Raw genomic sequence first — 56,547 nt, forward strand, 5'->3', positions numbered from 1 at the left:
GACAAGGGCGCGTACGCGGCGGCCTACAGCGGTTTCGAGGGCGCCGACGAGAACGGGGTCGCGCTGGGTGACTGGCTGCGCGCCCGCGAGATCGACGAGGTGGACGTGGTCGGCATCGCCACCGACCACTGTGTACGCGCCACCGCCCTGGACTCCGTCCGCAGCGGCTTCCGCACCCAGGTCCTCCTGGACCTCACGGCCGGAGTCTCCGAGGAAACCACGGACCGCGCCCTCGAAGAACTCCGGGCAGCAGGCGTGGACCTGACAGGAAAGCCGGTCGTCTAGCCGTCCTGACCGACCTCGCTGCCGGGCCGCCCGTCGGCAGGTGGACAGCCCCGGCGCGGGCGCCGGGTGCCTACGTCCGTGCCGCCGAGCCGTCGCCGGTCATGCCTGGGGTGCCGGGCGTCTCAGGAGGGATTTGAACGGGCGCCACAGTTCCTGGGTGAGGTCGGGGCCCTGGACGCCGCTCTCCGGGGTGGTGCGCCATATGAGGCCGTCGGGGTGGTGCAGGACGGCGGTGATCTCGTCGGGGGTGGGCGGGGCCGCGTTCCCACGGAGGTAGACCGCGCGCAGGCCGAGGTTGCGCAGGCGCGTCAGGGCGCGGGCGCGGTTCTGGGCCAGGACCAGAAAGCGCACGCAGCCGGGGCCCGGGCCCGCCGGGCTGGGCAGATTCAGCGCCACAACCACGCTGCCGTTCGGCAGCTTGCAAAAACCTCCTGCGGCCATGCAGTCACACCCCCGTGCGCACCGGTGTCAATAAGAAATCCACAGGACGCACCTAAACACGATCGGCGGCAACCCGCCAGGGGGTCGCCGCCGATATGCTTCTGACCTGCGGAAATACCGGTTACTTCACCGCGGGGCCCACTTCGAGCGAGATCGTCGACCCGTCACGGGCCTCCTTGACGATCTTGATCTTGGTGTTGGTGTCAGTGATGTTGACACCCGCGGTCGGGGCCGTCGTGTCGTAGTAGGTGCTGGTGTGGTCGTTGAAGACCGGCACCCCCGGCTTCGACGGGATCTTCGTCGCGACGTCCGCGTTGTGCAGCGTCAGACCGTCCGTGCGGTACAGGCTGAACGGCGAGTCGTACGACTGGATCCGGCTGCGCATCAGCGTTCCGTCGGACCACTTCAGCGCGGTGGAGTGCGAGTCGACCGGCAGGATCAGCCCGGAGCCCGCGTGCGCGCTGACGTTGTTGTCCTTCTGCGAGGTGTCCCACTTCCAGATCAACAGGCCGTTCTGGTACGGGTAGTGCTCGACCCAGGACGGACGCGTCTTCGAGAAGCCGAAGTTGTACGGACCGGTCTTGAGGGTCTTGTCGTACGAGACGTACTGACGGTTCTCCGCGATGTAGTACTGCGGGTAGTCGTCGGTGAAGGACGCGCCGACGCGGGAGAAGCCGGCGGCGGTCCACGCGGCGTCCGCGGTCTCGGCGTTGTCCGAGAAGAGCGCCGAACCGTCCGCGGTCACGGAGATCTCGTCGGCCGTGAAGCCCTTCAACGCCACGCCACCGTCGCTCTGGTAGCGGAAACGCAGGTCGATCTTCTGGCCCGCGTAGGCGTCGAGCGGGAACGACAGCTTCTTGTACGCGTCCACCGTGCCGGTCAGCGCGGGCTTGCCACTGCCGTCGCGCGGGATCGGCTGCCCGTCCACCGTGCCGTCGAGCGCGGTCCAGTTGGCGCCGCCGTCGGTGGAGACCTCGGTGTAGAGGTAGTCGAAGTCGGCCTCGATGTCGTACCAGCCGTCGAGCGTGAGGGCGGCCGACGACTTGCCGGTGAGGTCGACGGAACGCGTCAGCGTGTTCTTGAGGTCGTTGCCGCTGCCGCTCCACCACTGGGTCGAGCCCTGCGCCGGGGCGACGATCTCGGTGGTGACCGCCTTGTCCGGCAGCGAGACCACCAGGGCCTGCTTGTTCTTGGTGTTGTACTCGGCGACACCCAGCTTGTGCTTCGACTTCGTCGCGGCCTTGGCCGTGTCGTAGTTCAGCCAGCCGAGCTGCAGCTTGTCCCAGGAGTTCATGTCACCGGGCAGGTCGCCGATGGCGTTCTTGCCGGTGCCGAGCCAGGAACCGGAGGACATCAGGGTCCAGAAACCCGTGGAGTTCTCGGCCGAGTTGGTGGTGTCGTACTCGTCCGGCAGACCGAGGTCGTGGCCGTACTCGTGCGCGTAGACGCCGAGTCCGCCGTTCTCCGGCTGGATGGTGTAGTCGCCGACCCAGATGCCGGTGTCGCCGATCGCGGCGCCGCCGAGCTTGTTGCCGGCCGGACCCGTGGCGCCCGCGTCGGTGCCGAACGCGTACCAGCGGTGCGCCCAGATCGCGTCCTCGCCCTGCACGCCGCCGCCCGCGGACTCGTCCTCACCGGCGTGCACGATCTGGAAGTGGTCGATGTAGCCGTCGGGCTCGTTGAAGTTGCCGTCGCCGTCGTAGTCGTAGCGGTCCCACTGGTCGTACTTGGCCAGGTCCGCCTTGATGTCCGCGTCGGACCTGCCGGCCGCCTTCTGGTCGGCGACCCAGGCGGTGACACCGTCCTGGACCGCGTACCAGGCGCCGGTGGACGCCTTGTTGGAGCCGTAACGGGCCTCGTTGTAGGGGACCTTGACCCAGTCGGTGACCTCGCCGTCGACCGAGTAGCGGCCCGAGGACTGCTTCTCGTAGTACTTCTTCAGCGACTCGGTGTTCTTGCCGGTGCCGAAGTAGAGGTCCTGGAAGTGCGCCTGGTTGTAGTCCGCCTGCCAGGCCGTGCTGTTGTCCTGGGTGCGGTCGGGCTGGGCTATCTGGTTGTGCAGCGGGCCCACGGTGCCGCCGTAGCGGCTGTCGACCTGGTCGCCGAACTCGACCAGGATCGTGAAGATCTTGTCGGTCTTCTCGCGGCCGAGCTCGACGTACTTGTTCTTGCCCTTGAGCTTGACGACCTGCGAACCGTTCCGGTCCTGGACCTTCGCGTCACCGGATATGACCTGGTTCAGGGCCTCTTCGCGCTGTGCTTCCTGGGTCTTGCTGAGCGGGCCGTCGAGGTCGTGTTCGGCCTCGTTGCCGGCCGGCTGGGGCTCGTGGCGGTTCGCGCTCGCCGAGGCCGCCGCCGATGCGGCATCATCTGCCTGCGCAACGGCGAACGTCGAGAACGTGGCGGTGGCCGCCGCGAGGGCGACACCCACCGCGGCCGCTCTGAACGTCCATGGTCTGCTGGTCACTTGAAGTCCTCCCCTGCGTCCGTTCGCGCGGATGGGGGGATCCCGGGGTGATGGAGGTCCGCGCGCGTATACGCGTGTCAAGTGACGACATTTGACCGGAGTTACCAAAGAAAAGACAGATCTTGACTTGAACCTGGCAACTGCACTATGCGGAGCAGCAGTTCGGTATCCGAACCGGGATCAGCCCCCTCAACGGGCGCGTCCGTCCGTCCACTTGGTGGACGCGATGACTCCGTGCGCCCCCTGTGCTCCGGCACCGTGGGTAAGGTCACGCTTACCGGACGTTCCACTCGGGCATGCAGGCGAATAGAGTCGATTGGCGGAACGTTGGAATGTCAACGGATTGGCAAGTCGACACCGTTGTCGTCCCACGATTCGCAGCCCCACCCGGACCGGCGGCCCCACTCCCGTGGTCGATCGTCCCGGTCGCCGTCCGGTCCCGTTGTTGTCCGCATCCTCCCCCATCGCGAGAGGCACGGGGGGAGTACCCCCACCCCGAGGAATCGCCATGCCTCGTCCGACCGCCGCACAGCTCGCCTACGGTTCCTGCACCGTGATCTTCTCGACCCTCGCCATGCTGCTGCTGTCTCAGACGAGTTCGGGCCTGGGGATCGCGGTGATCACCCTCTCGGCACTCGCTCTCGGACTGCTCGTCGCCGTAACGGTTCCGCTGCCGAAGCGCGTGCGTTCCGGCTCCGTGGCCGCCGTACCGGCTCCCGCGCCGGCCCCCGTTCAGGAGCGGGTGCCCGCACAGCGCGAGACCGCGTCCGTCGCCGCGTCCGTGTCGTCCGTGTCGGCGGCATCAGTCTCTGCCGTACGCGAACCGGCGGGCCCGTGATTCCACGAACCCGCCGCTCTCCCGATCAGCCGTCTCCTCGCGGAGTGCGGCTGATCGCGTATGTCAGCCCGTGCTGACCACCACCGTCTTGGCCGCCTTGTCGTGCAGGCCCTGCTTGTAGGGCTTGTCGAAGTAGCTCCAACCGCCCGCGATCGCGGTCCAGATGCACGCGCAGCAGAATGCGAACGGGATCCACAGCACCAGCGAGCGGACCAGCGTGGTCTGCACGGAGGGCGTGGCGCCGTTGTCGAGGTTGGCCACCCTCAGGTTGAACAGCTTCTTGCCGAGGGTCTGCCCCGACCTGCTGATCATGATGGTGTCGTAGCCGGTGTAGAGCACCGCGGCGATCAGGGCCTGCCCGAAACCCCTGCTGTACTCCATCCTGTCCGCGTTCAGTGTGTACTCCTCGACCCCGAACGCCAAGGTCAGCAACCAGACCACGATTCCCACGAGGATCATGTCGATGAGCCTCGCCACCGTGCGTTTGCCGCTGTCGGCGAGCGGGGGCATGCCGGCCAGCGGGTCGCCGCCGTAGGGGCCGCCGGGGCCGTACGGGTCGCCGCCGCCGTGCGGGGGCGGCTGGTCGCCGTACGGGGAGTCGTACGGGGAGCCCTGGGGCGGTGTGGGCGGCGAGGAGCCGTCGTAGGGGGAGCCGCCGCCCTCGGCGGGCGGGGGCTGCTTCTTGAACGGATCCTCGTCCGGTGGCTGACCCGAACCCGGGGGCGGCGGTTCGCTGCTCATGGCCCGAGTCGACCGCGAACCCCGCCACCGCGCATCCGGCGAGCGGCCGTCCGGGGGACCGGACTCCCGGCGGCCGCGCCGCCGCGCGGGGAGTCAGGCCACCACGGACAGGGCCTAGGCGGCCACGAAGGTGTGGGCCGCCTTGTCGTGCCAGCACTGGCGCCAGGGCCTGTCGAACAGGCACCACAGGACGCCGACGACACCGATGACGAGGACGCCGGGGACCGCGTACACGAGCCAGCGGCGCAGGGCCCGCCCGAAGGACGGCGGTTCGTGGCCCTCGATGTCCCGGACCTCGATGCCGCACACCTTCTTGCCGAGGGTGCGGCCCCACTTGGCGGTCGGCAGCGCGTCGTAGAGGACGCCGAAGAGGAGCAGGACGGCCAGGACGATCCCGAGGTAGCCCGTGGTCGTGCCGTCGAGCAGCCACACCGTGACGGTCTGGCCGGACCGCTTGGCCGCGTCGACCTTCTCGTTGATGTGGTCGATCGCCTTGGTGCCCAGCGGTACGGCGGCCACGGCGGTGACGGTCGCCAGGACCGCGGTGTCCACGATCCGGGCCAGCAGCCGCCTGCCGAGGCTCGCCGGGCGCGCCTCGGACTGTCTGCGGGCGGCGGCCTGGAACACGTCGTCCACCGGCGGCTTCCACGGCACGACGGGCTGCCCGTCGGCGCCCGGGTCACCCGCGAGCCGGTGCACCTGCTGGGCCCAGGACGGCTGTCCCCCACCGGGGCCACTGGTGAGGGGCGTGGCGGTGGGGCCGGTGGACTGCTGGGGCACGGAGGGAGCGGAGGGGCTGGAGGGCGTGGAGGGTGCGGGGGTGGCCGGCTGCCGCGCGGCGGCGGACTGGGCCGACTGGGCCGCCGCCTCCGCCGCGGCCTGGGCGGCCTGCCCGGCGCCGAAGCCTCCCCCGGCCCCCGCCGGGCCGTCCGCCGCGGGCGTGTCCGCCCCCGGTGCGCCGGTGGCCGGAGCCGTGCCCCCGGCCTGCGCCCCGCGCTGCGGCCCCGTGCGCGGGGCGGACGGGCGGAAGATCATGGTGCCCTCGGAAGGGGCGGGTTCCGCGGCGCCGTCGGGGTGACCGGTGCCGGCGAACTGCGCGCCGCTCGCCGGGGCCGCGGCCGCGCCCTCGGTGCCGGTGGCCCCTGCCGGTCCCGTCGGGCGACGGAACAGCACGGTGCCGCCGGACGCGGGGGGTTGCGCGGCGCCGCCCCGGTCCGCGGGCGGGATCGTCGCCGTGCCGTCGGCGCGGGCCGACTCACCGTCCGGCTGGACGGCCGCGTCGCCCGGTTCGACCGCGCGCGCCAGCCGCGGGTCGGCCGTCGGGGGCGCGCCCCAGGACACCCGGCGTTCCTGCTCGCCGCCGAAGCCGGACTGCTGGGAGCGGTCGGCGCCCCACGCGGCCGCGGGCTCGGGCCTGTTGCCGTGCTGTGCCTCGGCCGGGGTCACCCGGCGCGGCCCGGCGGCGGGGCGCGGGTCCTCGTCGAAGAAGTGCGGTCCGGTCTCCTCGGCGGGGGCCGGAGCGGGCGCGGGAACGGAGGCCGTCGGCCGGGCACCGGACGGCGGCGTGAGCGGTACGCCGTCGGAGGGCGCGGGACGGCTCGTACCCGGTACCCAGGAGGCACCGTTCCAGTACCGGACATATCCAGGAATGGAGGGGTCCGGGTAATACCCTTCACGGGGCCGGTCGTCACCGGGGGCCGGGGTTGGGGCGCTCATGTCCGTCGTCCCGTATCTGCTCGGGGGTTTTTGGGGGTTCCACATCTATCAGACGGGCGCGCCTGTCAGCGGCGCTCCCGCCGTACCCACCTCTTTCGGGCAAGGTTCCGCCACAAAGCGGTCGCCGCCCGGAACACGGTCTCGGAACGCCCGCCAAAAAGCTTCTTCGAACCCGCGTAATGGTTCCGCGTGATCGCGCTCTCCACTCGTACGGGCCCGCCCTGGGGCCCCGTACCCGAAAGGAAGCGCATCGACATGCACACCGTGGTGGAAAGCGAACTCGAGCTCAACCTCGTCCTGTCGCCCGAACGCAGCGTCGCCGTACCGGCCCGGCTCACCTACCGCTCCGACGACCCGTACGCCGTCCACATCACCTTCCACATCGGCTCCGACCATCCCGTCGGCTGGACCTTCGCCCGTGAACTGCTCGTCGAGGGGGTGTTCAGGCCGTGCGGGCACGGCGACGTACGGGTGTGGCCGACGAAGGTCGAGGGCCGCAGCGTCGTCCTGATGGCGCTCAGCTCCCCGGACGGGGACGCCCTCCTCGAGGCGCCCACCGCGCGGGTGTCCGCCTGGCTGGAGCGCACCCTGCGGGCGGTCCCGCCGGGCTTCGAGGCCGATCGGCTCGGCCTCGACGAGGGCCTCGCCGAGTTGCTGGCCCCGACCCCGGGCTGTCACGACGAACTGTGGCTGCGCGACCCGTGGCCGTCGGACGAGTCGAAGGAGGGCGAGTGAACCCGTTCGCGCCCCTGTTCCCGATACCGGCCGCGGTAGTGGCCCCGCGGGAAGCGGTCCTACGGGCGGGCCGCGGCCAGCAGGGTCTCCGCGACCGATGTGCGCGCGTACAGCACCGAGCGACCGGCCCGGTGCGCGCTGACCAGGCCCGCGTCGCGCAGTGCGGTCAGGTTCTGGGACACCCCGGCCGGCGAGAGCCCCGTGCGGTGGGCCAGCTCGGTGGTGGAGGCCGGGGTCTCCAGTTCGGTCAGCAGCAGGGTCCGCGAGCGGCCGAGTACGGCGGCGAGGGCAGCGGTCCCGGCGAGCGGCCGGGGTTCCCACAGGGTGCCGACGCCCCGCGCCGGATAGGCCAGTTGGGGCGGCTCCGGGGGTGTCACCCGGGTCAGCGGGCCAGGGTGGGTGAAGGCCGAGGGAATCAGCAGCAGCCCGGCACCCGCCGCCTCGCGGGACAGCGGGCGCTGTCTGCGCGACAGCCGCCGCGCGCTGTCGTCCCAGCTCACCAACGGGTGCAGCTCGTTGAACAGGTGCCCGGTGCCCTGCTCGGCGACCTGCCGGGCCCGGTGGAAGACGTCGGCGTCCAGGACGGTGCGGATCCGCGCCCAGTAGGGGGCGAGGGCCAGCTCCCAGTAGGTCTCGACCTCCCCCGCGAGCCGGGGCAGGCGGGCGGCCGGATCGGCGTACAGCGTCCGCGACCTGGGGCCGAGCCCTCCCTGGTCGTGTGCCAGGCGGTCGAGGTCCTGGCGTACCCGGGCGGGGGGCGCGGCCATGATCCCGGCCAGTTCCGTGGCGAGCGCGGGGGCGGGTCCGTCGGGAGCCGGGTTGAGGAAGTCGGGCACATAGCCCGTGGGCGGGATCAGCTCGGCGAGCAGGCCCCGGTCGAGGCCGGCGGCCAGCACCCGGGGGCGTACCTGTTCGGCCCAGGGCCGGTGCACGGGGTGCGCGCCGCCGGAGCGCAGCAGCCGGAAGCTGGTGCCGACCTCCCACATCGGCGAGACGGCGAACCGCATCTGCGCCAGGTCCCCCGCCGAGAACGCCAGTTCGGCCGACACGGCCACCCCCTCGGTCGCCCCGTGGATTCATGGATGCCTGAATCTGTGGCGGCCAGACTACGGCGGGGCGAGCATCCCGGGCATGACCACGACACCAGTCAAGACGACCTCGGCCACTTCGGCCTCCTCTGTCGCTGCGCCCCCCTCCGCCACTTCGGCCACCGCGACCATCCGTGCCGCCTCGGCCGGGAGTTGGACGCTCGGCGACCGGGAGGTCCACCGGATCGGTTTCGGTGCGATGCGGCTGCCCCAGACCGGCCGGGCGCTCGCCGCCGACGCCGTACCACGCGACCGCGACCGGGCGATCGGCGTGCTGCGCCGCGCGGTCGAGCTCGGGGTGAACCACATCGACACCGCCGCGTTCTACTTCTCGCCGCTGCGCTCCGCCAACGAACTGATCAACCGGGCGCTGACCCCCTACCCGGACGACCTCGTGATCACCACCAAGGTCGGTCCGGGCCGGGACCCGTCCGGCGCCTGGCTGCCGCACGCCACCCCCGAACAGCTGCGCGGCCAGGTCGAGGAGAACCTGCGCCAGCTCGGCCGCGACCATCTCGACGTGGTGAACCTGCGGATCGTGGGAGCCGACTCGATCGCCGAGCGCTTCGGCGCGCTTGCCGAGCTGCGCGCGGCGGGACTCGTCCGCCACCTCGGTCTGTCCAACGTCCGCCCCGAACACCTCGCCGAGGCGCGGGCCATCGCGCCCGTGGTCTGTGTGCAGAACCCGTACGGCATCGGCGTACGGCCGGACCAGGACGAGTTCGTGCGGACCTGCGGCGAGCAGGGGGTCGCGTTCGTCCCGTTCTACGCGATCGCCGGGGCCGGGCGCACGGCGGGCGCGCGGGGTGCCGACGCCGCCGAGGTGCGGGCCGTCGCACGGGCTCACGGGGTGAGCGCGGCGCAGGTCCGGCTGGCCTGGACGTTGCACCGCGGACCGCACGTACTGGCCATCCCCGGCACGGGCGACCCGGACCACCTGGCCGCCAACGTGGCCGCCGGCGCCCTGCGGCTGAGCGAGGACGAACTGGCCCTCCCGGACCGTCTTCACCAGGGCGGGGACGGAGGCGACGGGGGTGACGGGGACGACCGCACTCGGCCCACGGGAACGGCCGAGGAGGTGTCCTAGAGCACCTTGCCCGGGTTCAGGATGCCCAGGGGGTCGAAGGCGGCCTTGATGCCGCGCTGCATCTCCACGCCCACCGGGCCGAGCTCGCGGGCCAGCCACTCCTTCTTCAGGACTCCGACGCCGTGTTCGCCGGTGATGGTGCCGCCGAGTTCCAGACCGAGGGCCATGATCTCGTCGAAGGACTCGCGGGCGCGCCGCGACTCGTCGGGATCGTCGGCGTCGAAGCAGACGGTGGGGTGGGTGTTGCCGTCGCCCGCGTGCGCGCAGACACCGATGGTCAGGGAGTACTTCTCGGCGACGCGCTCGATGCCTTCGAGCATGTCGCCGAGCCGGGAGCGCGGCACGCACACGTCGTCGATCATCGTGGTGCCCTTGACCGCTTCGAGCGCGGTGAGCGACAACCGCCGCGCCTGGAGGAGCAGTTCGGATTCCGCCGCGTCCTCCGCGGGGACCACCTGCGTCGCGCCCGCGGCCTCGCACAGGGCGCCGACGGCGGCCAGGTCGGCGGCCGGGTCGTGGGTGTCGAAGGCGGCGAGGAGGAGCGCCTCGGTGGTCTCCGGAAGCCCCATGTGGGCCAGGTCGTTGACGGCCTTGACCGTCGTACGGTCCATGAGTTCGAGGAGGGAGGGGACGTGCCCGCCCTCCATGATCCGGACCACGGCGTCGCAGGCGGCGCGCGCCGATCCGAACTCCGCCGCCAGCACCAACTGCTGGGGCGGCTGCGGCTTGAGCGCCAGGATCGCCCGTACGACGATGCCGAGCGAGCCCTCGGATCCGACGAAGAGGCGGGTGAGGTCGTACCCGGCGACCCCCTTCGCCGTACGGCGGCCGGTGGACATGAGCCGTCCGTCGGCCAGCACCACGTCGAGGCCGAGGACGTACTCGGCCGTCACCCCGTACTTCACACAGCACAGGCCGCCGGAGGCCGTGCCGATGTTCCCGCCGATCGTGCACATCTCCCAGCTGGAGGGGTCCGGCGGGTAGTACAGACCGTGTTCGTTCACGGCGCGGGAGAGGGTGGCGTTGATGACGCCGGGTTCCACGACGGCGATCCGGTCGACCGGGTTGATCTCCAGGATGCGGTCCATCTTGACCAGCGACAGCACGATGCAGCCGTCGGAGGCGTTGGCGGCGCCGGACAGGCCGGTGCGGGCGCCCTGCGGGACGACCGGGACACGCAGCTCGGTCGCGATCCGCATGACGTGCTGGACCTGTTCGACGGTACGGGGCAGGACGACGACGGCGGGGGTGCCCGCCTCGCAGAAGCTCGCCATGTCGTTCGCGTACGAGGCCGTGATGTCCGGGTCGATGAGGACGGCCTCGGCCGGCAGGCCGCTCAGCAGGCGGTCCACGAGGTTGCCGGTGACTTCGTCGCGCGGGGCTTCGATACGGCTCATGATCACAGCGTCGCACTCGGGGCCATCGGTGTGAACCCCATCCGCGCGGGGCTTGGCGTGCCGGGGTGTGGTCTTCGTATTGACGCACAGTGAGCGGCATGGAGATCGAAGAGCGACAGCCGGTGCTCACGGGGCTCACGCCCCAGGGGCCCTCCGGGCGGCGTCCCTCCGTCGCCAAGCACGTGCTGATCGGCCTGGTGGCGGGGTCTGTCGTCCTCGGCGGGGTGCTGGTGCTGCTGCCCTCGCAGCAGCGGACCGCGGCGCCGCCTGCGTCGGGTCCGGCGGCGCGGGCGGCGACGGCGGTGGGGGCCGGGGTGCCCGCCGCGCTGCCCGATCTGGTGGCCCTCATCGGCGACCACGAGGCCCATCTGCGCACCCATCCGCGCGACGAACGGTCGTGGGCGGTGCTCGGCGCGGCGTATGTGGAGCAGGGGCGGCGGACGGCCACACCCGCGTACTTCGCGAAGGCCGAGCAGGCGCTGCGCACGTCGCTGGAGACGAAGCCGAAGGGGAATGTGACGGCGGTGGAGGGGCTGGCCGCGCTCGCGAACGCCCGCAACGACTTCCGGACCGGGCGGAAGTGGGCCGAGGAGGCGCTGAAGCTGGCGCCGAAGCGGTGGACGGCGTATCCGCTGCTGATCGACTCCTGCGGCGGCCTCGGTGACTACAAGGCGAGCCGCAGCGCGCTGGAGAAGCTCCAGGGGCTGCACCACGGGCCGCCGGTGCTGGCCGAGGCCGCCCAGGTGTACTGGGACCGCGGCTGGCGCGAGGACGCGGTGGCCTCCCTCGCGGACGCGGCGGCGGGCGCCACCACTCCGGCCGAGCGGGCGACCTGGCTGGCGCAAACGGGTCGGCTCTCCTGGGAGCGCGGGGACCGCGAGGAGTCGCTGCGCTACTACGAGGCCGCGCTGAGCATCGACCCCGACCAGCACGGCGCGCTCGCCGGGCAGGGGCGTGCGCTGGCGGCACTCGGGCGCAGCGCGGAGGCGCTGCGTGCGTACCAGACGGCGCTCGCCCAGGAGCCCGATCCGCGGTACGCGCTGGAGCTGGGCGAGCTGTACGAGACGCTGGGGGCGCGCGACGCGGCGCAGACGCAGTACGCCCTGCTGCGGGAGCGGGTGCGCACCGACGCCGCGTCCGGTGTCGACAACGAACTGGTCCTCGGGTTGTTCGAGGCGGACCACGGCGATCCGGAGGAAGCGGTGCGCCGGCTGCGTGGGGAGTGGGCGCGCCAGCCCGGGGTCGCCGTCGCGGACGCGCTGGGGTGGGCGCTGCACCGGGCGGAGGAGGACGAGGAGGCGCTGAAGTTCGCGACGACGGCGACGGACAAGACGAAGGGCGGCGGCGTCCGCAGCGCGCTGTACGTCTACCACCGGGGGCAGATCGAACGAGAGCTGGGCCTGCTCGCGCCTGCGCGCCGCCACCTCGCGGAGTCCCTCCAGATCAATCCGTACTTCTCCCCCGTCCTCGCCCCCCAGGCCCGGCACGACCTGGCCGCCCTCGGCGAACCGCCCGCGGAGCCGCCACCCGAGCCGAAGGACGAGACCCCGACGGAACCGGAGGGCGCGGCGGGGCCGCCGGGCACTGCCGTGAACCCGGCGAACCCGGTGAACCCGGCGAAGCCGACGAACCCAGCGAACCCAGCGGCCCCGCGGGCGACCCACCGACCCAGGCCACAGGCATCGGCATCGCGACCGGCATCAGCTCCGGCATCGGCTCCGGCGCCGGCACCGCGGCGCACGGCGTCACGCTGACAGATGACCGCTGACAGATGGCCGTCGGCAGCTGACAGCTGACAGCTGACAGATATCCGCAGATGATCCCTACAGGTTGCCGCGCTTCTCCTGCTCCCGCTCGATCGCCTCGAAGAGGGCCTTGAAGTTGCCCTTGCCGAAGCCCATCGAGCCGTGCCGCTCGATGATCTCGAAGAAGACGGTCGGCCGGTCCTGGACCGGCTTGGTGAAGATCTGGAGCAGATAGCCGTCCTCGTCGCGGTCGGCGAGGATCTTGAGCTCGCGCAGGGTGTCGACGGGCACCCGGGTGTCGCCGACCCACTCGCCGAGAGTGTCGTAGTACGAGTCGGGCGTGTCCAAGAACTGGACCCCGGCCGCGCGCATGGTGCGTACGGTCTGCACGATGTCGTTGGTGTTCAGCGCGATGTGCTGGACACCCGCGCCGCCGTAGAACTCCAGGTACTCGTCGATCTGGGACTTCTTCTTGGCGATGGCGGGCTCGTTGATCGGGAACTTGACCTTGAGCGTGCCGTCGGCGACGACCTTCGACATCAGCGCGCTGTACTCGGTCGCGATGTCGTCGCCCACGAACTCCTTCATGTTCGTGAAGCCCATGACCTTGTTGTAGAAGCCGACCCATTCGTTCATGCGGCCGAGTTCGACGTTGCCGACGCAGTGGTCGATGGCCTGGAAGGTGCGGTGGGCGGGCGGTTCGACGATCGGGGCGGCGGCGGTGAACCCGGGGAGGTACGGGCCGTCGTAACCGGTGCGCTCGACGAGCGTGTGCCGGGTCTCGCCGTACGTGGCGATCGCGGCGAGGACGACCGTGCCGTGCTCGTCCTTGAGCTCGTAGGGCTCGGCGAGCGGGCGGGCGCCGTGCTCGACGGCGTACGCGAACGCGGCGCGCGCGTCCGGGACCTCGATGGCGAGGTCGACGACCCCGTCGCCGTGCGCGGCCACATGCTCGGCCAGGAAGTGGCCCCAGGTGGTGGTGGGCTTGATGACGGAGGTGAGGACGAAGCGTGCCGAGCCGTTCTCGAGGACGTACGACGCCGTCTCGCGGCTGCCGTTCTCCGGTCCGGAGTAGGCGACCAGCCGCATACCGAAGGCCGTGGAGTAGTAGTGCGCGGCCTGCTTGGCGTTGCCGACGGCGAAGACGACCGCGTCCATTCCCTTGACCGGGAAGGGGTCTGCCTGCCGCGCGGTGTCGGGAGTGAGGTGTGTGGTCTGCGTCATGGCCGCAGACTCTCTCCGTTCCACAAGGTGCGCAATAGTTTGCGGGAGAGCTGGACAATGTGCTCAGCAAAACGTCCATGTCAGCGGGCGTTCTGTACATGATGACCACCCAGGGAGGACGGCATGGCGATCGATCACCTGGACGGCCGGCTCATCGTGCTGCTGGCCGAGGAGCCACGCATCGGCGTGCTGGAGATGTCCCGGCGGCTCGGGGTCGCGCGCGGCACCGTGCAGGCCCGCCTTGACCGCCTTCAATCGAATGGAGTCATCCGGGGATTCGGTCCGCAGGTGGATCCGGCCGCGCTCGGCTACCCCGTCACGGCCTTCGCGACGCTGCAGATCAGGCAGGGACAAGGCACCGACGTACGGGCGCACTTGGCGACCGTCCCCGAGGTGCTGGAGCTGCACACGACCACCGGCGGCGGCGACATGCTGTGCCGCCTGGTGGCCCGCTCGAACGCCGATCTCCAACGTGTGATCGACCGGGTCGTCGGTTTTGATGGCATCGTCCGGGCCTCCACGGCGATCGTCATGGAGAACCCCGTTCCGCTGCGGATCATCCCGCTGGTGGAGCAGGCGGCGACCGAGCACTGACCGACGGCCTGGGAGGTGGCGTGAACTTCTGGCAGTACCTGAGCAGCCGCCATCAGCAGCTGCTCACGGACGCGTACCAGCACGCCAGCGTGGTCTTCCAGTGCATGGTCGTCGCGACGCTCATCGGTGTGGTGATCGGCGTCGTCACCTATCGCAGCGACTGGGCGGGCGGCGTCGCCACGACCACCACCTCCACCATCCTGACCATCCCCTCGCTCGCCATGATCGGTCTGCTGATCCCGATCGTGGGCCTGGGCGTGCCGCCCACGGTGATCGCGCTGACGCTGTACGGGCTGCTGCCGATCGTGCGCAACGCGATCGTGGGCCTGCGCGGGGTCGACCCCGCGCTGGTGGACGCGGCGAAGGGCATCGGCATGTCCGGTCCGGCCCGGCTGCTGAAGGTCGAGCTGCCGCTTGCCTGGCCACCGATCCTCACCGGCATCCGGGTCTCCACGCAGATGCTGATGGGCATCGCGGCGATCGCGGCGTACGCCTCCGGCCCCGGCCTCGGCAACGAGATCTTCCGCGGCCTCGCGTCCCTGGGCAGCAAGAACGCGCTCAACCAGGTACTCGCGGGCACGATCGGGATCATCATCCTCGCGCTGCTGTTCGACGCCGCGTACGTCCTCATCGGCCGGCTGACCATTCCGAGGGGGATCCGTGCCTGAGACGACCGAGGCCGCGGGGCCACCGGAGGGCGCGCACACCTCCACGACCGGCGCCACCATCGAGCTGGAGAACCTCACCAAGCGCTACCCCAGCAGCCGGGAACCCGCCGTGGACAGCGTCAACATGGAGATCAAAGCGGGCGAGCTGGTCGTCTTCGTGGGCCCGTCGGGATGCGGCAAGTCCACCACGCTCAAGATGATCAACCGGCTGATCGAACCGACCGGCGGCCGCATCCGCATCAACGCCGAGGACGTCACCGACATGGACCCGGTGAAGCTGCGCCGCAAGATCGGTTACGCCATCCAGGCGTCCGGGCTCTTCCCGCACATGACGGTCGCCCAGAACATCGCCCTCGTACCGAAGATGGTCGGCTGGTCGAAGTCGCGGGTCAGGGCGCGCGTCGAGGAGATGCTGGACCTGGTCGGCCTCGACCCGGCCGAGTTCCAGGGACGTTATCCGCGCCAGCTCTCCGGCGGCCAGCAGCAGCGCGTGGGCGTGGCCCGGGCGCTCGCGGCCGACCCGCCCGTGCTGCTGATGGACGAGCCCTTCGGCGCCGTGGACCCGATCACCCGCGACCACCTCCAGGACGAGCTGATCCGGCTCCAGCGCGAGCTGCACAAGACGATCGTCTTCGTCACCCACGACTTCGACGAGGCGATCAAGCTCGGTGACCGGATCGCGGTGCTGCGCGAGCACTCGCACATCGCGCAGTTCGACACCCCGGAGGCGATCCTCACCAACCCGGCCGACGACTTCGTGTCGGGGTTCGTGGGCGCGGGCGCGGCGTTGAAACGGCTCAACCTCACCCGGGTACGGGACGTGGAGATCACCGACTGGCCGACGGTCACCGTGGACGACCCGCTCCAGGAGATCTTCAACAAGCTCAGAAGCAGCGGCACGAACGAGATCCTGCTGCTCGACCGGCGGGGCCGCCCCTACAAGTGGCTGCGGCGCGGCGACCTGATGCGGGCCAGGGGTTCGCTGGCGCGGGCGGGCACGCTGGTGCACGACACGGTGACCCGGGACGCCACGCTGCGGGACGCGCTGGAGGCGGTGCTCATCGACAACACGGGCCGGGTCGCGGTCACCGGGCGGCGCGGCGAGTTCACCGGTGTCGTCGACATGGAGACGCTGATGAACTCCGTGCACGAGCTGTTGGAGGCGGACCGGCTGGAGGCGATGGAGCACCAGCACGAGCTGGAGGAGGCGCGCGCCCAGCAGACCCACGTCGAGCAGGAGGGTGTGGGCGGCGGGGAGGCGAAGGCGTGAGCACTCCCCGGCCCGAGAAACGGCCCAAGGAACGGCCCAAGGAGCGTTCCAAGGAACGGCGCAAGGAACAGCTCAAGGAACAGCGCAGGGAGCGGCCCGAGGGCGAGCACGAGGTGAAGGGGCTCGCGTTCCGGGACGACGGCGAGTTCTCGCCGGACTCCGGGGACTTCCCCGAGGACCTTCCCGAAGGCCTTCCCGGGGGCGGTGAAGGCGGAGTCGAGGGGGAGGCCCCACCTCCGAGGGTCGTCCTCAAGCGCCGGATCACCTGGCAGAAGCTGACCTTCCTGCCCCTGGTCCTCGCGGCCGTGCTGCTGGCCACCTGGCTCTGGTTCCAGCAGGCCCGGCTGGACCCGATCTCCGAGAACGCGCTGTCGAACGGCCAGGTGTCGAAGGCCCTGTGGCAGCAGATCCGGCTGACCGCGATCTCCACCTTCTTCGTGCTGATCATCGCGATCCCGCTGGGCATCCTGCTCACCCGGGCGGCGTTCCGGAAGGCGACCCCGGTCGCGATGACGCTCGCCAACATGGGGCAGGCCACGCCCGCGATCGGCCTGCTGGCCCTGCTGGTCATCTGGCTGGGCACCGGCCAGCGGGCGGCCCTGATCGGCATCACCGTCTACGCCATCCTGCCGGTCCTCTCCAACACGATCGCGGGCCTGAAGGCCAACGACCCGACCCTCCTGGAGGCGGCCCGCGGCATCGGGATGTCCCCCCTGGGGGTGCTGACCCGCATCGAACTCCCGCTGGCCGTGCCGCTGATCCTCGCGGGCGTACGGACGGCCCTGGTCCTGAACGTGGGCACGGCGACCCTCGCCACCTTCGGCGGGGGCGGCGGCCTCGGTGTCCTGATCACCACCGGCATCACCACCCAGCGCATGCCCGTCCTGGTCCTCGGCTCGGTCCTCACGGTCTCACTGGCCCTGCTCGTGGACTGGCTCGCCTCCCTGGTCGAACTGCTGCTCAGGCCGCGCGGACTGGAGGCGGGCTCATGAGACGTACGGGTCCCGCAACCGCCGCGAGACGCACGGGTCCCGCACCCACCGCGAGACGTACGGCTCCGGTGCTGGCCGGGGCGCTGGTCCTGGTCGCCGGGTGCGGGCTCACCAGCGGCTCCCCCATGGTCGACGACGTCGCGCCCGGCTCGATCGGGCAGGGGCAGCCGCTCAAGGGCGCCCATCTGACGGTGACGTCGAAGGAGTTCACCGAGCAGCTGGTCCTCGGCGCGATCATGGGCATCGCCTTCCAGGCGGCCGGCGCGGACGTCCTCGACCGGACGGGCATCCAGGGTTCGATCGGCGCGCGGGAGGCCGTCAAGAGCGAGGACGCGGACGGGATGTACGAGTACACGGGCACCGCCTGGATCACGTACCTCGGCAACAGCAAGCCCATCCCCAACCCGCAGCAGCAGTGGCAGGCGGTGCACGACGCCGACCTGAAGAACGGGCTGACCTGGCTGCCGCCGTCCGCGCTCAACAACACGTACGCCCTCGCCATGAACCAGGCCAACTTCGAGAAGTACGGCACCAAGACGCTCTCCGACGTGGCCGCGCTGTCCAAGTCGAACCCGGGCGCGGTCACGCTGTGCGTGGAGAGCGAGTTCGCCAACCGGGCCGACGGGCTGCCGGGCATGGAGAAGGCGTACGGGATGAGTCTGCCCGCGAAGAACATCACGCAGATGGACACCGGGATCATCTACACCCAGGTGGCGAAGGGGAGTTGCACGTACGGGGAGGTCTTCACGACCGACGGGCGCATCAAGTCGATGAACCTGGCGGTGATGGAGGACGACAAGAAGTTCTTCCCCAACTACAACGCGGCGCCCGTGATCAACTCCAAGGCTCTGAAGAAGTACCCGGCGATCGCCCAGGTCCTGGACCCGATCACCAAGAAGCTCGACAACGACATGGCCCAGACCCTGAACTCCAAGGTGGACGTCGACGGGCAGGATCCGCATCAGGTGGCGCTGGACTGGATGAAGCAGGAGGGGTTCGTCAAGGGCGGGTGAGCGGGGCGACGGCTTCCAAAGAAGTGGTTGCAAAGAAATCCTTGCAAGCACTTCTTTGCAACGCTACCTTTGGATGCATGGAAGAGCCCACGGAACCGCTGCCCGAGGAACGACAGGTCCGCACCCTCGACGCCCGCACACTGCGCGGCATCGCCCATCCTCTGCGCATGCAGTTGCTGTACGCGCTGCGGCAGCGGGGGCCCGCCACCGCGTCGATGCTCGCCGAGCGGCTGGGCGAGTCCAGCGGGGCTACCAGCTATCACCTGCGGCAACTGGCCGCGCACGGCTTCGTCGAGGACGCACCCGAGCGGGGCAAGGGCCGTGAGCGCTGGTGGCAGGCCGTCGACCAGGGCGTGTACTTCGACGCGAACCTGCTCAAGGACGGCGACCCGACGGTCCGCGGAGCGGCCGACATGTACCTGCACGAGGTCGCGACCACGCACACGCGTGAGCTGTCGACCTGGCTGGGTACGCGCGCCGACTGGTCCGAGGACTGGTACCGGGCCAGCGACATGAGCGACTGGACCCTACGACTGACGTCCGGGCAGGCCCGCGAACTCATCGAAAAGATGCACGACCTGCTCGAAAGCTACCGCCCCCTCGCCGGCGCCGAGGACGACTCCGACGCGGAGCAGGTCCGCATCCACACCCACGCCTTCCCCGTCACGCAGGACCGAACGGAGACGCACCCATGACGCACGCCGAGACCCACCTCGCCCTGCACCACACCCGCGCCGCCGAGCTCCGGGCCCAGGCCGAGACCCACCGCCTGGCCGCCTCCGCCCGCCGCCCCGGAGAACTGCGGACGCGCCTCGGCTGGACCCTCGTGGAGGTCGGCCTGCGCCTCGCCGCCGCACCCAGGCCGGTGATCGCCTAACAGCTCGGGACCGAGCCCTTCCCCTTCTCCAGGGACACCAGCGCGTCGACCGCGCCCTTGAGCGTGGTCACCGGAACCAGTCGCAGGCCCTTGGGCAGTTCCGACTTGGCGTCCGAGCACTCCGCCTTCGGGACCAGGAAGACCGTCGCGCCGTCGCGCCGGGCGGCCTGCGTCTTCAGGGCGACCCCGCCGACCGCGCCGACCTTGCCGTCGGCGTCGATCGTCCCCGTACCCGCGACGGTGCGACCGCCCGTGAGGTCGCCGCCGCTGCCGTCGCCGTCCAGCTTGTCGATGATCCCGAGCGTGAAGAGCAGTCCGGCGCTGGGCCCGCCGACGTCGGCCAGCTTGAGCGTGACCTTCACGTCGTTCTTCTCGTGCAGATAGGACAGGGCCGCCTCGGTGGCCGTGTCCTGGGACTTCTTCATCTCGTCCGCGTTGTGCTGCTCGATCTCCTTGACGGAGTTCCCGCTCGGGTAGACCGAGTCGCGCGGCATCACGGCCCGGTCCGTACGGAACCAGCCGTCGATCACGTCACCCAGGCTGACGCTCGCGTCCGGCCCGGTCGCCTCGATCGTCGTCATCCGCAGCTGCCCGTTCGTCGTCCGGGTGGGCGCTCCGCTGATCGTGATCACGGGGTCGCCCTTGTTCTCGCCCAGGACGTTCGCCGTCATCCCGGGCTGCGCCACGGAGAACGGCAGCGGCGCGAACGCCGCCGTGGCGAGCAGGGCCACGACGGGAACGGCGCAGACGGTGATGGCCTGGAGGCGTGTGAGGCGAGAGAGCACGGGATCAATCTAACGTCACCGCTCGGCGCGGCCTCCGTACAGGTCCCGCCGGGCGGTGGTGAAGCGGCGCAGCGCCTCCGGCAGCGGCTCGGTCCCGATGCCCGGGGTGCGCGGCACCGGCAGATGACCGTCCTGAAGGACGAACGGCTCGGTGATGTCCTCGGCGAAGTAGCGGCTGGAGGCGGAGGTGTCCCCGGGGAGGGTGAAGCCCGGCAGGGCCGCCAGGGCCAGGTTCGGGGCCCGGCCGATGCCCGTCTCCAGCATGCCGCCGCACCAGACCGGTACCCCGTGCGCCTGGGCGACGTCGTGGATGCGGCGCGCCTCCAGGTAGCCGCCGACCCGGGCGGGCTTCACGTTGACGACCCGGCAGGCGTCCATGGCGATGGCGGAGGCGGTGTCGCGGGCGCTGTGCAGGGACTCGTCGAGGCAGACGGGGGTGGCGATGCGCTGCTGGAGCCGTGCGTGCGCGTGGAGGTTGTTCTCCTCCAGCGGTTCCTCGATGAGCAGCAGTCCGAACGCGTCGAGCCTGCGCAGATGCTCGGCGTCCGCGAGCGAGTACGCCGTGTTGGCGTCCACCTGGAGCGGCAGCGCGTCCCCGAAGCGCTCGCGCACGGCCCGTACGGGCTCCAGGTCCCAGCCGGGTTCGATCTTCAGCTTGATCCGGACGTACCCCTCGGCGAGGTAGCGCTCGACGTCGTCGAGGAGTGCCGCGACGGAGTCCTTGATGCCGACCGACACCCCGGCGGGCACACGGTCGCGGACGGCTCCGAGACAGGTCGCGAGCGACATGCCGTAGGCGCGCAGCTCGGCGTCGAGGACGGCCGTCTCCAGGGCCGCCTTGGCCAGCTCGTGCCCCTTGATCTTCGCCGTCGCGGGGGCGAGCGCGGCGGCCGTGAGGTGCGGGAGGGCGGCCACGCGCGGCAGCAGGAAGTCGCGGAGCACGATCTCGGCGCCGGCCACGAATTCCGAGCAGTACAGCGGCTCGGGGTCGGCGGCGAACTCCGACCAGCCCTCGGCCGCGTCCGTGACGACGTGGAGGAGGAAGGTGTCCTTCGTCGTCATGGTCCCGAAGGAGGTTCGGAAGGGGGTGACCAGGGGCAGCGCGATGTGGACGACTTCGACGCGTTCGAGTTTCATGCGGCGCCTTCCGTGGCGGGGCGGGTGAGGGTGTACCAGCCGTCGCGGGACATCCCGGTGGCGACGTATCCCTCGGCGAAGGCCTCCGTGAAGACCGCACGGACGGCGTGGCGCCAGCGCAGCGCGAGCGTCGGGTCGGCGGCGCGCAGCTTGACGATGTCGTCCGGGACCCGGCACCAGATGTGCCGGTCGGAGATGTCGCGGCGGGCGAGGAAGGCGTCGTCGGGAGCGAGGTGGGTGGCGGGCGCGGCGTCACGGTCGCCGGTCTCCAGGGGCGTACGGGGCGCGGTCAGATCCCAGGTCACCGTCAGCCGGTCGCTCTCGTCCCCGTCGTTCACCCCGTCCGCCATGGGCCCGTAGAAGTCGACCAGGTACTCCGTGCCAGTGGCCCCCAGCTTGACCAGGTTGAAGCGGGCGTTGCGGCCGACCAGCGGATCGAAGGTCCAGCGCATGGTGCGGGCGCCGCGTTCCAGGGCCCAGGCGCGCTGGGCCTGCTTCACGGCGTACCCGAGCCCGCGATCGGCCGCGGCGACCAGGGAGTACGCGTCCTGCCGCCCCGGCTGTCCGAACACGGCGACGGCGGCTCCGGCCAGCCGTGTCCCGTCGTACGCGGCATGCACCGCGCCCCCGGCGTGCACCAGGCTGTGCAACACCTCCGCCGGATAGGGCGGACAGCTGCGGGGCGTCTGCCAGACGTCGCTGAAGAGGTCGGCCACCGCGGCGATCCCGGCGACGTCGTGAACGGTACGGATGCTCACTTCTTCGGTCATGGAACCGAGTGTCGAAGCTCGTGGCGGCGCCCGCGTTGTGCATCAGGACAACACACGCGTACGTTCCTGAGGGGATCGGCCAACCACATCTCCCCTCGGGAAGGAGCCGCGTGGACGCCTGCACCCTCGGTGACCTGCTGGACGCCGTCGGCGGCCTCTCCGTACGGCTGCAGACCGCGCCCGCCGGGCTCGCCGTGCCCGTCACCGAGGCGCTGCTGTACGACGCCCACGCGCCGCTGCCCCGCGCGCCCGGGGCGCTGCTGCTCGCGGTCGGGGTGCGGGCGTCCGCGGCGGGGCCACTGGCGCGGGCGGCGGCGCAGGCGGGGATGAGCGGGCTGGTCGTACGCGGCCCACACGGCCCGCTCGCGGAGGCGGAGTCGGCGGGTGTGGCCCTGCTGTCCGTGGACGAGGACGCCGCGTGGCACCACGTACATCTGCTGCTGGCCTCCGCGATCGGCGCCCGGCCGGCGGCCGCCGGGAGCGGTCTGGGGGACCTGTTCGCGCTGGCCGACGCGGTGGCCGCGGCCGTCGGTGGCGCCACCGCGATCGAGGACCCGCGGCAGCGGATCCTCGCCTACTCGACGGTTGCGGGGCAGCCGGTCGACGAGGACCGCCGCACGGGCATCCTCGGCCTCCAGGTGCCCGTGAGCCCCGCCAACTCGGAGCAGTACCGGGTGCTGTTCGCGGCCGAGGGCGTGGTCCGGCTGCCCGCGCTGGAGGGCAGCGACAACCTGCCGCGACTCGCCGTCGCCGTGCGGGCGGGCGGCGAGACCCTCGGCTCGCTCTGGGTCGTCGACGACGGTGGCCTCGCGCCGGACGCCGAGGAGGCCCTCGCCCAGGGCGCGTCCACGGCGGCGCTGCTCCTGCTGCGGGCCCGCGCCGCGCAGGAGCTGGCCCGCCACCAGAACGGCGACCTGCTGCGCCGCCTGCTCGACGGCACCGCCGACCCGGCGGGCGCCGCCCACCGCCTGGGCATGGGCCTCGGCCCGGACGGAAACCCGGCGCCCGTGCGTGTGGCCGCCTTCGTCCTGGACTCCAGCGTCTCGGCGGCGGACGTCGAACAGACCGCGCTACGGCTCCTGGATCTCGTACGCCTGCAGTGCGAGGCGCGCTACGGACGGCATGCGGGCGTCCTCGTCGACGGGGTCGTGTACGCGCTGCTGCCGGCGTTCGGGGAGCGTGGCGGAGCCCGTGAGCCGCAGGCGCCCCGGAAGCGAACAAATAGCCACAGCCACAAAGGGCTGGCGGAGGACATCGTGGCGCGGGCCGGGCGGGCGTTGCGGGTGCCCGTGCGGGCCGGGCTGGGGGATGTGGTCGGCGGGCTCGCGGAGGTGCGGGCCTCCCGGGACGACGCCGACCTCGTCCTGCGGGTCCTGGGCCCTGAGTTGCCGGTGGCGACCGTGGAGGAGGTGAGGCCGCGCGTCACCCTGCTGCGGCTTGCCGAAGTCCTGGGCGAGCGGCGGGAGTTGAGCGCGGGCGGGTGGCGGCGGGTCCTCGCGCACGACGCCGGGCACGGCACCGAGTACGCGCGTACCCTCGTCGCCTGGTTGGACGCGGGCTGTGACGTGGCGGGCGCGGCGCGGCTGCTCGCCGTGCACGCCAACACCTGCCGCTACCGCCTCCGGCAGGCCCGGCAGCAGCTCGGCATCGACCTCGACGATCCCGACGAACGGCTGGTGCTGTGGCTCCAGTTGCGGACGCTGGGCGGGCTCGGCAGCCGCCACTGAGCCGCCCTTCAAGCCCGGCCGTCAGTTGACGTCCACGTCCTCGAAGACCTCCAGCATGCGGGTCAGCACCCGTACGCACCTCTCCACGTCCGCGTCGGTGAGGTCGCCGCCCACCCGCTTCAGCAGCGCGCTCTCGCGGGTGATCACCGCGTCGATGGCCGTACGGCCGTCGTCGGTCAGCCGGATCAGCGAGGACCGCTGGTGCGCGGGGTTGGCGACGGCCTCGACCAGGCCGTGGGCCGCCGCCTCATTGACCATCCGCTGCACGAACTGACGGCTGAGCGCCTGCGCGCGCCCCATCTGGGGGACCGTCAGGGGTCCCTGCGCACGCAGGAGATCCAGGACGGCGCGCACGCCGATGGACAGGCCTTCGATCGGCTCGTTCAGCTCCACCTTGCGGCTCACGCGCCGATACAGGGGCCCCAGCACGGCGAACACCTCGTAGAGGCGGGGGGCGAGGTCGTCGGGCGGGAGCGGCCTGGAGTCGTCGGGCTCACTGGGGGCGTCGGGCCTGCTGGTGTGGGTCACGGAAACAGGATGACACCTTGGTTGCCAAGTCGACTCCAACATGACACCTTAGTTGTCATGATTGATGCCGCACAGGTGTTCATGTTCGAGTCCGCCGACGGTCCGCTCGCCTACCGCGACGTCGGTACCGGTCCCCCGCTGGTGCTGCTGCACGGCGGCTTCACCGACCACCGCATGTGGGACGACCTGGTGCCGCTCCTCGCGGCCGGCCACCGGGTGATCGCACCCGACGCCCGCGGCCACGGCCGGTCCGCCAACGCGACGAAGCCCTTCCGCCCCGCCGACGACCTAGCCGCCCTCCTGCGCCACCTCGACACGGGCCCCGTGGTCCTCGTCGGAATGTCGATGGGCGGGGCCACCGCGGTCGACACCACGCTGGAACACCCGGACCTCGTCCGCGCGCTCGTCGTCAGCGGCGCCGGGATCACCGACCCGGAGGACACCGACGCCTGGACCCTGGACATCCAGAACAGCTGGGGCGGCACCCTGGCCGCCGGCGACATCGACGGCTGGGTCGACGTCTTCGCCTCGGTCGTGGCCGGCCCGCATCGCACGCTCGACGAGGTCGACCCGGACGTCGTACGGCGGGTACGGGAAATGGCGCGGGGGACCATTTCCAAGCACACGCCCGACGAACCCGACCGGTCCGTCCCCGTGGCCGACATCCCGGCGCGCGCCAAGAGCATCACGGTTCCCGTCCTGGCCATCAACGGCGCCCTGGACGCGGCCGCTCAGATCGCGATGGCCGACCGCCTCGTCGACGCCGTCGCCGACGGCCGCACCATCACCGTCGAGGGCACCGCCCACTACGCCAACATGGAACAGCCCCGCGTCTTCACCAAGTCCCTGCTGAAGTGGCTCAGCGGCCTGCCCGCCTGAGCCACCCCGCCGGCCGCTCCTCGCACGCACGCAGCTGCGTGCCGAGGACGGCGAACGCGGCCCAGGCGTCCGGCCCCAGGCCGAACAGCAAGCCTTGGACAAGGACCCTGGGCCGCCACGGAGCGTGGGGTCTCAGCGCAGTGCGTCCGCGACCTCTCGCGCCGCGTCCACGACCCTCGGCCCCACCCGTTCCGGCACGGAGTCCGCGAGCATGACGACACCGACGCTGCCCTCGACCCCGGTCACCCCTATCAGGGGAGCGGCGGCCCCGCTCGCGCCCGCCTCCAACTCCCCGTGCGTGAGCGTGTATCCCGGGGCGTCCGCCTGCCCGGGCTGCCGGGCGGTGAGGATCGCGCGGCCCGCGGCGCCCCGGTCCAGCGGATGGCGGAACCCGGCGCGGTAGGCGACGTGATAGTCCGTCCACGTCGGCTCCACGACGGCGACGGCGAGCGCCTCGGTCCCGTCGACGAGCGTGAGATGGGCCGTGGCTCCTATGTCCTCGGCCAGCGCGCGCAGCGCCGGCAGCGCGGCCTCCCGTACCAGCGGATGCACCTGGCGCCCCAGGCGCAGTACCCCGAGGCCGACCCGGGCGCGGCCGCCCAGATCCCGGCGTACGAGCGCGTGCTGTTCCAGCGTGGCGAGCAGGCGGTACACAACGGTCCGGTTGACGCCCAGTTTGTTCGAAAGCTCGGTGACGGTCAGCCCGTGGTCCGTGTCGGCGAGCAGCTTGAGGACACGCAGTCCCCGGTCGAGCGTCTGAGAGGTCTCCGCGGTCACGACGCCCACTCCTTAGTGGTGAGGTCGGCGGCCTTCCCGGCGGTTGCGTCTCCGAGTCCCGTCGGCGACGCGCTTCAGAGGCCGCCGTCGGCTGACGACCCGGGCTCTTCCCGGGCGGAGTCGCTACACGGCTGCGCTCCGCGGCGGCGCTGCCACGGGGCGTGTGCGTAGCGGGACAGTAGCGAGCCGGTTCGCTCAGCGGAAGTCTCCGTCCAGAATCCGGTCATGACCTGGTACGGACTCCTTCCCTTTGCCGATCCTTTGTCCTGATAAGCACGGCGCACACCACGTGTCGCACACGCCCCCCACACACAGCGCACACGCACAAGGACGCGCCCCTGAAAGGGGCGCGGGGCGCTGACATCATGCGGCTCCGCCGCGTGGGCGCGGCCGGCCACAACCGACCCGCAGCCGAAACACAACGAGCACCCCACGAACCGCGACCGCCCAGGCACAGCGCCCAGCGTCACCGCATACGGGTGGCCCACTCCTGCACCTTGGCGATCCGTTGCCGCAGCTGACCCGCCGTCGCCTCCGCGCTCGGCGGCCCCCCGCACACGCGGCGCAGTTCGGTGTGGATCACACCGTGCGGCTTGCCGCTCTGGTGGACGTACGCGCCGACCATGGTGTTGAGCTGCTTGCGCAGCTCCAGCATCTCCTTGTGCGAGACCACGGGCCGCCGCTCGGCGGGCAGTTCGAGGAGGTCGGCCTCCTCGTCGGGCTTCTTGCGGCTGTGCGCGATCTGCCGCGCCTGCCGCTTCTGGAGCAACAGCTGCACCTGGTCGGGTTCGAGCAGCCCCGGAATCCCGAGGTAGTCCTGCTCCTCCTCGCTCCCCGGGTGGGCCTGCATCCCGAACTCGGCGCCGTCGTACAGCACTCGGTCGAAGACGGCCTCGGACTCCAGCGCCTCGAAGGAGAACTGCTCCTGCTCGCCGGTGTCCTCGTCCTGCTCCCGGTTCGCCTCGTCCATCTCCTGCTCGGACTCGGCGTACGGGTCCTCCTCGCCCTCCTTCTTGGGCTTGTCGAGGACGTGGTCGCGCTCGACCTCCATCTCGTTGGCGAAGCCGAGGAGGTCGGGGACGGTCGGGAGGAAGACCGAGGCGGTCTCGCCGCGCCGCCGGGACCGTACGAAACGGCCGACGGCCTGCGCGAAGAAGAGGGGCGTGGAGATGGTGGTGGCGTACACGCCGACGGCGAGCCGCGGCACGTCGACGCCCTCGGACACCATGCGGACGGCGACCATCCACCGGTCCTCGCTGTGGCTGAACTCGTCGATCCTGTTGGACGCGCCGGTGTCGTCGGACAGGACGAGGGTCGCCTTCGTCCCGGTGATCTCACGGATGAGCTTGGCGTACGCGCGCGCGGAGTCCTGGTCGGAGGCGATGACCAGCGCGCCCGCGTCCGGGATGCCCTTCCTGACCTCGGTCAGGCGCTGGTCGGCGGCGCGCAGCACACTGGGCATCCACTCGCCGCGCGGGTCGAGCGCGGTGCGCCAGGCCTGCGAGATGGCGTCCTTGGTCATCGGCTCGCCGAGCCGGGCCGCGATCTCGTCCCCCGCCTTCGTGCGCCACCGCATGTTGCCGCTGTAGGAGAGGAAGATGACGGGCCGCACGACCCCGTCCCCCAGCGCGGATCCGTACCCGTAGGTGTAATCGGCGGAAGAGCGCCGAATCCCGTCGTTCCCCTCTTCATACGTCACAAAGGGGATGGGATTGGTGTCGGACCGGAAGGGCGTACCGGTGAGCGCGAGCCGCCGCGTGGCGGGCTCGAACGCTTCGAGACAGGCCTCGCCCCAGGACTTCGAGTCACCGGCGTGGTGGATCTCGTCGAGGATGACGAGGGTCTTGCGCTGCTCGACGCGATTGCGGTGGAGCATGGGCCGCACACCCACACCCGCGTACGTCACGGCGACGCCCTGGTACTCCTTGCTGAGCGGACCGGCGCTGTACTCGGGATCCAGCTTGATCCCTATCCGCGCGGCGGCCTCCGCCCACTGCTTCTTCAGGTGCTCGGTAGGCGCGACCACGGTCACCTGCTGCACGACGTGGTGGTGCAGCAGCCAGGACGCGAGTGTCAGCGCGAACGTCGTCTTGCCGGCGCCGGGCGTGGCGACGGCCAGGAAGTCGCGGGGCTGCTCCTGGAGGTACTTCTCCAGCGCCCCCTGCTGCCAGGCGCGCAGCTTGCTGGCGGTACCCCAGGGGGCACGGCCGGGGAAGGCGGGTGAGAGGTGGTGTGAGGTGGATGTGCTGGCGGCGGTGGTAGTCACGGTCTCCGTGGTGGGGTCGAGCGGCTCGGCTACGTATGACAACCGGGCCACCCTACCGGCGCCCCGGAGCTGTCAACGCGCGGACGACGCCGGGTCACCCATGGATGGGACCCACCTCACAAACCCCGCAACCGCACACCGATCACCTTGATGTCGCGCTCCATCCCGGCCGCCACGTCGATGACCAGGTAGTACGAGGCCGACCGGTTCACGACGACCGCACTCGACCGGACGGGAGCACCGCTCTCTTTCCGGATCACCGCTCTCGCAATCGCGTCGTCACCCAGGCCCCCACCAACGCCACCCCGGCCATCGGCAGGAACACGGCGGCGAACGCGGTGGGGTGGGAACCGTCGGCCGTCGAGGTGGCCGTCTCCGCGACCTTGCCGCCGCCCAGCGCCGCGAACGCCGCGCCGCCCGCCGCGAGGAGCACGATGTTGGAGAGGCCGTCGGAGATCTGGAGCGCGGCGGAGTGGGAGCCGACCTCCTCGGGCGTCGAGAGGCGCAGCAGCAGCACGCTGGTCGAGGCGATCACCAGTCCCATCCCGAAGCAGCCGAACCCCCAGGCGACAGCGACGGTCCACACGGGCACCGCGGGGATCAGCACGCTGGGCACGGCGGCGACTGCGGCCGCGAGCAGCACCATCCCGAGGAACATCAGCCGGTCCCGGTACGGCTCCGTGCGTGGCCGCGACTGCACATACGACCCCAGCGCCCAGGTCCCGCCGGCCGCCGCGAGCGAGAACCCGGCGAGCGTCGGCGACAACCCGCGCTGGGTGACCAGCATGAGGGGCACGAAGGACTCGGCGGCGATGAAGGAACCGGCCGCCAACCCGCGCAGCAGCACCACGGACGGCAGCCCGCGCGCCGCCCGGTAGGTGCCGCGCGGCAGCAGCCCGAGGACGGCCGGGACGAGCAGCGCGGCGCCCGCGAGGCCAGGGACGAGGGAGAGCGGGTCGAGGTCCTGGGCGGCGTACTGGAGGAGTCCGGAGCCGAGCGAGATCCCGAGCGCCAGCCGGATGCGCCGCCGCTCGAAGGGCACGCGACCGGCGGCCGCCGCGTCCGCCGACCGCCCGGACGGCAGCCGGCGTATCCGCGGCAGCGCGAGCGCCAGCGGAAACACGACCAGCACCGGTATCCCGGTGAACACCCAGCGCCAGCCCAGGTGCTCGGTGACCGTGCCCGCGATCAGCGGTCCGACCACGGACGGAATCACCCAGCTCGCCGCGAACGCCGCCATGATCGCCGGGCGCAGCCGCTCCGGGTAGGCCCGCACCACGACGACGTACAAGGCCACGACGACCAGGCCGCCGCCGAGCCCCTGCACCGCCCTCCCGAGAAGGAACAGCCACATGGTCCCGGCCGTCCCGGACAGCAGCAGTCCCGCCGCGAAGGCCGTGATCCCCGTGGTCAGCGGCGCCAGGGGCCCGTCGCGGTCCGCCCACTGCCCGGCGAACACCATCCCGAACAGGCTCGTCGTGAAATACGCCGAGAACGCGAACGCGTACAACGACACCCCGTCGAGCTCCCGCGCCGCGACGGGCATCGCCGTCCCGACGGCCGTCGCCTCGAAGGCGATCAGCAGCTCCACGAACACGATCCCGATGCTGAGCGCCCGATAGGGACGGCTCAGCACACCCCCCTCCCCCTTGCCCTCGGGCGGGGCGGTCGCGGCATCACGTGCTCCCAGCGCTGTCATGGCCGCCAGCGTAAGGGCCACGACTGACAGTGACTCCTGTCCAAAGACCGTGATCACCTGGGTCTTTGGTCGTACGCCGCCGGTCCGGGAACCGGCGTTCATGAACGGCGTATGGCAGTCCCGTTGCAGCGCTCCCGCATCTCTTGAGCCCACCCTCCGCCCCGCCTACGTTCAACCCATCAGGTTCGGAACGAGTGAGCCGTGCCGCACCTGAGAACGGCCGTGTGCCCGAGTGGTTCAGGGGCTCGCCTGCAAAGCGAGTTACGCGGGTTCAATTCCCGCCACGGCCTCCTGATGAGGTGGATCGGCCGTCCCCGTGACCGGGGGCGGCCGATCCGCGTATGTGGGCGGTGTCGCCGTCCGGCGGCTAGCCGTGGAGGGTGCCGCCCGCCTCGTCCTCGAATATCTCCGGCCAGTAGCGCCAGCCGTCGTCGCCCTCCAGCGTGGGGGTGGGGTCGCAGGCGATCGGGTCGACCGTGGCGAGGGTCTGGGCCATGGTGGCGGCCAGTTGTTCGTAGGAGTCGGTGAGGTCGTGGGTCGCGTCGAGGGCCTTCTCGCGGTGGAGCAGCCAGAGGGTGAAGGCGAGGGTGGAGATGTCGGCGTTGAGGGGGCGCAGGGTGATGTCCGGCTCGCTCCAGGCGAGGACCGCGCCCGTGGTGCCGTCCACCACGAGGCTGGTGTCCTCGATGAGGTAGCCGAGGCGTATCAGGCGGTCGGCCGTCGGAGGGAGTTCGTCGCCGGAGAAGTCGTCGGGGCGCTGGTCCGCGTAGTAGTCGGCGAGGGCCGGCAGGGGCACTTCCGTGTCCAGCTGGAAGAGGAGGCCGTCCTCGGGCAGGCCGGTCTCGCGCAGGAAGCGACGGGTCGGCTCGTGCACGAGCGCGGGCGGGAAGTCGACGTCCTCGAAGCGCATGATCGCGCCCGCGCCGAACTCCTCGTCCAGCAGCCGCTTGGGCAGGTCGAGGACGAGGCCCTCGCCGGGGCCGGCGATCCGGGCGAGGGGGCGGATCAGGGCGGCCATCCGCCAGTACGGCGCCACCTCGCCGCCCGCGCCCGCCTCGAAGACCGCGGCGAGGGACTCGGAGGCCTCCGTGACCGCCTTCGGGCCGAACCGGCCCTCGTGGGCGGCGAACCGTCCGCGGGACGCCGTCAGTTCCTCCGTCGCCGCCGAGAAGCGCACCAGGGCTTCCAGGGAGGGGGCCAGGGGCGCGAGGTCCATCAGAGCCGGGTTGGAGCAGAAGTACGTCGTGGCGACCTTCCCCGTCGCCCCGTCCAGGACGATCGACTCCAGGTCCCGGTCGAAGGTCCGCAGTGCTCCGACGACCAGCTGGTCCTGGAGCTCCGTGGCGAGTTTGTCGGCGTCACCGGCCAGGTCGGCGACCCTGCGCAGCCCGTGCTCCCGCAGGGCGCCGAAGCTCAGCAGCGTGCCCTCGGCCGGCAGCCCGGGCCCCGTCAGCCACTGCCGTGTGTCCGTGTGCGTGATGTATGGATCCAGCTCGTCCTCGGTCAGCGTGATCGCGCCGACGACATCGGTGTCAGTCGTGCTCATGGCTCCCCCGCGCATGTGAACGCATATGTGCTTCCCGCGGGGAACTCGCCGCCGCCCAGCGGCACTTCCCCACTGACCGAGAACCATACGCCGCCCCACTGACAACGCCGGAAACCCGCAGGCACGCAGGGCGTACGGCCCGGAAACACGCGGGTTCAAGCCATCGGGGGCACCCGGTCGTGGCCGACACCGACGATCAGCCGCGGCCACCGCCCGGCTCAGGTGAGGTACAGGCCGCCCAGGACGACCACCACGGCCGCGACGACGAACAGCAGGAGCCACAGCGCCAGCTTCCCGACGCTCGGCGGGGGCTCGTAGCGCGGCTGCTCGGGGTCGCGGGTCGTCGGCTCGGGGGTGGTCATGACGTGGTCACCACGGCGGCTTGCGGACGGATCGGGAGGCGGTTGACGGGGCGGCCCGTCGCCGCCCGTACGGCGGACGCGACGGCCGCCGGGGATGTCACGACCGGCACCGCGCTGGCCGCCTTCGCGCCGAAGGGGGCGACGACGTCGCGCTCCTCGACGAGCTTGACGATGCGGATGTCGGGGGCGTCCAGGGAGGTCGGGAGGGCGTAACCGGTGAGGTCGGGGTGGCGGACCAGACCGCGCGCGGTGCGGAGGTTCTCCGTGAGCGCGGCACCGACGCCCTGGGTGACGCCCGCCTCGATGCGGGCCGTGAGCTGGGCGGGGTTGAGGATCCGGCCGACGTCCTGGGCGAGTGCGAGCTCCACCACCCGCACCGAGCCCAGTTCGATGTCCACGTCCACCACCGCGCGGATCGCGCAGAAGGCCAGGCCCACGAAGGCGTCGCCCTGGCCCGCCTCGTCCAGCGGCTCGGTCGGGTGCGGGCGGCACTGCGCGGTGGCCCACAGCTCCTTGCCGTCCATCGCCTCCGTGACGGTCGTCGAGAGCACACCGTCGTACGAGGTGATCTTGCCGTCGGTGATCTGGAGGAGCTCCGTGGACATGCCGAACTTGTGGGCCAGGGGCTGCAGGAGCTGCGTACGGACCATCTTCGCGGCGCGTTCGACCGCTCCGCCCGACACCCAGGTGTGGCGGCCCCGGCAGCTGGGGCCCGCGGGCGGCTGGTCGGTGTCGACCGGTGCCACGTGCACCTCGTCGATGCCGAGGGTCTCCTGCACGATCTGGCGGGCCAGGGTGGTGAAGCCCTGGCCGGTCTCGACGGCCGCGCACAGGACGGTGGCGACACCGTCGTGGACCTTGACCGTGGCCGTGGAGACCTCGTCCGCGCCCTCCGAGCCGAGCATGTGAACCATGCCGAGGCCGTAGCCGACCCCGCGGCGTACGGCGCCGGGTTCGCCCGCGCCCTCGGGGCCGCCCGGGAGCAGCCACTCGTCCTCGGGGGTGTCCTTGGGGAGCGCGGGCAGGGGGTAGTCGCGTACGGCCTGGAGCAGCTCGGCGACCGGGGCCGGGCAGGTCACCGTCTGGCCCGTCGGAAGCACGTCCCCGGTGGCCATCGCGTTCTGCAGGCGCAGTTCGGCGGGGTCGAGGGCGAGCTTCTTGGCGAGCTTGTCCATCTGCGCCTCGTAGGCGGCGCAGACCTGCATGGCGCCCTCGCCGCGCACATGGCCGGAGGGCGGGTTGTTGGTGCGCACGGCCCAGCCCTCGATGAAGGCGTTCGGGACGACGTAGGGACCGCAGGCGAAGGAGACCGCGGCGGCCAGCGACTCGGCGGACGTGTCGGCGTAGGCGCCCGCGTCGAGCAGGATCTGCGCCTCGACCTTCACCAACCTGCCCTCGGCGTCCGCGTGGTGGCGGTAGCGCAGGAGGGTGGGGTGCCGGTGGGCGTGGCCGAGGAAGGACTCCTCGCGAGTCGCGGTGATCTTCACCGGGCAGCCGGTCCGCAGGGCCAGCAGGCCGAGCGGGAGCTGGAAGCCCTGGTCCTCGCGGTCGGCGGTGGCGCCGGGCACTCCGGTGACGACGACCTTCACCCGCTCGGGCTCCAGGCCGTAGCAGGCGGCAGCGGTGTCACGGTCGGTGTGCGGGTCGGTGGAGGCGACGTAGAGCTCGACGCCGCCGTCCGGGCGGGGCACGGCGAGTCCGGCCTCGGCACCGATCGGGGCCGGGTCCTGGCGGCCGATGCGGTACAGGCCCTCGACGACGACCTCGCCGACCGCGTCCGGGTCGCCGTGGCGCAGCGGGATGTGCCGGATCAGGTTGCCGTCGGGGTGCAGGGGTTCGGCCTCGAACGCCTGCTCCGGGTCGGTCACCGGGTCGAGTACTTCGTACTCGACGATGACGGCCGCGGCGGCCATCCGCGCGGTGTCCGGGTGATCGGCGGCGACGGCCGCGATGGGCTCGCCGTGGTGGCGTACGACCTCGGAGGCGAAGACCGGGCGGTCCGCGCGACCGCGGCCGTGCAGGGCGGCGCCGGGCACGTCCTCGTGGGTGATGACCGCCCGTACGCCGGGCATCTCGCGCGCGTGGCTGGTGTCGATGGACAGAATGCGCGCGTGCGGGTGCGGCGAGCGCAGCACGGCCGCCCACAGCAGGCCCTCGGCCCACAGGTCGGCCGCGTACGGGAAGGTGCCCTCCGTCTTGGCGCGGGCCTCCGCGGCGGGCAGCGACACGCCGAGCCCGTGCGGCAGCGGCTCGGGGCCGGTGTCGGGTACCGCGGAAGTCGTGGTCGCGGTCTCGTTGCTCACGCCTGGCCTCCGTCCTGGCCGTACGGCTGCTCATGCGGCGCCTGGGAGTCGTATGGAGAAGGGTCCTCGAACGCCGAGGGGTTGACACCGCCCGCGCCGGGCCCCGCCTGGTGCGGGATGCGCGGCTCGCCCGCGTCCGGTGTGGCCTCGGCGGCGGCCGCGCTGTGCGCCTGGCGTTCGCCGACGACCTCGCGCACGGCGTCCAGGACCCCGCGGTAGCCGGAGCAGCGGCACAGGTTGCCGCACAGCGCCTGGCGGGTCTCGAGTTCGGTGGGGGCCGGGTTGCCCTCGAGGAGGTCGTGCACGGTCATGGCCATGCCCGGGACGCAGAAACCGCACTGCACCGCGCCGCACTTGGCGAGGGCGCGCTGCACGTCCGAGGGCTGTCCGTCGGCGGCGAGGCCTTCGACCGTACGCACCTCACTGCTCGCGGCGGTGACGGCGGGCACCAGGCAGGACGCCACGAGCCGCCCGTCCACCTGCACGTTGCAGGCTCCGCACTCGCCCTGCGAGCAGCCGTCCTTGGCGCCCGCGAGGCCGAGGCGCTCGCGCAGGACGTAGAGCAGCGACTCGCCGATCCAGGCGTCGGTCACGGGGCGGTCGGCGCCGTTGACGCGCAGGACGTAGGACGCCAGGGGGTGTTCGTCGTGCGGGGGCGGCGCAGAGGTCTCCGGATCGCTCGCCTCCGCACCGGGGGCGTCCGGCGCCGGGGTCTCGGGGTGCTCCGAAGGGTGCTCGGGAAGATGCTCCGAAAGGTACTCCGAGGAGTCCTCCGGGACCGCTGCCCGAGCAGTCCGCATGGCCGGGTCGGAGTCCGGTCCGGCGCCGTCCGGGGTCCCGTACGCCTCGGCCGTCGCGGGCGTGGGCCCGGCGACCGGCTCAGGAGCCTCGTGAGCGGCCTGCGCGGCCGCCTGGGCGGCCTCGGCGGCCGATTCCGCATGCGTGTGCCGCGCGGGCTCCACGGGGCCCTCAGGGGCCCCCGGGGCCTCGGGGGTCGCCGCGCGCGGCGCGGCGGACCACGGCTCGCCGATCTCCGAGGTCGCCCAGGGCGCCGCCGCGCCGCCCGGGAGCGTGGCGGGCGGCGTGCCGCCCCACTGCTCGACCAGGGCCGACGTGGTGAACTCGCCCGATTCGTCCGGAAGATCCCCCCCGGCGACCGGGATCGACCACTGTCCGGTGACGTCGTGTCCGGGCGCGTCGGCCGGGTGGTGGCCGGAGGAGGCGCCCTCCCGGGTGGCCTCCCCGAAGTCCCACTGCCCGGTGGCGCCGGGGTGGTACGAGAACCCGTCGTGCGCGGCCTGCTGATGCCCGGACTCCTGGCGCCCGGACTCGTGGCGTACGGCTTCCTGATGCGCGGCGTTGGGGTCCGGCCACTGGACGGCCTCGGCCGGCGTGGCCCAGGTGCCCGTCGCCCCGGGGTCGGCCGCCGGGGGCGCCGTGGTGATCCGGGGGGGCACATAGCCGTGGCCGGGCGCCGCGAGAGGCGTCTCACGTTCCGCCAAAAGGGCGTCGATTCCGCCCTCGGGGAGCTTGACGAAGGCGGTGGCGCCGTCGTCGTAGTCCCCCTGCGGGAGGGGGTCCCACCTGCCGCTGGTCCGCGGAGTGCTCTCTCCGTGCTGGTCGTCGGTCACGACAGTGCCCTCCCCAGTGCTCGTCGGGCCAGCGCGGCGACGGTGCGCCGCAGGTGCAGTACGGCGGGCGGAAGCTGTTGCACGGAGCCGTCCTCGGCCGGGACGGGATCGGGAATGCAGGCCGCGGCGACGTACTCCCCGAAGGCGTTGAGCGCCTCCGGCACGATCGCCCGGTTGTTGTCCCAGTCGATCAGCCGGGCGACCCAAGCCTCCGCGTCCAGGGGCCGCAGCGGCATCGGCGCTATGGCGCCCACGGCGCACCGCACGCCGCGCCGCGCCGGGTCCAGGACGAGCGCCACGGACGCGATGGCGCGCCCGGGTCCGGTGCGTCCGGTCGCCTTCAGGAAGACCTGCGGCGCGTGCAGCAACGGCACACGCACGTAGCCGATGAGTTCGCCGCCGCGGAGCATCTCCATGCCCGCGAGCAGGTGCGACACCGGGATCTCACGGCGGGCTCCGCCCTGGCCCGCGATGATCAGCGTGGCTTCCAGGGCGGCCAGCACGGGCAGCGCGTCCCCCGTGGGAGCCGCCGAGGCGATGTTGCCGCCCAGGGTGCCCGCGTTGCGGATCTGCGGCGGTCCCGCGGCGCGCGCGGCGGCGGCGAGCGCCGGGATGAGGGCCGCGAAGTCGGGGCGCCCCATGCGGGCGTGGGTGAGGCCGGCGCCGAGCAGCGCGTGGCCGTCCTGGTACTGCCAGCCGCGGATCTCGCTGATCCGGCCGAGGCCGACGAGCGCGGCGGGCCGCAGCTGTCCGGAGTTGACGGCGGCCATGAGGTCGGTGCCGCCGGCCACGGGGACGGCGGCGGGCATGGCGGCCAGCGCCGCCACTGCCTCGTCCAGCGAGGCGGGCAGCGTCACGGCCTGCGCCGCCTGCGGTGCGTGCGTGGTCAAACCGGCTGCCCCTTCCCGCTGCCCCACCTGGTCCCACCTGTGTTGCGCGTACGGTACGTGCTGACAGGGCGGACGTGGCAACTCTGGCACATCTTCCCCGGCCCTCGACGCGGGGGTCCGCTAGGAGGCATTCGCCCCCTCACCAGGGAGATGGTCCGTTTTCCTACGGCATCGCCGGTCAGTACGAATTGCCACTCTTCGGTGGCGCTTGGGCGCCTTTTGCCTTGTGGGGCCACTGCGTCGAGGCGAACGGGCCGGGACACGCCGGTCGGGGGTCACCTCACACGTTTGGGGGCGCCCCCTCGATCGGACGTCCGAGCACACCTGGGCGTCGCTGCCACGGAAGGGGGCCCGTGGGCGGGCGGTAGGCCACGCCCAGGGCGTCAAGTCGCCCGTAGTGGGCGGCCATCCGCCGCTCGAAGTCGGCGAAGTCCCGCTCGGCGGGGGCGGGCAGGGCGCTCCAGGCGACCTCGGCGAAGGCCGCCAGCCGGGGGAAGGCCTGGTAGTCCACGCGCGCAGGGTCCTCCATCACCTCGGTCCACACGTTCGCCTGAGTGCCCAGCACATGCCGCGCCTCCGCCTCGGTGAGCTCGGGTGGAACGGGTTCGAAGCGGTAGACGTCCTCCAGGGTGCGGACATATCCGATCGGCACCGGCTCGTCCGGGCCCGGGGCCTGACGGTGGTCCAAGTAGACCTGCTGCTCGGGGCACATGACCACGTCGTGGCCGGCGCGGGCGGCCGTGACACCGCCCCGGTAGCCGCGCCACGAGGACACCGCCGCCCCCTCGGCCAGCCCGCCCTCCAGGATCTCGTCCCAGCCGATCAGCCGACGCCCGCGTGCGGAGAGCCAGTTGTCGAAGTGCCGGACGAACCAGGACTGCAACTCGTCCTCGTCCGCGAGCCCCAGTTCCCTGATGCGCGCCTGCGCGGTCGGCGACTGCTTCCACTGGTCCTTGGCGCACTCGTCGCCGCCGATGTGCACAAACCCCGAGAACGGTCCGGCGTCCGCCGGGAAGAGCTCCAGGAGTTCCTCGAACACCCCCTCGTAGAAGCGCAGGGTGTTGTCAGTGGGGGCGAGTACGTTTTTGGAGATGCCCCAGGTGTCCCAGACGGTCAGGGAGGTCGTGTCGATGACGTCGGTGTTGCCCAGTTCCGGATACGCGGCGATGGCAGCCTGCGAGTGCCCGGGGATGTCTATCTCGGGGACGACACTGATATGCCGCTCGGCCGCGTACGCGACGATCTCGCGGATGTCGTCCTGCGTGTAGAAGCCCCCGTGCGGCTTCTCCTCCCACAGGGGCGAGGCACGATGGCCGAATTTCGTGCGCGCCCGCCAGGACCCGACCTCCGTCAGCTTCGGATACCGGTTGATCTGGACACGCCAGCCTTGGTCGTCGGTGAGGTGGAAGTGGAAGACATTGAGTTTGTGGGCGGCCATGAGGTCGAGGTGACGCAGGACGCCGTCCTTGGGCATGAAGTGCCGGGAGACGTCCAGCATGAGACCGCGCCAGGGGAATCGGGGGGCGTCCTCGATGATCTGGTGCGCGATTGCGTACGTCTTCCCCGGCCGGACGGGGGCGCGGCGGAAGGCATCGGGGCCAAGGAGTTGACGCAGCGTCTGCGCGCCCCAGGACACCCCGGCCGCGCCACCGCCCCGGATCTCGATGCCCCGGTCGACGACGACGCTGAGTTTGTACGCCTCCGGTTCCAGGGTGTCGTCGAGGAGCAGTCGTACGGCGTTGCGGGCGTCCTGCGGTCCTGGTCGCAACGGCAGGCCGAGCGCGGCGCCGAGCGTGGCGCGCAGCCGGCGCTCCGTGGCGTCCGTGCCGGGAGCGGCCCACAGGGTGGTCTCCGCGTCGAGTTCGACCCCGCAGCGCATGGGGCCCTCGACGGCGCGGGGCGCCGGAATCACATCGTTCACGTCAGTCCTTCACCGCTCCGCCGAGGCCGGAGACCAGGCGTCGCTGTACGAGTACGAAGAAGATGAGCACGGGAATCGTCATCACCGTGGACGCCGCCATCACGCCGCCCCAGTCCGGCTCGTCGGGCTTGTAGAAGACGAGGAGGGCCATCGGCAAGGTCGACTGCGAGGTGTCGCTGATGATGAAGGACTTGGCGAACAGGAAGTCGTTCCAGGCCGAGATGAAGGAAAAGACGCTCGTGGCCACCAGCCCCGGGAAGACGAGCGGGAAAAGGATCTGCCAGAGGAATCGCGTACGGCTCGCCCCGTCGATGTACGCGGCCTCCTCCAGCGCCTCGGGAACCGCCTTCACAAAACCTCTCAGCATCCAGATCGCGAACGGCAGCGAGAAGGCGATGTGCGGCAGGATCAGCGAGCCCAGCGTGTTCAGCTGGCCGAAGTCCCGCATCAGGAAGAAGAGGGGGATCGTCAGCGCCTCGACGGGCACCATCTGCGCGACCAGGAACATGATCAACAGGGTGGTCCGGAAACGGAAGCGGAATCGGGTGACCGCCGTCGCCGCGAGAAACGCGATCAGCGCCGAGACGACGACCACGGACCCCGCCACGACAAGGCTGTTGACGAAGTAGCGGCCGAATTCCTGCTGCCCGAAGACGCGCCGGAAGGAATCCAGGGAGGGCGAAAGCGTCCACGGCCGGGGCTCGGTGGACTCGATCTCCCCGGCCGGTTTGAAGGCGCCGAGCACCATCCAGTAGAGGGGGAAGGCGACGACCACCGCGATCAGCAGCGCGGACGCCTCGGCGGCGAGCCGCCAGGGGCGCCGGGGACGCCGTACGAAGCCGGGTATCAGGCTCACAGTTCCTCCCCCTGCCCGCGCAACAGCCGCAGGTACACCAGCGTGACCGCCAGCAGGATCACCAGCATGACCACGCCGATCGCCGAGCCGAGGCCGTACTGCGAGGAGGCGAAGGCCTTCTGGTAGGCGTACACGTTCAGCACGAGGTTCTGGCCTGCGATGCCGCCGCCGTTCGTCATCACGTAGATCTGTGTGAAGACCTTGAAGTCCCAGATGACCGACTGGATGGTGACGACCACCAGGATCGGGCGGAGCAGCGGGGCGAGCACCGAGCGCCAGATCCGCCACTGCGAGGCGCCGTCCAGGGCGGCCGCCTCCAGCACTTCGGACGGTACGGCGCGGATCCCCGCGTAGACCGTCACCATCACGAACGGGAAGGAGCACCAGACCACTTCGAGCAGGACGAGCGCGAAGGCGCTGCAGCGCCCGTACGTCCAGGAGTGGTCGCCGATTCCGAGGACCCGGTTGACGGGCCCGAAGTCGGGGTCGAACAGGAACAGCCAGACCGTGGACCCGGTGACCGCCGGGGTCGCCCACGCGCCGAGCGCGGCCAGCATCAGGACGAGCCTCGGCAGGGCCCGTACGCGGGTGAGGAGCACGGCGAGGGCGCAGCCGACGGCCAGGGTGGAGAGCACGCAGGCCGCCGCGAACACCAGCGTGGCGATCAGGACCTGCCAGAACTGGTCGTCGGCGAAGAGGGTGGTGTAGTTGCCGAACCCTTCGAAGGCGGTCGGTTCGCCGCCGCTGACCTGTGCCTGGGTGTACTTCAGGAGCGAGATCAGGCCGAGCTGGTAGATGGGGTAGACGAGCAGGGCACCGAGGACGACGAGGGCGGGGGCGAGGTAGAGCCAGGGGGTCCAGCGGGCGCGCCGGCGGCCGGGGAGGGTGGCCACGGCCTTCGCGACCGTGACCGGTTGGGCGACGGCCTCTTGCGTGGTCATCCGCTCACCCCACGGAGCTGAACGCGTCGTTCATCTTCTTCGCCGCGTCCTTCGAGGCCGCCGCGACGTCCTTCTTGCCGCTGATGACCTCCTGGAACATCGTCGGCAGGACGAGCGAGGCGTCGATCTGGGACCAGGCGGCCGAGGCGGGCACGAACTTGGTGCCCGAGGCGAGGGTCTTCACGAAGGGCGCGACGAACGGCTGCTTCTTCGCGACCGCGTCCCGCACGTCGGTGTACGTGGGCAGGAACCCCATGGTGTCGAAGAGCTCGCTCTGGGTCTTCTTGCTCGCCAGCTGCTCCATCAGATCGACGGCGAGGGTGCGGTGCGAGGTGCTCTTCAGGACGCCGATGTTGTTGCCGCCCGCGAACGCCGGTGCCACCGAGCCAGGCTTCACACCGGGCAACGGCACGACCGCGTACTTGCCCTTGATCTTCCCGGCCTCGATCGCGGCGTGGCTGAAGTCGCCGCCGATGGCCATGCCCGCCTTGCCGGAGGAGAACGCGGTGACGGTGTCGTTGCCGGTCATGCCCGCGCACTTGGCGGCGGGACAGTTGTCGGCGCCGAACAGCGAGGTGTAGGCCTTGATGCCCTTCCGGGCGGCCGCGCTGTCGATGGTCGCGGCGTAGGAGCCGCCCTTGCCCTGGGCGATCTCGCCGCCCTGGGACCAGATGAAGGGCATCGCGCCGTACGTGTAGGCGCCGCCGACCACGAGTCCGTAGAGGTCGGGATCGGCCGCGCGGATCTTCTTGGCGGTGGAGATCAACTCGGCCTGGGTCGTGGGGGCCTCGAGGCCGAGGCCCTTGAGGATGTCGGTGCGGTAGTAAAGGGCGCGGACGCCGACGAAGAACGGGGCGCCGTAGGTCTTCCCGTCCACCGTCACGGACTGCTTGGCGGTCGGGTCGGTGTCCTTGGCCTCGCTCCAGTCGCCGAACTCCTCGGTGACGTCGGCGAGTCCGCCGTCCTTGACATAGCCGGCGGTGTCCGTGTTGCCGTACTCGATGACGTCGGGGGCGCTCTTCGGGTCGTTGAAGGCGGCCTTCATGCGCTGGGCGCGGGTCTCCACGGGGATGTACTCGATGGTGACCTTGGTGTCCTTGTGGGCCTTCTTGAAGGTGCTGACGGCCGCGTCGACGACCTTCTCCTTCGGCCCGTTGTTGACCTCCTGGAAGAGCCAGACCCGCAGTGTGCCGGCCTTCTCGTCCTTTCCGGAGGAGGAGTTGTCGGAGGTCTGGGGGGCGCAGGCGGTGGCGACGACAAGGGCGGCGAGGGCGACGGCCGTTCGGGCGGGGAGCTTCACGGGCAGCTTCACAGAGAGCTTCATCGAGCATCCTCCGATGGGGAGCGTTGCAACATACGCAATGGCGGTTTCGCTCTGCACAACACACCGGAGGCTATGGACTACATGAACATGTCCACAAGAGGTCTCCACCACTCTGTGACCACGGGGCGCACCCTGTGCAACGGCACCCGGCGCAAAGACCGCAAAGACCGCCTGCGCACACGACACAAAGGCCCTCGGGGCGCGCCGGAACGCACCCCGAGGGCCTTGTGATCGTCGGGCCGCCGGTCCTCGGCGGGGCCCGTTACTTGTCCTGGCCGCCCTTGCCCTTGTCGCCGCCGGCGCCCATGGACTCGTAGATCTCCTTGCACATGGGACACACGGGGTACTTCTTCGGGTCGCGGCCCGGGACCCACACCTTGCCGCAGAGGGCCACGACGGGCGTGCCGTCGAGGGCGCTCGCCATGATCTTGTCCTTCTGGACATAGTGGGCGAAGCGCTCGTGGTCCCCGTCGCCGTGCGACACCTGCGGCGTCGGCTCCACGAGGGTCCCCGTCCCAGTGCCTCGCTGGGGCTGGGTCTCAGGCTCAAGAGTGCTCATGAGAGCCAAGGGTACTGAAGGTCACGGGCATCAGTTGAGTGAAGGGTCGTCCGGATACGTCGCCACCATCGCGAGTTCGTTGCGCTGACGGCGCAGGACCTCACGCCAGAGGCGCTCCGGAGACGGGGAGGAGACGTCTCCCGGTTCGGATTCCACCACATACCAGGCGCCCTCGGTCAGCTCGTCCTCCAGTTGGCCGGGGCCCCAGCCCGCGTACCCGGCGAAGATTCTCAGGGAGCCCAGGGCCGAGGCGAGGAGTTCCGGTGGGGCCTCCAGGTCGACGAGGCCGATCGCGCCGTGCACCCGCCGCCAGCCGAGTGGCGCGCGCTCCCCGGAGGCGACGCCGCCCGGGATCACCGCGACGCCCAGCGCCGAGTCCAGCGACACCGGGCCGCCCTGGAAGACGACGCCGGGCTCCCCGGCCAGGTCGGCCCAGGCCTCCAGGATGTCGCTGACGTCCACCGGGGTCGGCCGGTTGAGGACGACACCGAGCGAGCCCTCCTCGTCGTGGTCGAGGAGCAGCACCACCGCGCGGTCGAAGTTCGGGTCCGCCAGGGCGGGCGTGGCCACGAGCAGCCGCCCTGTGAGCGAGGACACCTCGGTCATGCCAGACATGATCCCGCATCTTCCCCGGGTAGGGGGACCCAATACCCGTACCCGAGTGAATGCAGCTCAGGGCGCAGAGAAGCGTCCCCCGCGCACACCGTCACCGGTGACCCCGTGTGCCCGATTCGGAACGGTTCGTGTTGTGGCAAAGCTATGACGTTCCTGGGTGGTCCTTGGGCCTACTTAAGGGGGGTGGACGGCGATTACCCTTGCTCTTCGGCTCCCGCCCAACCGGCCTGCCGACGCATATTCCTGCCCAACTCATCGGAACGCGAGATACATGACCGTCAACGGCTCTGACGATGTACTGCTTGTCCACGGCGGAACCCCGCTCGAGGGCGAGATCCGTGTCCGCGGTGCGAAGAACCTCGTACCGAAGGCCATGGTCGCCGCCCTGCTGGGCAGCGCTCCGAGCCGACTGCGCAATGTCCCCGACATTCGCGACGTGCGCGTCGTACGCGGGCTGCTGCAGCTGCACGGCGTGACGGTCCGTCCGGGTGAGGAGCCGGGCGAGCTGATCCTCGACCCGTCGCACGTGGAGAGCGCGAACGTCGCAGACATCGATGCCCACGCGGGCTCGTCGCGCATCCCGATCCTCTTCTGCGGCCCGCTGCTGCACCGTCTGGGGCACGCGTTCATCCCGGGTCTCGGCGGCTGTGACATCGGCGGCCGGCCGATCGACTTCCACTTCGAGGTGCTGCGGCAGTTCGGCGCGCGGATAGAGAAGCGGGCGGACGGCCAGTACCTGGAGGCTCCGCAGCGGCTGCGCGGCACGAAGATCCAGCTGCCGTACCCGTCCGTCGGCGCGACCGAGCAGGTGCTGCTGACGGCGGTGCTCGCGGAGGGCGTCACCGAGCTGTCCAACGCCGCCGTGGAGCCCGAGATCGAGGACCTCATCTGCGTGCTGCAGAAGATGGGCGCGATCATCGCCATGGACACCGACCGGACGATCCGCATCACCGGTGTGGACTCGCTCGGCGGCTACACCCACGCGGCCCTCCCGGACCGCCTGGAGGCCGCCTCCTGGGCTTCCGCGGCGCTGGCGACCGAGGGCAACATCTACGTCCGCGGCGCCCAGCAGCGCTCGATGATGACGTTCCTGAACACCTACCGCAAGGTGGGCGGCGCGTTCGAGATAGACGACGAGGGCATCCGCTTCTGGCACCCGGGCTCGCAGCTCAAGTCCATCGCCCTGGAGACGGACGTCCACCCCGGTTTCCAGACCGACTGGCAGCAGCCGCTGGTGGTCGCCCTGACGCAGGCCACGGGGCTGTCGATCATCCACGAGACGGTGTACGAGTCCCGCCTCGGCTTCACCTCCGCGCTGAACCAGATGGGCGCGCACATCCAGCTCTACCGCGAGTGCCTCGGCGGCTCGAACTGCCGCTTCGGCCAGCGCAACTTCCTGCACTCGGCCGTCGTTTCGGGCCCGACCAAGCTCCAGGGCGCCGACCTGGTCATCCCCGACCTCCGCGGCGGCTTCTCGTACCTGATCGCCGCCCTCGCGGCCCAGGGCACCTCCCGCGTCCACGGCATCGACCTGATCAACCGCGGCTACGAGAACTTCATGGAGAAGCTCGTGGAACTGGGCGCCAAGGTGGAGCTGCCGGGCAAGGCGCTCGGATAACACGGCGGGCGCTCGGACAGCACGGCCGGCGCTCGGACAGCACGACCCGCGCTCGGCTGACACGGCTGTCCGGGGCCCGGACGGCGCGGTCGGCGCCCGCGGCGCGGTTCCAGGCGTGCGTACGACGATGGGGCGGCCCCCCGGTCAAGGGGGCCGCCCCATTGGCGTTACTGCGGTTCGTGCGCCGTCCCGTGGCACACGGACGCGGCTTACTTGCCCTTGGCCGCTTCCTTGAGCTTGCTGCCCGCGGAGACCTTGACGCTGTAGCCGGCCGGGATCTGGATCGGGTCGCCGGTCTGCGGGTTGCGCGCGGTGCGAGCGGCACGGTGGGTGCGCTCGAAGGTCAGGAAGCCGGGGATGGTGACCTTCTCGTCGCCCTTGGCGACGATCTCGCCGACGGTCTCGGCGAACGCGGCCAGAACGGCGTCGGCGTCCTTGCGGGTCACCTCGGCACGGTCGGCCAGCGCGGCCACCAGCTCACTGCGGTTCATGTTGTTACTCCCGTGTTCTTCTTGCCGTTGAGGCGTGCCACGCGGCGGAGCCGCATGGTTGATGCGGCGAAGCCGATGCTGCCAGGGCCCTCGGTCGGTCCCCGGACCCGGGTCCGTAGCCAGACCCTCGCGCCCGAAGACGCATCCTGCCCCCACCTGCGGCGGGAAAGCCAATCCGGCACCCCTGGGAGTCACACGAACACCCTTGGGAGTCACACGAAAAGCGCCACTGCCTCAGTGTGGTGACGCTCCGTCCGCTCCCGGCAGCGGACCGCAGGGCCTGGGAGGCCTGAGCCTGGCCGCCACCCTAGAGGGCGGCCAGGGACCCCGCATCCCGCGACGCGCCGACGCGCGGCCGTCGTGGCGATCGTCACAGCAAGTCACACCGCCGGATCCGGGAGCGGCAGGCCCCCGGCGACGCCCGCACCGGCGCCGATCGCCCTACTCCGCCGCTGTCACACCCGCCGCCTTCGCCGCGGAGCGCACCGCTCCGGCGACCGCGCCCGCGACCTTGTCGTTGAAGACGCTGGGGATGATGTAGTTCGGGTTCAGCTCGTCCTCGGTCACCACGTCCGCGAGCGCGGCCGCGGCGGCCAGCATCATCTCGGTGTTGACCGTGCGGGACTGGGCGTCCAGGAGGCCGCGGAAGACGCCCGGGAAGACCAGCACGTTGTTGATCTGGTTGGGGAAGTCGGAGCGGCCGGTGGCGACAACTGCCGCGGTCTGGCGGGCGATTGCCGGGTCGACCTCGGGGTCGGGGTTCGCGAGCGCGAACACGATGGCACCCTCGGCCATGGCGGCCACGTCGTCGCCGTCGAGCACGTTCGGGGCGGAGACGCCGATGAAAACGTCGGCTCCGCGCACGGCCTCCTTCAACGTGCCTGTGAGGCCCTCGGGGTTGGTGTTGTCGGCGACCCAGCGCAGTGGCGAATCCGGGGCCGCGTCGACGAGGTCCGCGCGGTCCGCGTGCACGACACCGTGGATGTCGGCGACAACGGCGTTCTTGACGCCCGCGGCGATGAGCAGCTTCAGGATGGCCGTACCGGCCGCGCCCGCGCCGGACATGACGACCCGGATGTCACCGATGCCCTTGCCCGCCACACGCAGGGCGTTGGTGAGGGCGGCGAGGACGACGATCGCGGTGCCGTGCTGGTCGTCGTGGAAGACGGGGATGTCGAGGGCCTCGCGCAGCCGGGCCTCGATCTCGAAGCAGCGCGGCGCGGAGATGTCCTCCAGGTTGATGCCCGCGAAGCCGGGGGCGATGGCCTTGACGATCTCGACGATCGCGTCGGTGTCCTGGGTGTCCAGGCACAGCGGCCAGGCGTCGATGCCGGCGAAGCGCTTGAAGAGGGCCGCCTTGCCCTCCATGACCGGGAGGGCGGCCTTGGGGCCGATGTTCCCGAGGCCGAGCACGGCCGAGCCGTCCGTCACGACCGCAACGGAGTTGCGCTTGATGGTGAGGCGGCGGGCGTCCTCGGGGTTCTCGGCGATCGCCATGCACACGCGGGCCACGCCCGGGGTGTAGATCATGGAGAGGTCGTCACGGTTGCGGATCGGGTGCTTCGACTGCATCTCGATCTTGCCGCCGAGGTGCATGAGGAACGTACGGTCGGAGACCTTGCCCAGCGTGACGCCCTCGATGCCGCGCAGCTGCTGGACGATCTCGTCGGCGTGGGCCGTGGAGCTCGCCGCGATGGTGACGTCGATCCGGAGCTTCTCGTGGCCTGAGGCGGTCACGTCGAGGCCGGTCACCGAGCCTCCGTGGGACTCTACGGCCGTGGTGATCTGGGAGACCGCGGTTCCGCTCGCGGGCACCTCCAGTCGGACCGTAATCGAGTAGGAGACGCTGGGCGCCGTTGCCATGGCCGACTTCCTCTGCTTTCACCGTGTACTGCTGGGTCGCGCTGTCTCGCGGGTGTGCCGTCCGATCGTCGCACCTACCCCTCAGTACGCGGTAGCCGCCCCGGATTGCGAACGTTTTGTTCGCAGGCAAAGCGGACGATTTCGGAAGACAACTTCCACCATACGAGAGTACGTGAACCTCAGGGGAAACGGTCGGCCAACGAGAGCCGGACAACGAAAGAGGCTCACGTCACGTGACGTGAGCCTCTCCTCGTTCAGTGACACCGACCCGCCATGCTCGCCTCGCGGCAAGTGGTCGCTCGTAGCGACGAAGGTTGGGCCCGGGGGCTTGGATCGGGCCGGTGTCACATCCACGGTAACAAACGATCCCCGTAAGGCAATTCCCACCCCGAGAGTTCATTCGGGGCGTCGGCCCCCGCGGGGGTCAGTCCCTGAGCAGATCCGGCACCCCGTTCGCGTCGGGTTCGTCGCGGTCGCCGGAGACGATCGTCAGCTGCTGCGTGGCCCGGGTGAGGGCGACGTACAGCACCCGCAGACCCGCGGGCGACTCGTCGGCGATCTCCGCCGGTGAGACGACCACCGTCGCGTCGTACTCCAGCCCCTTCGCCTCCAGACTCCCGAGCGCCACCACCCGCTCGCCGAGCCCGGCGAGCCAGCGGGCGGCCTCCTCGCGCCGGTTCATGGCCACCACGACGCCCACCGTGCCGTCCACCCGGTCCAGCAGACGCGCGGCCTCGGCGCGCACGGTCTGCGCGAGCGAGTCCCGTACGCCGGCGCCCGCGTTGCCCGTCGCCACGAAACGCGGCTCGACCCCGGTGGACCGTACGGCCGAGGGGGACTCGGAGCCGGGCATGGCGAGGGCGAGGACCTTGGCGGCCAGCTCGGCGATCTCGGCGGGGTTGCGGTAGTTGACGGTGAGGGTGAAGCGGCGCCGGGGACGGCTCCCCAGGGCCTCGTCACGGGCCTCCGCGGCCTCGTCGGGGTCCGACCACGAGGACTGTGCCGGGTCGCCCACGACGGTCCAGGTGGCCTGTCGGCCGCGTCTGCCCACCATCCGCCACTGCATGGGCGTGAGGTCCTGCGCCTCGTCGACGATGACGTGCGCGTACTCGACGCGCTCCTGCGCCAGCCGCTCGGCCCGCTCGCGCTGCGACTCCTCGCGTACGGGCATGAGCTCCTCGAGACCGGTGAGCTGGTCCAGCGGGTCCAGCTCGCGGCGTTTGCGGGGCCGGACGGGCATCCCCAGGATCGCCTGGAGCTCGTCCAGCATCGCCACGTCGTGGACGGACAGCCCGTCCCGCTTGAGCGAGCGCGCGACCCGGCGCACCTCGCCGGGGTTGAGGATCCGGCGCGCCCAGCGGCCGAGGCGCCGCTCGTCGGCCATGGCGGCCAGGACGCCCCGTGGGGTCAGCTCGGGCCACCACGCGGTCAGGAAGTCGATGAAGCTGTCCTCGGAGGCGACGTCCTCGTCGAAGGACGACCGCAGCTCGGCGGCCAGCTCCGGGTCCGTGTGCCGCGTACCGGCCCCGGACTTCGCCCACAGCGCGTCCAGCAGCAGCTTGCGGGCGCGCGGGCGCAGCAGGTTCACCGGCGCGGTCCCGCTCAGCGCGTTGTGCTTGATGCGGTCGAGCTCGGCGGCCTCCAGCTCCAGGCGCCGCCCGAAGGCGACGACACGCAGGCGGGTGGGGGTAACCGAGGGGGCCGGGGCGGCCTCCTCACCGAAGGCGAGCTGCTCCGACCGGTCCCCGGCGGCGGTGGACCGGCCCGGGCTGCCGCCGGGCGTCTCCAGCGCACCCCTGGCGGCCTTCCGCAGCACCCTGAGCATCCTGTACGAGCCCTTGGCGCGGGCGACGGCCGGGGAGTCGTACAGGGTGGCCTCCGCGCCGTCGACGAGGGAGCCGATGGCGCGGATGGCGACCTGGCCCTCCTCGCCGAGGGAGGGCAGCACGCCCTCGGTGTAGGCGACCAGGAGCGGTGTCGGGGAGACGATCAGGATGCCGCCCGCGTACCGGCGGCGGTCCTGGTAGAGGAGATAGGCCGCCCGGTGCAGGGCCACGGCCGTCTTGCCGGTACCGGGGCCGCCCTCCACGTAGGTCACCGACGCGGCGGGAGCGCGGATCACCAGGTCCTGTTCGGCCTGGATGGACGCCACGATGTCCCGCATGGTGTGGCTGCGGGCCTGGCCGAGCGCGGCCATCAGGGCGCCGTCGCCGATCACCGGGAGTTCCCGGCCGTCGAGGGTGGCCTTGAGCTCGGGGCGCATCAGGTCGTCCTCGACGCCGAGGACCTTGCGGCCCTTGGAGCGGATGACCCGGCGGCGTACGACGCGGCCCGGGTCGACCGGTGTCGAGCGGTAGAACGGAGCCGCGGCGGGCGCCCGCCAGTCGATGACCAGCGGCGCGTAGTCCGCGTCCAGCACCCCGATGCGGCCGATGTGGAGCGTCTCGGCGATGGAGGCGTACTGGCCGGCCTCGTCCACCTGCACGACACCCTCGGCCGGTTCGACGGCCGTGTAGGCGCCGTCCGGGCCCTTCTTGCCGTCCTTCCCGAGCAGCAGGTCGATCCGGCCGAAGAGGAAGTCCTCGAACTCGTTGTTCAGGCGATTCAGATGAATCCCCGCGCGGAACACCTGGGCGTCGCGCTCCGCGAGCGCCCCCGGTGTACCGACCTGGCCGCGCTGGGCGGCGTCGTTCATCAGGAACTCCGCCTCGTGGATCTTCTCCTCGAGGCGCCGGTACACCCGGTCCAGATGTTGCTGCTCGACGCTGATCTCACGATCCCGTACGGAATCGTCCTGTGCGGAATCGTGGATCTGGTCGAGCGCGGTTTCCTGCTGAGCCTGAGCGGCCACCGGGCCCCCTTCTGACGTGCTGGGCAGCCGTCAACCGTACGCGAAGGGGGCCCCGTGAGGCTACGTGCGCGCCCTGAGATCGCTCACACGTTCACCTCGACGAGCCGCTTCCCGTCGAAGGTCATGACCTCGAAGTGGTCGATCTCGGTCGGGTTGAAGGCCGCGCCACCGTGGACGTAGAGGGGGTTCTTCGCCTCTTCCGTCTTGGCGTTCGCGATGCCGTAGCCCCAGTTCGGGACCGACCAGGAGGTCACCGTCTCGCGCTCGCCGTTCTTGCCGACGGCGATCAGCGAGCACTTCAGCGGGCCCTTGACGTTCTTGAGCTGGAGGACGGCGTGGGTGCCCCAGTCCTTCTTCTCGATCGCGACGACGGCGTTGACCTTGGTGTTCGGGTCCGTGGCCGACTTCTTGTCCGTCATGACGTCGAAGGCGGCCTTGGCCGGGCTGGTGGCCATCGCCATGCCGGGCGACGCGGTGGTGGTGGTGTCGCCGCCGTTGACGGCCATCACCGTCAGCGGGCCGCCGATGATCAGCGCGGCCGCGGCCGCCACGAGGTAGAGGCCGCGTCGGCGCTTGACCGCGCGTCGCTCCGACACCTCGTCGACCAGTCGTTCGGCAAGCTGTGGGCTCGGGCGGGCGGCCAGCGAATCACCGATGGCGGGGGTGCCCTGCGAGGCGGGCAGATCCGCGAGCGCGGCGAGCATCGGTTCCATCCCGGCGAGCTCGTCGAGCTGCTGGCCGCACCACTCGCAGGTGGCGAGATGGGCCTCGAAGGCCGTCGCTTCGGCGTCGTCGAGGATACCGAGGGCGTAGGCGCCGACGGTTTCGTGAATATTGTCACCGGGGTTCTGTTGTCCCCGTGGTCCCTGCATGGCTCCTGGACCGCCTGTTCCGTAACCCCCGTATGCGTTCATGCCGTCACCCCCCGCTCCTCCAGCGCCAGCTTCATCGACCGCAGGGCGTAGAACACCCGGGAGCGCACGGTGCCGCTGGGTATGCCGAGCGTCTCGGCCGCCTCATTGACCGTACGCCCTTTGAAGTACGTTTCGACCAGAACCTCCCTGTGAGCAGGGGTCAGGTCGTCCAGCGCGTCCGACAGTGTCATCAGCCACAACGCCTTGTCGATCTCGTCCTCCGCGGGGATGACCTCCAGCGGTGACGGGTCCACCTCCTGCGGCCGGGCCTGCCGGCTGCGGTGACCGTCGATGACGATGCGCCGGGCGACCGTCACCAGCCAGGGTCGTACCGAACCGGTCGCCCGATTGAGCTGACCGGCGTTCTTCCAGGCACGGATGAGTGTTTCCTGCACAACGTCCTCGGCACGTTGCCGATCCCCCGCGACCAGCCGCAGCACATACGCGAGCAACGGACCCGCGTGTTCCCGGTACAGCGCACGCATCAGCTCCTCGTCGGGTTCGTTCGACGAAGCCGACGCAGATGGATTCATGCGATGTCGGGCCCTTGACCTTCGTTCATCAGCCACGGCGGAATCCTTGCGCACGCCTACCTCCGGTGTCCGGGGGATCCCCCAGTCGGTCGCTCGTCCCGGAGTACGTGTCTGCGCGTGCGCGTGTTCAAAGAGATGGGACATATTTCTTGGAATAGTTGTGAAGGAAGTTTGTTGATCACTTCAAGCGATCGACACATCACATACGGGTGAACCGGAGGCTCCGGATCGCGTCGCCGAGGCCAGGGACACTGTGACGCGTTTCATACACGGTTCACGCGTGTCATGGGCGATTCACAAGCGTCATGGACGGTTCACGAGCGCCATACGCGGTTCACGCGCGGGCGAGGGCCGCCCGGCGCCGATGCCGGGCCACCCGCTCCCGGTTTCCGCACACCTCGCTGGAACACCACCGCCGGCGCCGCCCCCGGGAGGTGTCGAGGTAGACGATCGGGCAGTTGTCCCCCTCGCACTGTCTGAGGCTCGCGCGCGCCACCGGGTCGGTGAGCAGTTCGAGGGCGTCGCGGGCGATGACGGCGAGCAACCCGGGGCGGCCGGGCGGGGTGTGCAGCCGGCGCCGCAGCGAGCCGTCGTCCGCGCGTACGGCCCAGGGGGCGGGCGGGGCGGCGAGCGCGACGGCGTTGACGCGGGCGAGCGCGGAGTCGGCGGGCCGCGCGTCCAGCTCACCGCGGACCAACCGGGCGACATGATCGCGTAGTTCGCGAAAGCCCACGAGCCAGGAGATGTCGGCCGCCGCGAGCGGGGTGCCCGCGGGGACGAGCCCGGAGCGGGTGATCCAGGCGCACAGCCGGTCCACCGAGTCCAGCCGTTCCTCGGGGTGGGTGGTCGCGAGGAGGTCCAGGCAGATCCGCCCGGAGTCGAATCTCAGCTCGTACGAGGCCGTGGCCATGCCCGATGCCATGTGCCTGTCACCGCCTTGGGGTTACCGCCGTGAGGGGTCGGTAGAGGTCGTACCCCCTACAGTGCATGGCTGCACCCGCGACCGGAAGACCTGTGCCGGTCAGGGGGGTGGACGTCCGCTTATGAGGCCGCGCGCCTCGGCCATGTCCGACGCAGGACCACGCCGGTTGACTCGACGGCATGACAGAGAACAGCACGGGGCGGCGTACCACCGCCGGAGGTGTCCTGGGTGCGGCCACGGTCGCGATGGGCCTGATCGCCGGGGTCTTCTACATTTTCGCCTGCGACGTCATGCCGTCACTGGCCCGCAGTGACGACCGCGTCTTCGTCGAGGTCATGCAGAACATCAACGACGTGATCCAGAACCCGGTGTTCTTCCTGAGCTTCATGGGCGCGCTGGTCCTCACGGCGGTCTCCGCCTGGCAGTCGCGGAAGTCCCCGCACCGGTGGTGGGTGTTCGCCGCCCTCGCCGCGTACGCGCTGGCCTTCCTGTTCACGGTCGCCGTGAACATCCCGCTCAACAACCGTCTGGCGGACGCCGGAAACCCCACGACGATCGCCGACCCGGCCGCCGCGCGCCGGCGGTTCGAGGACACCTGGGTCGCCTGGAACGTCGTACGGGCCCTGTTGTCGACGCTCGCCCTGGCCTGCCTCACCCGCGCCCTGCTCCTGTACCGCCACCGTGCCTACACGTCGGCGTACTTGGAGTCGGCGGCCGGGTCGAGCGCGAGTCGGTAGCCGCGCTTGACGACGGTCTGGATGAGCTTGGGCACGCCGAGTGCCGTACGCAGCCGGGCCATGGCCGTCTCGACGGCGTGCTCGTCCCGCCCGGCGCCCGGCAGCGCCCGCAGCAGCTCGGCCCGGGCGACCACCCAGCCGGGGCGGCGGGACAGGGTCCGCAGCAGCGACATCCCGGCGGGCGGTACGGGCCGCAGCGCTCCGTCGACCATCACGGCGTGGCCGCGGATCTCGACCCGGTGGCCGGCGATGGGCAACGTACGGGCCCGGCCGGGGAGTTCCTGGCAGAGCAGCTGGACGAGGGGGCCGAGCCGGAAGCGCTCGGGCTGGACGGTGTCGATGCCGTGCGCCTGCAGAGGGAGCGCGGTGACGGGGCCGACGCAGGCGGGCAGGACGTCGTGGTGGAGGGCGGCGAGGAGTTCGGACAGCAGACCGCGGTCCTCGGCCCTGGACAGCAGGGAGGCGGCGGCGGGCGCGCTGGTGAAGGTGAGCGCGTCCAGGCCCCGGGTGACGGTGGCGTCGAGGAGCCGGTCGACGGGCCCGATGTCCTCCGGCGGCATCCACCGGTAGACGGGAACCCCCACGACCTCGGCTCCGGCGGCCCGCAGCGACTCCACGAACCCGGGCAGCGGCTCGCCGTGCAGCTGTACGGCGATACGGCGGCCCTCGACGCCCTCCTCCAGGAGCCGGTCGAGCACCTCGGCCATGGACTCGGAGGAGGGCGACCACTCCTCGGTCAGTCCCTGGGCCCGTACGGCGCCCTTCACCTTGGGGCCGCGCGCGAGCAGTTCGACCCCGCGCAGCCGACCGAGCAGGGCCTCGCCGAGCCCCCACCCGTCGGCGGCCTCGATCCAGCCGCGGAAGCCGATCGCGGTGGTGGCGACCACGATGTCGGGCGCCTGGTCGATCAGCTCCTTGGTGGCGGCGAGGAGTTCGCTGTCGTCGGCGAGAGGCACGATGCGCAGGGCGGGTGCGTGCTGGACGACGGCGCCGCGTCGCTGGAGCAAAGCCCCGAGTTCGTCGGCCCGCCGCGCGGCCGTCACGCCCACGGTGAACCCCGCGAGGGGGCCACAGTCCTGCCCGACCGGTCGCTGCTGTTCGTCGTCCATGGCTCTCGTCTCGCGCTGGGGGCTTCGTGCGGATACGGCTGACCGAGCCTGTCAACGCCCCGTGACAGGCTCGGTACCCCTTGATGTCACCCGTGTTACGTCAGACCTCGACGTAGCTGAGCTGCGGCTTCGCCTCTGCGGCAGTGGCCGTACGGGTCTGGGTGGCGGGGCCGCGAAGGTATACGGCCCAGGTCACCAGGAAGCACAGCGCGTAGAAGGCGAGGAAGGCCACGAAGGCGCCGGTGCCGGAGCCGTAGGAGAGGAAGGACTGCCGGAAGGCGAGGTTGATGCCGACGCCGCCGAGCGCGCCCACCGCGCCGATGAGGCCCATGGAGGCGCCGGACAGCCGCCGCCCGTAGGAGGCCGCCGCCTCCCCTTCCAGGCCCTTGGCGACGGCCTTGGCCTGGAAGATGCCCGGGATCATCTTGTACGTCGAGCCGTTGCCGAGCCCGGTGAGCACGAACAGCGCGATGAACGCGATCGTGAACAGGGGAAGCGACTTCTGGGTGGAGGCGACGACGATGACACCGGTCGCGCCGGCCATGGCGACGAAGTTCCACAGCGTGATGCGCGCGCCGCCGTAGCGGTCGGCGAGCCAGCCGCCCACGGGCCGGATCAGCGAGCCGAGCAGCGGGCCGATGAAGGTGACGTAGGCCGCCTGCAGCGGAGTACGCCCGAACTGGTTCTGGAGCACCTGCCCGAAGGCGAAGCTGTAGCCGATGAACGACCCGAAGGTGCCGATGTAGAGGAAGGACATGATCCAGGTGTGGGCGTCCTTCGCGGCGTCCTTGGCGGCGCCGGTGTCGTTCTTCACGGACGCGATGTTGTCCATGGAGACGGCGGCGAGCACGGCGGCCACGACGATCAGCGGAATGTAGATCCCCAGCAGGACCCTCGGCCCGCCGTTCGCGCCGATGATCGCGAGCGCCACGAGCTGGATGACGGGCACGCCGATGTTTCCGCCGCCCGCGTTGAGACCGAGCGCCCAGCCCTTCTTCCTCAACGGGAAGAAGGCGTTGATGTTGGTCATGCTGGAGGCGAAGTTGCCGCCGCCGATGCCGGCGAGCAGACCGACCAGCAGGAAGGTGGTGAAGGAGGTCCCCGGCTTCATCACCGCGAAGGCGGCGACGCTGGGGACGAGCAGCAGGCTCGCCGAGACGATGGTCCAGTTCCGGCCGCCGAAGATCGCCACCGCGAAGGTGTACGGCACCCGCACCACGGCTCCGACCAGCGTCACCATCGAGGTGAGCATGAACTTGTCGGCCGGGGTGAGCCCGTACTCGGGGCCCATGAAGAGCACCATCACCGACCACATGGTCCAGATCGAGAACCCGATGTGCTCGGAGAGCACGGAGAAGAGCAGATTCCGCCGGGCGACCTTCTCACCCGTCTCTTTCCAGAAGGTCTCGTCCTCCGGGTCCCACTCCTGGATCCAGCGGCCTCCCCTGCTCGGTGCGGGGGCTGTACTAGGGGCTGTCATGACGCCTCCACGGTTCTCCGGTGCGGTGCCCAGGTGTCGTACAACGACTGACTGAGTCCCGAAGGTAGGGAGGACGCGTTTCGACGCTGTGGCTGTGAGTGACCGGAAAGGAACGTTGCTCTCACGCGAGCGAGGGGGCGACGGTGAGGACGTCCGGGGTGCCGTCGCCCCCCTGCCTGCGTCTAGACCCGGTGGCTCCCCCGCGAGGCGCCCTTCTTCCTCTTCACGCCGTTCTTCCTCTTCGCGCCGTCGGGCCACAGCCTCGGACTGCGCTGGGCGGCGATGTCCTCGATCCAGCCGAAGGCCAGGATCGTCAGGCCGATGAGGGGCCAGACCAGGAGGAACATCCACACCATGTACGAGGAGTCGAGCGCGGCCACCGCGCTGTCGCTGTGCATGAACGGGAGGCTGTAGGCCTGGTCGATGATCGGGACCGTGGCCATGATCAGCATGTTGTGCCAGAGGTAGATCGTGACGGCCCGGTTGTTGGACAGGGTGATCAGCTTGTCCCAGCGGGCCAGCCGGCCGGGGAGTTCCTGCCAGGACGGGGAGTACTGGAGCAGGATGACCACGAAGCCGAAGGACCAGGCCGCCTGGGCGAGGGGGATGTCGTTCAGGTCCCAGCCGTCGGGGCCCAGGTGTCCCGAGGCCCACCACAGGCCGAAGGACATGAGCAGGGCCGAGCAGGAGACCGCCAGATAGCGGGGGACCTGTTGCAGGACGCCCTCGTGGTGGGCGAAGCCCAGGACCCAGCAGCCGCCGTAGACCGTGAAGTCGGAGATCGCGTTGCCCGTCTCGCCGGGGATGGTGACCAGGCCGGTGCCGAGGACCGCCGTCAGGGCGAGGGGGGCCAGCAGCGTCGCCCAGGGCACCCTGCGGAAGGCCCACAGCAGCAGGGGCGAGGCGATCACGAACCACAGATAGGCGCGCAGGTACCAGAGCGGGCCCGTCGCCTGGACCGCCCAGGTGTCCTCCAGCAGGCCGGACTTGGAGCCGATGTGCCAGGGGAAGGGCGGGGCGCCGATCGGAATGACGTAGTCGATCAGCTTGACGAGGCCCCAGGTGCCGCCGTTGTCCGGGTCCTTCAGCACGTTCCAGCCGCCCGCGAACATCAACGCGAGTGCCACCGCGCTGAACGCCCACAGGGGCGGCAGGAGGCGGCGGATGCGGCCGCGGATCACACCGAGGGCCGGGCGGCCGAGCGAGCGGGCCATCAGCGAGCCGGCCAGCGCGAACATCACGCCCATGGAGGGGAAGAGGACCGTCAGCCACGCCCAACCGAAGAGGTGGTAGACGACCACACGGACCAGGGCGATCGAGCGCAGCAGGTCGAGG

50 protein-coding genes and 1 tRNA gene (2 of these 51 cut by a window edge) are annotated in these 56,547 nt (G+C 71.0%); 17 read left to right on the forward strand and 34 right to left on the reverse strand.

Features of this window, described 5'->3' with window-relative positions:
* A protein-coding gene (locus ACZ7M3_RS23110) for an isochorismatase family protein (RefSeq protein WP_267061955.1) crosses the window boundary here: on the forward strand, window positions 1–285 show its final stretch. It extends 300 nt beyond the left edge of the window; the window shows 285 of its 585 coding nt (coding positions 301–585); the start codon falls outside the window, past its left edge; its stop codon occupies window positions 283–285.
* Between the two features lie 99 nt (window positions 286–384).
* Here ACZ7M3_RS23110 and ACZ7M3_RS23115 read toward each other — a convergent pair whose 3' ends face one another.
* Complete coding sequence (locus tag ACZ7M3_RS23115; RefSeq protein ID WP_351315659.1) at window positions 385–726, reverse strand: hypothetical protein; 342 nt, start codon at window positions 724–726, stop codon at window positions 385–387.
* A 121-nt stretch (window positions 727–847) separates the two neighbouring features.
* A complete protein-coding gene (locus ACZ7M3_RS23120; RefSeq protein WP_472065516.1) occupies window positions 848–3,193 on the reverse strand; it encodes an immune inhibitor A domain-containing protein in 2,346 nt (781 codons plus the stop codon).
* A 508-nt stretch (window positions 3,194–3,701) separates the two neighbouring features.
* Between ACZ7M3_RS23120 and ACZ7M3_RS23125 the strand changes: the two genes are divergently transcribed.
* A complete protein-coding gene (locus ACZ7M3_RS23125; protein ID WP_351315652.1) occupies window positions 3,702–4,031 on the forward strand; it encodes a hypothetical protein in 330 nt (109 codons plus the stop codon).
* A gap of 63 nt (window positions 4,032–4,094) precedes the next feature.
* Here ACZ7M3_RS23125 and ACZ7M3_RS23130 read toward each other — a convergent pair whose 3' ends face one another.
* A complete protein-coding gene (locus ACZ7M3_RS23130; RefSeq protein WP_472065517.1) occupies window positions 4,095–4,772 on the reverse strand; it encodes an RDD family protein in 678 nt (225 codons plus the stop codon).
* Window positions 4,773–4,886: 114 nt separating this feature from the next.
* The gene (locus ACZ7M3_RS23135; RefSeq protein WP_472065518.1) at window positions 4,887–6,488 is read right to left on the reverse strand and encodes an RDD family protein; all 1,602 of its coding nucleotides are present in this window, start codon (window positions 6,486–6,488) and stop codon (window positions 4,887–4,889) included.
* Window positions 6,489–6,743: 255 nt separating this feature from the next.
* Here ACZ7M3_RS23135 and ACZ7M3_RS23140 point away from each other — a divergent pair, with 255 nt between their 5' ends.
* The gene (locus tag ACZ7M3_RS23140; protein WP_472065519.1) at window positions 6,744–7,223 is read left to right on the forward strand and encodes an SsgA family sporulation/cell division regulator; all 480 of its coding nucleotides are present in this window, start codon (window positions 6,744–6,746) and stop codon (window positions 7,221–7,223) included.
* Window positions 7,224–7,282: 59 nt separating this feature from the next.
* Here ACZ7M3_RS23140 and ACZ7M3_RS23145 read toward each other — a convergent pair whose 3' ends face one another.
* Complete coding sequence (locus tag ACZ7M3_RS23145; protein WP_472065520.1) at window positions 7,283–8,272, reverse strand: DUF5937 family protein; 990 nt, start codon at window positions 8,270–8,272, stop codon at window positions 7,283–7,285.
* An 82-nt stretch (window positions 8,273–8,354) separates the two neighbouring features.
* Here ACZ7M3_RS23145 and ACZ7M3_RS23150 point away from each other — a divergent pair, with 82 nt between their 5' ends.
* A complete protein-coding gene (locus ACZ7M3_RS23150) occupies window positions 8,355–9,398 on the forward strand; it encodes an oxidoreductase (protein WP_472065521.1) in 1,044 nt (347 codons plus the stop codon).
* On the opposite strand, the gene ACZ7M3_RS23155 is transcribed toward ACZ7M3_RS23150, so the two are convergent.
* On the reverse strand, window positions 9,395–10,801 hold the full coding sequence (locus tag ACZ7M3_RS23155; RefSeq protein ID WP_267061959.1) for an FAD-binding oxidoreductase: 1,407 nt from the start codon (window positions 10,799–10,801) through the stop codon (window positions 9,395–9,397). The two genes, ACZ7M3_RS23150 and ACZ7M3_RS23155, sit on opposite strands and share 4 nt — an antisense overlap.
* Before the next feature lie 92 nt (window positions 10,802–10,893).
* Here ACZ7M3_RS23155 and ACZ7M3_RS23160 point away from each other — a divergent pair, with 92 nt between their 5' ends.
* Window positions 10,894–12,549, forward strand: a complete 1,656-nt coding sequence (locus ACZ7M3_RS23160) for a tetratricopeptide repeat protein (protein WP_472065522.1) — start codon at window positions 10,894–10,896, stop codon at window positions 12,547–12,549.
* Window positions 12,550–12,618: 69 nt separating this feature from the next.
* Here the strand turns inward: ACZ7M3_RS23160 and hppD are convergent, their stop codons facing one another.
* Window positions 12,619–13,764 carry a 4-hydroxyphenylpyruvate dioxygenase gene (hppD, locus tag ACZ7M3_RS23165; protein ID WP_319747652.1) on the reverse strand — a complete coding sequence of 382 codons (1,146 nt, stop codon included), beginning with the start codon at window positions 13,762–13,764 and terminating at the stop codon, window positions 12,619–12,621.
* A gap of 123 nt (window positions 13,765–13,887) precedes the next feature.
* Between hppD and ACZ7M3_RS23170 the strand changes: the two genes are divergently transcribed.
* From ACZ7M3_RS23170 to ACZ7M3_RS23200, 7 genes are all read left to right on the forward strand, one after another.
* Window positions 13,888–14,358 (forward strand): Lrp/AsnC family transcriptional regulator, encoded by a 471-nt coding sequence (locus tag ACZ7M3_RS23170; protein WP_388342200.1) that lies wholly within the window; start codon window positions 13,888–13,890, stop codon window positions 14,356–14,358.
* Window positions 14,359–14,378: 20 nt separating this feature from the next.
* Entirely contained in the window at window positions 14,379–15,026 is a 648-nt protein-coding gene (locus ACZ7M3_RS23175) for an ABC transporter permease (RefSeq protein WP_472065523.1), read from the forward strand.
* Window positions 15,019–16,296: a betaine/proline/choline family ABC transporter ATP-binding protein gene (locus ACZ7M3_RS23180; RefSeq protein ID WP_472065524.1), complete on the forward strand. Its 1,278-nt coding sequence runs from the start codon at window positions 15,019–15,021 to the stop codon at window positions 16,294–16,296. Before ACZ7M3_RS23175 ends, ACZ7M3_RS23180 begins: the two co-directional genes overlap by 8 nt.
* Before the next feature lie 113 nt (window positions 16,297–16,409).
* Complete coding sequence (locus ACZ7M3_RS23185) at window positions 16,410–17,288, forward strand: ABC transporter permease (RefSeq protein WP_472065603.1); 879 nt, start codon at window positions 16,410–16,412, stop codon at window positions 17,286–17,288.
* A complete protein-coding gene (locus tag ACZ7M3_RS23190) occupies window positions 17,285–18,301 on the forward strand; it encodes a glycine betaine ABC transporter substrate-binding protein (protein ID WP_472065525.1) in 1,017 nt (338 codons plus the stop codon). Before ACZ7M3_RS23185 ends, ACZ7M3_RS23190 begins: the two co-directional genes overlap by 4 nt.
* A gap of 77 nt (window positions 18,302–18,378) precedes the next feature.
* On the forward strand, window positions 18,379–18,996 hold the full coding sequence (locus tag ACZ7M3_RS23195; protein ID WP_472065526.1) for an ArsR/SmtB family transcription factor: 618 nt from the start codon (window positions 18,379–18,381) through the stop codon (window positions 18,994–18,996).
* Window positions 18,993–19,178 (forward strand): hypothetical protein, encoded by a 186-nt coding sequence (locus tag ACZ7M3_RS23200; RefSeq protein WP_472065527.1) that lies wholly within the window; start codon window positions 18,993–18,995, stop codon window positions 19,176–19,178. The genes ACZ7M3_RS23195 and ACZ7M3_RS23200 overlap by 4 nt, the downstream gene beginning before the upstream one ends.
* Here ACZ7M3_RS23200 and ACZ7M3_RS23205 read toward each other — a convergent pair.
* The 3 genes from ACZ7M3_RS23205 to ACZ7M3_RS23215 are packed head-to-tail and all read right to left on the reverse strand — an operon-like array spanning window position 19,175 to window position 21,870.
* Window positions 19,175–19,963, reverse strand: a complete 789-nt coding sequence (locus ACZ7M3_RS23205) for a S16 family serine protease (RefSeq protein ID WP_267061966.1) — start codon at window positions 19,961–19,963, stop codon at window positions 19,175–19,177. The genes ACZ7M3_RS23200 and ACZ7M3_RS23205 overlap by 4 nt on opposite strands.
* A gap of 15 nt (window positions 19,964–19,978) precedes the next feature.
* Complete coding sequence (gene menC / locus ACZ7M3_RS23210) at window positions 19,979–21,100, reverse strand: o-succinylbenzoate synthase (protein WP_472065528.1); 1,122 nt, start codon at window positions 21,098–21,100, stop codon at window positions 19,979–19,981.
* The gene (locus ACZ7M3_RS23215; protein WP_472065529.1) at window positions 21,097–21,870 is read right to left on the reverse strand and encodes a chorismate synthase; all 774 of its coding nucleotides are present in this window, start codon (window positions 21,868–21,870) and stop codon (window positions 21,097–21,099) included. Before ACZ7M3_RS23215 ends, menC begins: the two co-directional genes overlap by 4 nt.
* 110 nt (window positions 21,871–21,980) lie before the next feature.
* Between ACZ7M3_RS23215 and ACZ7M3_RS23220 the strand changes: the two genes are divergently transcribed.
* The gene (locus ACZ7M3_RS23220; protein WP_472065530.1) at window positions 21,981–23,597 is read left to right on the forward strand and encodes a PucR family transcriptional regulator; all 1,617 of its coding nucleotides are present in this window, start codon (window positions 21,981–21,983) and stop codon (window positions 23,595–23,597) included.
* Between the two features lie 21 nt (window positions 23,598–23,618).
* Here the strand turns inward: ACZ7M3_RS23220 and ACZ7M3_RS23225 are convergent, their stop codons facing one another.
* Complete coding sequence (locus ACZ7M3_RS23225; RefSeq protein WP_351315609.1) at window positions 23,619–24,125, reverse strand: MarR family winged helix-turn-helix transcriptional regulator; 507 nt, start codon at window positions 24,123–24,125, stop codon at window positions 23,619–23,621.
* Window positions 24,126–24,182: 57 nt separating this feature from the next.
* On the opposite strand from ACZ7M3_RS23225, the gene ACZ7M3_RS23230 reads away from it, so the two are divergent.
* Window positions 24,183–25,004 carry an alpha/beta fold hydrolase gene (locus ACZ7M3_RS23230; protein WP_472065531.1) on the forward strand — a complete coding sequence of 274 codons (822 nt, stop codon included), beginning with the start codon at window positions 24,183–24,185 and terminating at the stop codon, window positions 25,002–25,004.
* A gap of 132 nt (window positions 25,005–25,136) precedes the next feature.
* Here ACZ7M3_RS23230 and ACZ7M3_RS23235 read toward each other — a convergent pair whose 3' ends face one another.
* The 3 genes from ACZ7M3_RS23235 to ACZ7M3_RS23245 form a co-directional block, all read right to left on the reverse strand.
* On the reverse strand, window positions 25,137–25,781 hold the full coding sequence (locus tag ACZ7M3_RS23235) for an IclR family transcriptional regulator (RefSeq protein WP_099941625.1): 645 nt from the start codon (window positions 25,779–25,781) through the stop codon (window positions 25,137–25,139).
* 466 nt (window positions 25,782–26,247) lie between these two features.
* The gene (locus tag ACZ7M3_RS23240; RefSeq protein ID WP_472065604.1) at window positions 26,248–28,047 is read right to left on the reverse strand and encodes a DEAD/DEAH box helicase; all 1,800 of its coding nucleotides are present in this window, start codon (window positions 28,045–28,047) and stop codon (window positions 26,248–26,250) included.
* Window positions 28,048–28,303: 256 nt separating this feature from the next.
* A complete protein-coding gene (locus tag ACZ7M3_RS23245) occupies window positions 28,304–29,746 on the reverse strand; it encodes an MFS transporter (protein WP_472065532.1) in 1,443 nt (480 codons plus the stop codon).
* Between the two features lie 218 nt (window positions 29,747–29,964).
* Here ACZ7M3_RS23245 and ACZ7M3_RS23250 point away from each other — a divergent pair.
* Window positions 29,965–30,036: transfer RNA gene (locus tag ACZ7M3_RS23250), tRNA-Cys, on the forward strand.
* A gap of 77 nt (window positions 30,037–30,113) precedes the next feature.
* On the opposite strand, the gene ACZ7M3_RS23255 is transcribed toward ACZ7M3_RS23250, so the two are convergent.
* The 11 genes from ACZ7M3_RS23255 to ACZ7M3_RS23305 form a co-directional block, all read right to left on the reverse strand.
* Window positions 30,114–31,292, reverse strand: a complete 1,179-nt coding sequence (locus ACZ7M3_RS23255) for an SUKH-4 family immunity protein (protein WP_472065533.1) — start codon at window positions 31,290–31,292, stop codon at window positions 30,114–30,116.
* A gap of 218 nt (window positions 31,293–31,510) precedes the next feature.
* Window positions 31,511–31,654: a hypothetical protein gene (locus tag ACZ7M3_RS23260; protein WP_472065534.1), complete on the reverse strand. Its 144-nt coding sequence runs from the start codon at window positions 31,652–31,654 to the stop codon at window positions 31,511–31,513.
* The gene (locus tag ACZ7M3_RS23265) at window positions 31,651–33,957 is read right to left on the reverse strand and encodes a xanthine dehydrogenase family protein molybdopterin-binding subunit (protein ID WP_472065535.1); all 2,307 of its coding nucleotides are present in this window, start codon (window positions 33,955–33,957) and stop codon (window positions 31,651–31,653) included. The genes ACZ7M3_RS23260 and ACZ7M3_RS23265 overlap by 4 nt, the downstream gene beginning before the upstream one ends.
* Window positions 33,954–35,588, reverse strand: coding sequence for a (2Fe-2S)-binding protein (locus ACZ7M3_RS23270; protein WP_472065536.1), 1,635 nt, complete (start codon window positions 35,586–35,588; stop codon window positions 33,954–33,956). Before ACZ7M3_RS23270 ends, ACZ7M3_RS23265 begins: the two co-directional genes overlap by 4 nt.
* Window positions 35,585–36,478: an FAD binding domain-containing protein gene (locus tag ACZ7M3_RS23275; RefSeq protein ID WP_067379849.1), complete on the reverse strand. Its 894-nt coding sequence runs from the start codon at window positions 36,476–36,478 to the stop codon at window positions 35,585–35,587. Before ACZ7M3_RS23275 ends, ACZ7M3_RS23270 begins: the two co-directional genes overlap by 4 nt.
* A gap of 280 nt (window positions 36,479–36,758) precedes the next feature.
* Complete coding sequence (locus tag ACZ7M3_RS23280) at window positions 36,759–38,399, reverse strand: beta-N-acetylhexosaminidase (protein ID WP_472065537.1); 1,641 nt, start codon at window positions 38,397–38,399, stop codon at window positions 36,759–36,761.
* A gap of 1 nt (window position 38,400) precedes the next feature.
* Entirely contained in the window at window positions 38,401–39,249 is an 849-nt protein-coding gene (locus tag ACZ7M3_RS23285; RefSeq protein WP_373559073.1) for a carbohydrate ABC transporter permease, read from the reverse strand.
* Window positions 39,250–39,251: 2 nt separating this feature from the next.
* Window positions 39,252–40,196 carry a carbohydrate ABC transporter permease gene (locus ACZ7M3_RS23290; protein WP_472065538.1) on the reverse strand — a complete coding sequence of 315 codons (945 nt, stop codon included), beginning with the start codon at window positions 40,194–40,196 and terminating at the stop codon, window positions 39,252–39,254.
* Window positions 40,197–40,200: 4 nt separating this feature from the next.
* A complete protein-coding gene (locus tag ACZ7M3_RS23295) occupies window positions 40,201–41,520 on the reverse strand; it encodes an extracellular solute-binding protein (RefSeq protein ID WP_472065539.1) in 1,320 nt (439 codons plus the stop codon).
* A gap of 262 nt (window positions 41,521–41,782) precedes the next feature.
* Window positions 41,783–42,079, reverse strand: a complete 297-nt coding sequence (locus tag ACZ7M3_RS23300; RefSeq protein WP_075029065.1) for a DUF3039 domain-containing protein — start codon at window positions 42,077–42,079, stop codon at window positions 41,783–41,785.
* Window positions 42,080–42,109: 30 nt separating this feature from the next.
* A complete protein-coding gene (locus ACZ7M3_RS23305) occupies window positions 42,110–42,685 on the reverse strand; it encodes a YqgE/AlgH family protein (protein ID WP_054229660.1) in 576 nt (191 codons plus the stop codon).
* Between the two features lie 280 nt (window positions 42,686–42,965).
* On the opposite strand from ACZ7M3_RS23305, the gene murA reads away from it, so the two are divergent.
* A complete protein-coding gene (murA, locus tag ACZ7M3_RS23310; RefSeq protein WP_067379861.1) occupies window positions 42,966–44,312 on the forward strand; it encodes a UDP-N-acetylglucosamine 1-carboxyvinyltransferase in 1,347 nt (448 codons plus the stop codon).
* Window positions 44,313–44,521: 209 nt separating this feature from the next.
* Here the strand turns inward: murA and ACZ7M3_RS23315 are convergent, their stop codons facing one another.
* The 6 genes from ACZ7M3_RS23315 to ACZ7M3_RS23340 all read right to left on the reverse strand — a co-directional run bounded on the left by ACZ7M3_RS23315 (window position 44,522) and on the right by ACZ7M3_RS23340 (window position 51,886).
* A complete protein-coding gene (locus tag ACZ7M3_RS23315; protein ID WP_007382399.1) occupies window positions 44,522–44,803 on the reverse strand; it encodes an HU family DNA-binding protein in 282 nt (93 codons plus the stop codon).
* Between the two features lie 441 nt (window positions 44,804–45,244).
* On the reverse strand, window positions 45,245–46,666 hold the full coding sequence (locus ACZ7M3_RS23320) for an NAD-dependent malic enzyme (protein WP_097225712.1): 1,422 nt from the start codon (window positions 46,664–46,666) through the stop codon (window positions 45,245–45,247).
* A 424-nt stretch (window positions 46,667–47,090) separates the two neighbouring features.
* Complete coding sequence (locus tag ACZ7M3_RS23325; RefSeq protein ID WP_472065540.1) at window positions 47,091–49,517, reverse strand: HelD family protein; 2,427 nt, start codon at window positions 49,515–49,517, stop codon at window positions 47,091–47,093.
* An 83-nt stretch (window positions 49,518–49,600) separates the two neighbouring features.
* Complete coding sequence (locus ACZ7M3_RS23330) at window positions 49,601–50,389, reverse strand: anti-sigma factor family protein (RefSeq protein ID WP_351310854.1); 789 nt, start codon at window positions 50,387–50,389, stop codon at window positions 49,601–49,603.
* Window positions 50,390–50,427: 38 nt separating this feature from the next.
* The gene (locus tag ACZ7M3_RS23335) at window positions 50,428–50,964 is read right to left on the reverse strand and encodes a sigma-70 family RNA polymerase sigma factor (protein ID WP_054229655.1); all 537 of its coding nucleotides are present in this window, start codon (window positions 50,962–50,964) and stop codon (window positions 50,428–50,430) included.
* A gap of 334 nt (window positions 50,965–51,298) precedes the next feature.
* Window positions 51,299–51,886 (reverse strand): CGNR zinc finger domain-containing protein, encoded by a 588-nt coding sequence (locus ACZ7M3_RS23340; protein WP_452963963.1) that lies wholly within the window; start codon window positions 51,884–51,886, stop codon window positions 51,299–51,301.
* Window positions 51,887–52,065: 179 nt separating this feature from the next.
* Between ACZ7M3_RS23340 and ACZ7M3_RS23345 the strand changes: the two genes are divergently transcribed.
* Window positions 52,066–52,623, forward strand: a complete 558-nt coding sequence (locus tag ACZ7M3_RS23345) for an anthrone oxygenase family protein (protein WP_472065541.1) — start codon at window positions 52,066–52,068, stop codon at window positions 52,621–52,623.
* On the opposite strand, the gene ACZ7M3_RS23350 is transcribed toward ACZ7M3_RS23345, so the two are convergent.
* The 3 genes from ACZ7M3_RS23350 to ACZ7M3_RS23360 form a co-directional block, all read right to left on the reverse strand.
* On the reverse strand, window positions 52,572–53,732 hold the full coding sequence (locus ACZ7M3_RS23350) for a uroporphyrinogen-III synthase (protein ID WP_472065542.1): 1,161 nt from the start codon (window positions 53,730–53,732) through the stop codon (window positions 52,572–52,574). The genes ACZ7M3_RS23345 and ACZ7M3_RS23350 overlap by 52 nt on opposite strands.
* Window positions 53,733–53,832: 100 nt before the next feature.
* Window positions 53,833–55,212 carry a nitrate/nitrite transporter gene (locus ACZ7M3_RS23355; RefSeq protein ID WP_472065543.1) on the reverse strand — a complete coding sequence of 460 codons (1,380 nt, stop codon included), beginning with the start codon at window positions 55,210–55,212 and terminating at the stop codon, window positions 53,833–53,835.
* A 182-nt stretch (window positions 55,213–55,394) separates the two neighbouring features.
* On the reverse strand, window positions 55,395–56,547 hold the 3' portion of the coding sequence (locus ACZ7M3_RS23360; protein WP_472065605.1) for an acyltransferase family protein. It continues 140 nt past the right edge of the window; 1,153 of the gene's 1,293 nt are visible here — the last part of the coding sequence; the start codon falls outside the window, past its right edge; its stop codon occupies window positions 55,395–55,397.

The sequence above is a fragment of the Streptomyces sp. NPDC111656 genome (genome assembly GCF_055656965.1).

What these genes read in the sequence shown, in the direction of transcription:
- ACZ7M3_RS23350 (WP_472065542.1), bottom strand. Translation starts at nt 53,732, where the DNA reads ATGGACGACGAACAGCAGCGACCGGTCGGGCAGGACTGTGGCCCCCTC.
- ACZ7M3_RS23215 (WP_472065529.1), bottom strand. Translation starts at nt 21,870, where the DNA reads ATGACCGAAGAAGTGAGCATCCGTACCGTTCACGACGTCGCCGGGATC.
- ACZ7M3_RS23335 (WP_054229655.1), bottom strand. Translation starts at nt 50,964, where the DNA reads ATGAATCCATCTGCGTCGGCTTCGTCGAACGAACCCGACGAGGAGCTG.
- ACZ7M3_RS23170 (WP_388342200.1), top strand. Translation starts at nt 13,888, where the DNA reads ATGGCGATCGATCACCTGGACGGCCGGCTCATCGTGCTGCTGGCCGAG.
- ACZ7M3_RS23245 (WP_472065532.1), bottom strand. Translation starts at nt 29,746, where the DNA reads ATGACAGCGCTGGGAGCACGTGATGCCGCGACCGCCCCGCCCGAGGGC.
- ACZ7M3_RS23340 (WP_452963963.1), bottom strand. Translation starts at nt 51,886, where the DNA reads ATGGCATCGGGCATGGCCACGGCCTCGTACGAGCTGAGATTCGACTCC.
- ACZ7M3_RS23125 (WP_351315652.1), top strand. Translation starts at nt 3,702, where the DNA reads ATGCCTCGTCCGACCGCCGCACAGCTCGCCTACGGTTCCTGCACCGTG.
- ACZ7M3_RS23345 (WP_472065541.1), top strand. Translation starts at nt 52,066, where the DNA reads ATGACAGAGAACAGCACGGGGCGGCGTACCACCGCCGGAGGTGTCCTG.
- ACZ7M3_RS23160 (WP_472065522.1), top strand. Translation starts at nt 10,894, where the DNA reads ATGGAGATCGAAGAGCGACAGCCGGTGCTCACGGGGCTCACGCCCCAG.
- ACZ7M3_RS23300 (WP_075029065.1), bottom strand. Translation starts at nt 42,079, where the DNA reads ATGAGCACTCTTGAGCCTGAGACCCAGCCCCAGCGAGGCACTGGGACG.
- ACZ7M3_RS23195 (WP_472065526.1), top strand. Translation starts at nt 18,379, where the DNA reads ATGGAAGAGCCCACGGAACCGCTGCCCGAGGAACGACAGGTCCGCACC.
- ACZ7M3_RS23315 (WP_007382399.1), bottom strand. Translation starts at nt 44,803, where the DNA reads ATGAACCGCAGTGAGCTGGTGGCCGCGCTGGCCGACCGTGCCGAGGTG.
- ACZ7M3_RS23305 (WP_054229660.1), bottom strand. Translation starts at nt 42,685, where the DNA reads ATGACCGAGGTGTCCTCGCTCACAGGGCGGCTGCTCGTGGCCACGCCC.
- ACZ7M3_RS23130 (WP_472065517.1), bottom strand. Translation starts at nt 4,772, where the DNA reads ATGAGCAGCGAACCGCCGCCCCCGGGTTCGGGTCAGCCACCGGACGAG.
- ACZ7M3_RS23115 (WP_351315659.1), bottom strand. Translation starts at nt 726, where the DNA reads ATGGCCGCAGGAGGTTTTTGCAAGCTGCCGAACGGCAGCGTGGTTGTG.
- ACZ7M3_RS23330 (WP_351310854.1), bottom strand. Translation starts at nt 50,389, where the DNA reads ATGCAGGGACCACGGGGACAACAGAACCCCGGTGACAATATTCACGAA.
- ACZ7M3_RS23230 (WP_472065531.1), top strand. Translation starts at nt 24,183, where the DNA reads ATGATTGATGCCGCACAGGTGTTCATGTTCGAGTCCGCCGACGGTCCG.
- ACZ7M3_RS23260 (WP_472065534.1), bottom strand. Translation starts at nt 31,654, where the DNA reads ATGACCACCCCCGAGCCGACGACCCGCGACCCCGAGCAGCCGCGCTAC.
- menC (WP_472065528.1), bottom strand. Translation starts at nt 21,100, where the DNA reads ATGAAACTCGAACGCGTCGAAGTCGTCCACATCGCGCTGCCCCTGGTC.
- ACZ7M3_RS23355 (WP_472065543.1), bottom strand. Translation starts at nt 55,212, where the DNA reads ATGACAGCCCCTAGTACAGCCCCCGCACCGAGCAGGGGAGGCCGCTGG.
- ACZ7M3_RS23255 (WP_472065533.1), bottom strand. Translation starts at nt 31,292, where the DNA reads ATGAGCACGACTGACACCGATGTCGTCGGCGCGATCACGCTGACCGAG.
- murA (WP_067379861.1), top strand. Translation starts at nt 42,966, where the DNA reads ATGACCGTCAACGGCTCTGACGATGTACTGCTTGTCCACGGCGGAACC.
- ACZ7M3_RS23150 (WP_472065521.1), top strand. Translation starts at nt 8,355, where the DNA reads ATGACCACGACACCAGTCAAGACGACCTCGGCCACTTCGGCCTCCTCT.
- ACZ7M3_RS23135 (WP_472065518.1), bottom strand. Translation starts at nt 6,488, where the DNA reads ATGAGCGCCCCAACCCCGGCCCCCGGTGACGACCGGCCCCGTGAAGGG.
- ACZ7M3_RS23320 (WP_097225712.1), bottom strand. Translation starts at nt 46,666, where the DNA reads ATGGCAACGGCGCCCAGCGTCTCCTACTCGATTACGGTCCGACTGGAG.
- ACZ7M3_RS23200 (WP_472065527.1), top strand. Translation starts at nt 18,993, where the DNA reads ATGACGCACGCCGAGACCCACCTCGCCCTGCACCACACCCGCGCCGCC.
- ACZ7M3_RS23295 (WP_472065539.1), bottom strand. Translation starts at nt 41,520, where the DNA reads ATGAAGCTCTCTGTGAAGCTGCCCGTGAAGCTCCCCGCCCGAACGGCC.
- hppD (WP_319747652.1), bottom strand. Translation starts at nt 13,764, where the DNA reads ATGACGCAGACCACACACCTCACTCCCGACACCGCGCGGCAGGCAGAC.
- ACZ7M3_RS23290 (WP_472065538.1), bottom strand. Translation starts at nt 40,196, where the DNA reads ATGACCACGCAAGAGGCCGTCGCCCAACCGGTCACGGTCGCGAAGGCC.
- ACZ7M3_RS23140 (WP_472065519.1), top strand. Translation starts at nt 6,744, where the DNA reads ATGCACACCGTGGTGGAAAGCGAACTCGAGCTCAACCTCGTCCTGTCG.
- ACZ7M3_RS23190 (WP_472065525.1), top strand. Translation starts at nt 17,285, where the DNA reads ATGAGACGTACGGGTCCCGCAACCGCCGCGAGACGCACGGGTCCCGCA.